Genomic DNA, 52,471 nt, shown 5'->3' with positions numbered 1-52,471 from the left:
CGAGGTGCTGCATCCGCCGGTCCAGAAGAATTGACCCGCGCACGACGCGGTCGCCCTGACTGAAGCCGGCCCCGCGCCCGCCGATCCGCTCGGCGTGCCGCGGGGCCCGTGCTTTCCCGCTGCGCCGGGATGGCGCTCCGTGCCGCGGCTGTGGTTCAATCCGTCCCCATGCTCGAAGTCCAAGAACTCGCCTGCCTGAAGGGCGATCGCCTGCTTTTCCGCGACCTCGCCTTCCGCCTGCAGGCGGGTGGTCTGCTGCGCGTCGCCGGCCCCAACGGCGTCGGCAAGACCAGCCTGCTGCGCCTGGTGACCGGGCTCGCCATGCCCGAGGCGGGCGAGGTGCGCTGGCGCGGGCACTCGATCCGGCGCGAGCGCGAGGCCTTCCACGGCGAGCTGCTCTACCTCGGCCACGCCCCCGCGCTCAACGACCTCCTCACCCCGCTCGAGAACCTGCGCTTCGCCTGTTCGGCCGCCGGCGACGCGATCGACGAGCAGGCCTGCGTGGACGCGCTGGTCCGCATCGGACTCGCCAACCAGCTCGACCTGCCGGCGCGCGTGCTGTCCCAGGGCCAGCGCCGCCGCGTCGGGCTGGCGCGCCTGTTCCTGTCCGCGAGCCGCCCGCTGTGGGTGCTGGACGAGCCCTTCACCGCGCTCGACGTGCATGCGGTCGCCGACCTCGCCGCGACCCTGTCCGATCACTGCGAGGCCGGCGGCATGGTCATGCTGACCACCCACCAGGACGCGCCCTTCAGGCGACCGCCCGAGGTCCTCGACGTGGGAGCCTTCGCATGCTGAGCACCTTCTTCGCGGTGCTGCGCCGCGACCTGCTGCTGGCCTGGCGCGGCCGCGCCGACGTGCTGGTCACGCTCGCCTTCTTCATCATCGTCGTCTGCCTGTTCCCCTTCGGCGTCGGCGCCGAGCCCAACCAGCTGCGTGCGATCGCCCCCGGCGTGCTGTGGGTCGCCGCCCTGCTGGCCTGCCTGCTGTCGCTGCACCGACTGTTCGCCCAGGACTACGCGGACGGAACTCTGGAGCAGTTGCTGCTGTCCAGGGAACCGGCCGCGCTGTGGGTGATGGCCAAGGTGCTGGCGTTCTGGATCAGCACCGGATTGCCGGTGGTTGCGATCGCGCCGGCCATGGCCCTGCTGCTTGACCTGGAGCAAGGTGGGCTGCCGGTGCTGGTACTAAGTTTGGCGCTCGGCACGCCGATCCTGGCATTGCTGGGCGCGGTGGGCGCGGCGCTGACGCTGGGCCTGCGTGGCGGCGGCATGCTGCTCGCGCTGCTGGTGCTGCCCCTGTTCGTGCCGGTGCTGATCTTCGGCGCCGGGGCGGTGGAGGCGGAGCTGTCCGGCTCGGGCGCCGTCGCCCACCTGCTGCTGCTGAGCGGCGGACTGGCGGGGGCGCTGGCGCTGGCTCCGGTGGCCTGTGCCGCGGCGCTGAGAATTTCGACCGATTGACCCTGCTGCCATGCCCCGTGCGGGCGTGGCCGAGCGAGAACCGACTCTTCAAGCATGACGAATCCCGAACGCCGTCGCAGCCTCCTGAGGTTCGCCTCGCCGCAGCATTTCTACCCTCTCGCCGGCCGTCTCGCTCCCTGGTTCGCCGCCATCGCCGTCGTCCTCACCGTGATCGGCCTGTGGCTCGGCTTCTTCGTGGCGCCGACCGACGCCACCCAGGGCCAGGTGTACCGCGTGATTTTCATCCACGTGCCGGCAGCCTGGATGTCGATGTTCATCTACCTGGTGATGGCCTTCTGGTCGGCGGTCGGCCTGATCATGAACACCCGCCTGTCCTTCGTGATGAGCCAGGCGCTGGCCCCCACCGGGGCGATGTTCTGCTTCGTCGCGCTGTGGACGGGTGCGCTGTGGGGCAAGCCGACCTGGGGTGCGTACTGGGTATGGGATGCCCGCTTGACCTCGCAGCTGCTGCTGCTCTTCCTGTACTTCGGCTTCATCGCGCTCACCCGTGCGATCGAGGATCCGCGTCGTGCCGATCGCGCCGGCGCCATCATCGCGCTGGTCGGTGCGGTCAACGTGCCGATCATCTATTTCTCGGTGCAATGGTGGAACACGCTGCACCAGGGCGCCTCGGTGAGCCTGGACAAGGCGCCGTCGATGGCGGCCACCATGCTCGCCGGCATGCTGGTGATGGCTTTCGCGTCCTGGGCCTACACCCTTGCGGTGGTGTTCTGGCGGGTGCGGCCGATGATCCTCGAGCGCGAGCGCCATACCGAGTGGGTGGGCGCCGAGCTCGAGCGTGAAGCAGGGATTTCGCAAGCTGCCGGAGGGCGTGCCTGATGTCGCAGTGGGAGAGCTGGTCCGCGTTCTGGGACATGGGCGGCGCCGCCTTTTTCGTGTGGGGCAGCTACGGCCTCAGCTTCGCATTGATCGTGCTGGAACTCGTGCTCGTGTTCCAGCGTCGGAAGGACACGGTTCGCCGTCTGCTGCGCTGGCGGCGGGCGGTCGGCAAGGATTCGAGCAAGCGCAACGGCGACGGCTTCGCGCCCGCCATGGAGTCTGAACAATGAAAGCCCGTAGCAAGCGTCTGATGCTGGTCGGTGGCGGGGTCGTCCTGCTGTTCGCCGCGGTGGCACTGGTGTTGAGCGCCTTCCAGCAGAACCTGGTGTTCTTCCATACGCCCTCCGAGGTCGCCGAGGGCAAGGCCCCCACCGGCAAGACCTTCCGCGTCGGCGGCATGGTGGAGGAGGGCTCGATCAAGCGCGAGGCCGACGGCGTCACCGTGCGCTTCGCGATCACCGACACCGCGAAGATCATCCCGGTCACCTACAAGGGCACGCTCCCCGACCTGTTCAAGGAAGGCAAGGGCGCGGTGGTGCAGGGCAAGCTGGAGGGTGGCGTGTTCCAGGCCACCGAGGTGCTCGCCAAGCACGACGAGAACTACATGCCGCCCGAGGCCGCCCACGCCGTCGAGCAGGCGCAGAAAGCCGCCACCACGCTGAGCCAGTGACGCCATGATCCCCGAACTCGGACATTTCTCCCTCATCCTCGCCCTCGTCCTGTCGCTGGTGCAGGCGGTTGTGCCCCTGGTGGGCGCACAGCGCAACAGCATGGCGCTGATGGCGGTCGGCCGCCCGGCGGCGCAGGGGCAGTTCTTCTTCATCGTCTTCAGCTACGTGTGCCTGACCTGGGCCTTCGTCACCAGCGACTTCTCGGTCCAGCTCGCCGCCACCAACTCGCACAGCGCGACGCCGATCATGTACAAGATCACCGGCGTGTGGGGCAACCACGAGGGTTCGCTGCTGCTGTGGGCGATGTCGCTGTCGCTGTGGACGGTGGCGGTGACGGTGTTCTCGCGCCACCTGCCGGATGCATTCCTCGCCCGCGTGCTCGGCGTGCTCGGTCTGGTCAGCGCCGGCTTCATCTCGTTCACGCTGGTCACCTCCAACCCCTTCGAGCGCCTGCTGCCGGCGGTCGGCGACGGCCGCGACCTCAACCCGCTGCTGCAGGACCCGGGGATGATCATCCATCCGCCGCTGCTGTACATGGGCTACGTCGGCTTCTCGGTGGCGTTCGCGTTCGCGATCGCGGCGCTGATGTCGGGCCGGCTGGACGCGGCCTGGGCGCGCTGGTCGCGGCCGTGGACCACGATCGCCTGGGTGTTCCTGACCGCCGGCATCGCGGTGGGCTCGGGCTGGGCCTACTACGAGCTCGGCTGGGGCGGCTGGTGGTTCTGGGATCCGGTGGAGAACGCCTCCTTCATGCCCTGGCTGCTCGGCACCGCGCTGATGCACTCGCTGGCGGTCACCGAGAAGCGCGGCGCCTTCCGCAGCTGGACCGTGCTGCTGGCGATCGGCGCCTTCTCGCTGTCGCTGCTCGGCACCTTCCTCGTGCGCTCGGGCGTCATCACCAGCGTGCACGCCTTCGCCACCGACCCCAAGCGCGGCCTCTACATCCTCGCCCTGCTGGTGATCGTGATCGGCGCCTCGCTGCTGCTGTACGCGATGCGTGCCAACAAGCTGATGGGCGGCGGCAGCTTCGCGCTGGTGTCGCGCGAGACCTCGCTGCTGGCCAACAACGTGCTGCTGACCGTGGCCTCGGCCTCGGTCCTGCTCGGCACGCTCTATCCGCTGTTCCTCGACGCGCTCAACCTCGGCAAGATCTCGGTCGGCCCGCCGTACTTCCAGGCGGTGTTCGTGCCGCTGATGACGCCGGTGGTGGTGCTGATGATGTTCGGCCCCTTCCTGCGCTGGAAGGACGACGACCTCGTCGCTGCCGTGCGCAAGGTGGCGCCGGCCTTCATCGCCAGCGTGCTGATCGGTTTCGGTGCGGCGTGGGCGGTGGACCACGTCACCTGGCGCACGGTGCTGGGGCTGACCCTGGCCGCCTGGGTGGTGCTGGCCAGCATCCAGCTGCTGGCGGGCCGGCTGAAGGAACGCGCCGGCGCCTCGGCGGGCTCACGCCTGCGCTCGATCACCGCGTCGTGGTGGGGCATGTGGCTCGCCCATCTCGGCATCGGCGTGTTCATCATCGGCGTCACCCTGGTCGGCAGCCTGGACCAGAGTCTGGACGTCAAGATGAAGGAGGGGCAGCGCGCCGAACTCGCCGGCTACAGCTTCGTGTTCCACGGCGCGGTCGATGCCGATGGCCCGAACTACGACGCCGCGCGCGGCAACATCGAACTGAGCCGCGACGGCCGGGTCCTCGGCACCCTGACCCCTGAGAAGCGAATCTATCGCGCCCAGGGCATGCCGATGACCGAGGCCTCGCTCGACATCGGCGTGTTCCGCGACGTCTATGTCTCGCTCGGCGAGCAGCTCGAGGACGGCGCCTGGATCGTCAGCCTGTACTACAAGCCCTTCATCAGCTGGATCTGGATGGGGTGCGTCCTGATGGGTCTGGGTGGCATCTGCGCCGCCGCCGACCGTCGTTACCGCCGACTTGCCGCCCGCGAGGCGGCGGGTGCCGGCCAGCGCGTGGCGGCCTCGGCCTGATCGCCGCTCGCCCGGGCAAGGAAAGTCATGAAAGCAAAGTTTCTCGTTCCCCTGCTGCTGTTCTTCGGCCTGGCGGGTTTCCTCGCCTTCGGCCTGACCCTCAATCCGCGCGAGGTGCCCTCGCCGCTGATCGACAAGCCGGCGCCGGACTTCAGCCTGGCCCGCCTCGACCAGCCCGAGCAGAGCTTCGCGCTGAAAGAGATGCAGGGCCAGGTGTGGATGCTCAACGTGTGGGCCTCGTGGTGCGTGGCCTGCCGCCAGGAGCATCCGCTGCTGGTGCAGATGGCCAAGCAGAAGATCGTTCCGGTGGTGGGCCTCAACTACAAGGAAGTGCGCGGTGACGGCGCGATCAACGCCCGTGGCATGGCGCTCGAGGCCGAGACCGCGATGGCGATCGAGCGCGCGCGCCGCTGGCTCACCGACCATGGCGACCCCTACGTGCTGTCGGTGCTCGACATCGACGGCCGGGTCGGCATCGACTTCGGCGTGTATGGCGTGCCCGAGACCTTCCTGATCGACCGCGACGGCCGCATCCGCTACAAGCACATCGGCCCGATCACGCCCGAGGCGCTGAAGGACGTGCTGATTCCCAAGATCGAGGAGCTGCGCCGTGCCGGTTGATGCTCCGCTCGCAATGCTGCGCCGTGCGGCGCTCACGGGCGCCGTGGCGGCGAGTGTCGCCCTCGGCGGTCCGGCCTGGGCGGACACCGCGCCCGCTGCCGATCCCGCGCTCGCCCCCACCGTCGCCGCCAACCCCGCGCTCGAGGCCGACACCATGGAGCTGGCGCACAAGCTGCGCTGCCTGGTGTGCCAGAACCAGTCGATCGCCGAATCCAACGCCCCGCTGGCGGTTGATCTGCGCAACCAGGTGCGCGAGCAGCTGGCCGCGGGCAAGACCAAGGACGACGTGATCGACTACCTGGTCGATCGCTACGGCGATTTCGTCCTCTACGAGCCGCCGTTCAAGGCCGTCACCGTGCTGCTGTGGCTGGGCCCGGTCGCCCTGCTGGTGGGCGGCGCAGCCTGGCTCGCCTTCCGCCTGCGCCGCCGGCGCGAGGAAGCGGCTGCGGAGCAGGGCCTGTCGGCAGCCGACCGCGCCCGTGCCCGTGCCCTGCTCGAAGGTGGCGCCGCGGGCGCTGCCCAATCTGAATCTCCGGAGTCTCGTTCGTGACCGCGTTCATCATTTTTGCCGGCCTGCTGCTGGCCGGTGCCCTGCTATTGATCCTGCCGCCGTTGCTCGGCGTGGGCGCCCGCCGCCGGCGCGAGGCGGCACGGCAGAGCACGATGGCGCTGACCGTGCTGCGCGAGCAGCTCGCCGAACTCGACGCCGAACTCGCCTCCGGGCAGATCGACGCCGCGAGCCACGCCAAGAGCCGCGAGGAGCTGGAACGGCGCGCGCTCGAGGAGGGCGAGGCCGCCGCCGAGGCCGCCGAAGCGGCCGACGTGCGCCCCAGCCGCGGATGGGCGGTCGGCATGGTGCTGACCGTGCCGGCGCTGGCCATCGCCGGCTACCTGATGATCGGCGAGCCGGATGCGCTCGACCCGAAGAACATCGAGGGCCAGCAGGGCTTCACCCGCGAGCAGGTCGAGGAGATGGTCGGCACCCTGGTCCAGCGCCTGGAGCAGGAGCCCGAAAACGCCGAGGGCTGGACCATGCTCGCGCGCACCTACATGGTGCTGCAGGACTACCCCAAGGCTGCCGCCGCCTACGCGCGCCTCGACAAGCTGACGCCGAACGACCCGGACGTGCTCTCCGACTGGGCCGATGCGACCGCCGCGATCCACGACTCGGTGGTCGGCGAGGCCGAGGCGCTGGCCAAGCGCGCGCTCGAAGCCGCCCCCACCCATCCCAAGGCGCTCGCGCTGGCGGGGACCGCGGCCTACCAGCGCGACGACTTCGCCGCCGCCGCCGCGCTGTGGGAGCGCATCCTCGCCCAGATCCCGCCTGGCGACCAGGTCGCGCAAGGCGTGCGCGCCAGCATCAACGACGCGCGCGCGAAGGCCGGCATGCCGCCGCTCGCCGACGGCGAGGGCGCTGCGCCGGTGGCGGCCTCCAAGGCGCTGACCGTGTCCGGCCGGCTCGAAGTCGATGCCGCCCTCGGCCCCAAGGTCGCGGCGGAAGATGCGGTGTTCGTGTTCGTGCGCGGCGAGGCCGGCGGCCCGCCGCTGGCGGCGCTGCGCTTCAAGGGCAGCGAGCTGCCGCTGGACTTCAGCTTCAGCGGCGCGACGATGATGATGGGTGACGCGCCGGTGCCGGAGCGCGTGGTGATCGCCGCCCGCGTCGCCAAGGGTGGGGACGCCAGCGCACGTGCGGGTGACCTCGAAGGCGCGAGTGTGCCGGTGGCCGCCGACGCCAGCGGGGTGAAACTGGTCATCGACCGCGTCCGCGACTGAGGACGCCTGCAGGCTCGTCCGCCCGGGGTCAGCGTGATCCGGTGGCGGTCAGTGCCGTCGTACGCCGGGGGCGGAGGCCGCCGAGCGGGCTTCGCCGTCCGTTTCCGCTGCGCGCGGCAGCTCTCAGTCGCTGTAGCTGAAGCGCACCCGCTTGACGTTGCACAGCAGTTCGTAGGCGATCGTGCCCGCGGCCTGCGCCACCCGGTTCACCGCCACCTGCCGCCCCCACAGCTCGACGCGGCTGCCGATGCCCGCGTCCGGCAGCTCGCTGAGGTCCACCGTCAGCATGTCCATCGACACCCGGCCGATGATGCGCGCCGGCCGTCCATCCACAGCGACCGGCGTGCCGTCCGGCACCACGCGCGGATAGCCGTCGGCATAGCCCATCGCCACCAGGCCGACGCGGGTCGGGCGCCCGGCGACGAAGCGCCCGCCGTAGCCCAGCGCCTCGCCGGTGCCGATCTCGCGCACCGCCATCACCGCGCTCTCCAGCGTCATCACCGGCTGCAGCACGTGCTTCTCCTCCGGCATCGGATCGGCGCCGTAGAGCAGGATGCCCGGTCGCGCCCAGTCGCGGTGCGCCCGCGGCCAGCCGAGGATCGCGCCCGAGTTGGAGAGACTGCGTGCACCGGGCAGGTGCGCGGTGGCGGCGTCGAAGCGCGCCACCTGTTCTTCGGTGGTGATCACCTGCGGCTCGTCGGCGCGCGCGAAGTGGGTCATCAGCGTGATGTCGGCGACCTTGCCGCTCGCCTGCAGGCGCTGCCAGACGGGCTCCACCGCGGCAGGCAGGAAGCCGGCGCGGTTCATGCCGCTGTTGATCTTCAGCCAGACGTGGATCGGTGCCGCGAGCGGGGTACGCTCGAGCATCTCGATCTGCGCCTCGTGATGGATCACGGTCCATAGCCCGTGGCGGGCGACCTCGGCCAGCTCCTCGGCCGCGAACACGCCTTCGAGCAGCAGGATCGGCTGCCGCAGGCCGGCGGCGCGCAGCTCGAGCGCTTCCTCCAGGAAGGCCACCGCGAAGCCGTCGGCCTCCCCGGCGAGCGCCTGCGCGCAGCGCACCGCACCGTGGCCGTAGGCATTGGCCTTGACCACCGCCAGCGCGCGGCCGCCGTGCAGCCGGCGGGCGAGACGGTAGTTGTGGCGCAGGGCGGCGAGGTCGATCAGGGCACGGGCGGGACGCATGGCGATGTCCGGAAAACGGGGAGGCGAAATGGTGCGGCGAAAGCGCCGCGGCTGCAATGCGCGCGGGCGCGGCGCGCGTTTCCGCGGCCTGGGCGCGGGGCGTCCCGGGATCTCCCCGCGCCGCAACTCGCGAGGCGCCGCGGGGCTTGTGGATGCCCGGCCCTCAGGCCGTGCCGAGCGGCTGCTGGCGGACAGGTGCCCGCGTCGACACGGTGGCCGCGCGCGCGTAGCGCACCAGGCCGAGATCGTCGTGGCGGATCGCCGGCGGGTGGCCGGTCACCAGGTCGGCGACGAGCTGGCCGGCGCCGCAGGACATGGTCCAGCCCAGGGTGCCGTGGCCGGTGTTGAGGAACAGCTCGGGGTAGGGCGTGGCGCCGATGATCGGGGTGGAATCGGGCGTCATCGGGCGCAGACCGGTCCAGAACTCGGCGCGTTCGAGGTCGCCGCCGCCGGGGAAGAGGTCGCCGACCACCATTTCCAGGGTCTCGCGCCGGCGCGGGTCGAGGCGCAGGTCGAAGCCGGCCAGCTCGGCCATGCCGCCGACGCGGATGCGGTCGTCGAAGCGTGTCACCGCGACCTTGTAGGTCTCGTCGAGCACGGTGGACACCGGTGCCGCATCGGCATCGACCAGGGGCACGGTCAGCGAGTAACCCTTGACCGGATACACCGGCAGGTCCAGTCCGAGGCTGGCCGCCATCGGGCGCGAGTAGCTGCCGAAGGCGAGCACGTAACGATCGGCCGTCAGCACCTCGTCCGCCACAGCGGGAGTCTTGCCTGCGATGCGCACGCCGCCGATGTGGCCGCCGCTGCGCAGCAGCTCGCGCACCTGGACGTCGAAGCGGAACTCCACGCCCGCGGCGCGGGCGAGTTCGGCGAGGCGGGTGGTGAACAGCTGGCAGTCGCCGGTCTCGTCGTTGGGCAGGCGCAGGCCGCCGGCGAGCGTGCCGGGGCGGCGGGCGAGCGCCGGTTCGGCGCGTGCCAGCGCCTCGCCGGTCAGAAGCTCGTAGGGTACGCCGCATTCCTCCAGCACCGCGATGTCGCGTGCGGCGGCGTCGAGCTGGGCCTGGGTGCGGAACAGCTGCAGAGTGCCGCGGCTGCGCTCCTCGTAGCCGATGCCGGTCTCGGCGCGCAGTGCGCGCAGGCAGTCGCGGGCGTACTCGGAGACGCGCATCATGCGCTCCTTGTTGACCATGTAGCGCGCGCTGGTGCAGTTGGCCAGCATCTGCGCCATCCAGCGCAGCTGGTACAGGCTGCCGTCGGCGCGGATGGCGAGCGGCGCATGGCGCTGGAACAGCCACTTCAGTGCCTTGAGCGGGATGCCGGGCGCGGCCCAGGGCGTCGAGTAGCCGGGGGAGACCTGGCCGGCGTTGGCGTAGCTCGTTTCCAGCGCCGCGCCGGGCTGGCGGTCGATCACGGTCACTTGCGCGCCGCGCCGGGCCAGATACCAGGCCGTGGTGGTGCCGATCACGCCGCTGCCGAGTACGATCACGTGCATTTCAGGTCTCCGGGTAAAATGCGATGGAATTGCGGCAGTTTATTGATCAATCAGCAGGCGTTTTCACTTAGTTAAAGCTGTCAGATAGTGAAAAATACTTCTTTGTCTGCTGCCTTGCCCGGAGCGTAGTGAAATGCGCGAACTCGACCGTATCGACCTGAAGATCCTCGATTTCCTGCAGAAGGACGGGCGCCTGTCGATGACCGAGCTCGCCCAGCGCATCGGCCTGTCGGCGACGCCGTGTACCGAGCGCGTGCGCCGCCTGGAGCGCGAGGGGGTGATCACCGGCTATCACGCGCGGGTCGATCCGCGCGCGCTCGGCCGGCCGCTGCTGGTGTTCGTGGAGTTGAAGCTGGCTGCGAAGTCGAACGACACCTTCGAGCGCGTCAAGAAGGAGCTCGCCTTCGTGCCCGAGGTCATGGAATGCCACCTGGTGTCCGGCGACTTCGACTACCTGATCAAGGCGCGCATCTCCGAGATGAGCGACTACCGGCGCCTGCTCGGCAACATCCTGCTCAAGCTGCCGTCGGCGACCGAGTCGCGCAGCTACGTGGTGATGGAGGAGGTCAAGGAGAGCCTGTACCTGCCGCCGCAGGTGTGAGCGGTGCATCGCCCAGCCAGTGCAGCGCGCCGCGGCCGGCGGCAAGGCCGCTGGCGAAGCAGGCGGTGAGCAGGTAGCCGCCGGTGGGTGCTTCCCAGTCGAGCATCTCGCCGGCGATGAATACGCCCGGGCGCGCGCGCAGCATCAGGTGCGCGTCCACCGCCGCGAAGCGCACCCCGCCGGCGCTGCTGATCGCCTCGTCCAGCGGCCGGGTGGCGACCAGGGTCAGCGGCAGGGACTTGATCCCGGCGGCGAGGCGGGCGGGGTCGGCGAAGTCGGCCTTCGCCAGGCATTCGCGCAGCAGTCCGGCCTTGACGCCCTTGATCCCGGCCTGGCTCTGCAGGTGGCTGGCCAGCGAACGGCTGCCGCGCGGACGGGCGAGTTCGGCGGCGAGGCGCTCCAGGTTGCGCCCCGGGGCGAGGTCGAGATGCAGGGTGGCAGTGCCCTGAGCCACGATCGTGTCGCGCAGCGGCGCCGAAAGTGCATAGATCAGGCCGCCTTCGATGCCGGTGGCCGAGATCAGGCATTCGCCGGCGCGCTCGTGCACCGTGCCGTCGGCGGCGGTGAAGCGGGCGAGGACCGACTTCAGCGGCTGGCCGCGGAAGCGCTCGGCGAAGTGGGCGCTCCAGCCGGGGAGGCGCGCGCCCTGCCCATCGTCCGCGCGGCGGCCGACGTCGAAGCCGCAGTTCGCCGGCAACAGCTCGGCGACCTCGATGCCTGCCGCGCGCAGCAGCGGCACCCAGGCCCCATCGGAGCCGAGCTTCGCCCAGCTGCCGCCGCCGAGCGCCAGCACTACCGCGTCGGCATGCACGATGCGTTCGCCGGCGGGGGTGTCGAACAGCAGTGCGTGGCCGCCTGCGGACTGCGGCGGCGACGCCCAGCCGCGCCAGCGATGGCGCACGGCGAACTGCACCCCCGCCGCACGCAGGCGCGCGAGCCAGGCGCGCAGCAGCGGCGCGGCCTTCATCTCGGTGGGAAAGACCCGGCTGGAGCTGCCGACGAAGGTCTCGATGCCGAGCCCGTGCGCCCACTCGCGCAGGCCCTCGGGCCCGAAGGCCGCGAGCATCGGTGCGAGTTGCGGGCGGCGGGCGCCGTAGCGGCCGAGGAAGGCCTCGCGCGCCTCGCTGTGGGTCAGGTTGAGTCCGCCGCGGCCGGCGAGCAGGAACTTGCGCCCGACCGAAGGCATGGCGTCGAACACGGTGACCCGCAGCCCGGCTGCGGCGAGCACCTCCGCCGCCATCAGGCCGGCGGGGCCGCCGCCGATCACGCAGGCCTGCGCCGTGTCGGCGGGCTCAGCCGAAGCGCGCACGAAAACCTGCCGGCACCGGCACCTTGCGCCGTTCGCGGTAGTCGAAGAACACGATGCCGGTCTTGCCGCGGGCGACTTCGCGGCCGCTGTCGGCCTCCGCCATGCGCCACACCAGGTCGCAGCCGAACTCGCCGAAGTCGGTGGCCGCCATGTCGACCTTCATGCTCTCGCCGTGGAAGGCCTCCGAGCGGTATTGCAGGGCGGCATCGGCGACGATGATGCCTACGCCCTCGACGTCGAGCTCGGAGTAGCCCATCGACTTCAGGAAGCGCAGGCGGGCCTCGGACACCACGCCCAGCAGCTGCGCGTTGTCGAGGTGGTTGCCGTAGTTGATGTGGGAGATCAGCAGCGGGATGGCGGTGCTGAAGGCGAAGCGTTCGGGCAGGTCGATCCTGATGCGGGCCATGGGCAGGGCGGCGTCGAGCGCGGGCTTGAGAAAAGGAAAGGCCCGAGCGTAATAGCCCGGGCCTGCAGGGGGCAAGCCGCGTGCCGCTCAGCCTTGCGACGGAATGCGCAGCACCTGTCCCGGATAGATCTTGTCCGGGTGGCTCAGCATCGGCTTGTTGGCCTCGAAGATCGCCGGGTACTTGTTGGCGTCGCCGTAGAACTTCTTCGCGATCGCCGACAGGGTGTCGCCGCGCACCACGGTGTGGAACTGCGCCTCCGGTTCTTTGCGGGCGACCGACAGCTTGTTCTCCACCTCGGCGACGCCGGCGACGTTGCCGGCGGCGAGCAGGATCTTCTCGCGCGTGGCCTGGTCCGGCGCGGTGCCGGTAACGGTGACCAGCGAGCGGGCGCCGTCGAAGCTGACACCGAGGTCGGGCGGCGCGAGCTTGAGGGCGACGATGTAGTTGTGGATCGCTTCCGCGGCCGTCGCGTTGGCGGTCGCCGGGTCGGCAGCCTTGGCTTCGCCTGTGCCGAAGAGCTTTTCGCCGGCTTCCTTGATGAATGCGAACAGACCCATCTGAACCTCCTGTCGTGTGAAATCTCGCGTCCAGCATAAACGCTTGCGTCGGTGCGGTCCATGCGCCCGGGGCGCGGCGCCGGCCTCGTTCCCCGGTGTCAGCAGGCACGGAATTAGTGCGCGCTTAGGTGCTTGTCATGGTGCGGATGGTTTTGCCGAAAATCATGCACCGGAACGGTGAATCTGATGCACAATTATGCGCAATCACGCGATGGCCTCGGTTAATCCCGAGGCCATCGCGTGCGCGCGTGTGCTCACTTTTCTTGTCGTCAATCAATCCATGGGTCCAACATCATGAAATATCAGTCCCTCGAGGAGTTTCTGGCCTACGTCGAACAACGCAATCCTGGCCAGCCCGAGTTTCTGCAGGCGGTCAGCGAGGTCATGGAGAGCCTGTGGCCCTTCATTTCGGCCAACAAACGCTACGCCGAGAATGCGCTCCTCGACCGACTGATCGAACCCGAACGCGTGATCATGTTCCGCGTGTCCTGGGTCGACGACAAGGGTGATGTCCAGGTCAACCGCGGCTACCGCATCCAGCACAGCTCGGCGATCGGCCCCTACAAGGGCGGCCTGCGCTTCCATCCCTCGGTGAACCTGTCGATCCTGAAGTTCCTCGCCTTCGAGCAGACCTTCAAGAACGCGCTCACCACGCTGCCGATGGGCGGCGGCAAGGGCGGTTCCGACTTCGATCCCAAGGGCCGCAGCCCGGGTGAAGTGATGCGCTTCTGCCAGGCCTTCATCAGCGAGCTCTATCGCCACGTCGGTCCCGACACCGACGTGCCCGCCGGCGACATCGGCGTGGGCGGCCGCGAGGTCGGCTTCATGGCCGGCATGATGAAGAAGCTGTCGAACAACGCCGCCTGCGTGTTCACAGGCAAGGGCCTGTCCTTCGGCGGTTCGCTGATCCGTCCGGAATCGACCGGCTACGGCACCGTCTACTTCGCCAACGCGATGCTCGAGCACGCCGGCCGCGACTTCAAGGGCCTGCGCGTCTCCGTGTCGGGTTCGGGCAACGTCGCCCAGTTCGCGATCGAGAAGCTGATGCAGCTCGGCGCCAAGCCGATCACCTGCTCGGACTCGAGCGGCACCGTGATCGACGAGGCCGGCTTCACCCCCGAGAAGCTCGCCCTCCTCATGGAGATCAAGAACCACTACTACGGCCGCGTCTCCGAGTACGCCGAGCGCGTCGGCGCCCGCTTCGAGCCGGGCGTGCGCCCGTGGCACGTGCCGGTCGACGTCGCCCTGCCGTGCGCGACCCAGAACGAACTCGACGGCAACGACGCCGCCACCCTGGTCAAGAACGGCGTGATCGCCGTGGCCGAGGGCGCCAACATGCCGAGCACCGCCGAAGCCGTGAAGATCTTCGAGCACAACGGCGTGCTGTACGCGCCGGGCAAGGCCTCCAACGCCGGTGGCGTGGCCACCTCCGGCCTGGAGATGAGCCAGAACGCGATGCGCATGTCGTGGACCCGCGACGAGGTCGATGCCCGTCTGAAGGAGATCATGCTCGGCATCCACGCCGCCTGCCTGAAGTACGGCCAGCGCGAGGACGGCAGCGTCAGCTACGCCGACGGTGCCAACGTCGCCGGCTTCGTCAAGGTCGCCGAGGCCATGCTGGCCCAGGGCGTGGTCTGATCGCTCTTCGTCGGTAGCAGCAGTGGAAGCGGGCTTGCCCGCGAATCGGCCTCTGATCGAGCGCTGCTTCGCGGGCAAGCCCGCTTCCACGTTCACGCGCCGGACGGGTATCCGCCCGTCGGCTAAACTGCGCGCCGAATCCACATCCTCAGGAGCGCTTCCGATGATCCAGGCCACCATCGTCCCCGTCACCCCCTTCCAGCAGAACTGCAGCATCCTGTGGTGCGAGCGCACGAAGAAGGCCGCCGTGGTCGATCCCGGCGGCGACGTCGAGCGCATCCTCGCCGCGGTGGCGGAGCTGGGCGTGAGCGTGGAGAAGATCCTGATCACCCACGGCCACATCGACCACGCCGGCGGCACCGCGAAGCTGGCGCGCGCGCTCGGCGTGCCGGTCGAGGGACCGCAGGAGGAAGACCGCTTCTGGATCGAGGGCATGCCGCAGCAGAGCAAGATGTTCGGCTTCCCCGACGTCGAGTCCTTCGAGCCCGACCGCTGGCTGCACGACGGCGACACGGTGACGGTCGGCGAGGTCGTGCTGAAGGTCATCCACACCCCCGGCCACACCCCCGGCCACGTCGTCTTCTTCGATGAGGCGGCGCGCCTGGCGATCGTCGGCGACGTGCTGTTCGCCGGCTCCATCGGCCGCACCGACTTCCCGCGCGGCGACCACCAGACCCTGATCCGCTCGATCCGCGAGAAGCTGTTCCCGCTCGGCGACGACATCACCTTCATCCCCGGCCACGGCCCCACCTCGACCTTCGGCGAGGAGCGCGACAGCAACCCCTTCGTCGGCGCCTACGGCTGAGCGGCTGGCCGTCATCGGCAACTTCGCCGGGCCGACGATTGTTCCCCGTCCGATTCCGGCGCAATATTCCCGAGTGAGTGCCGATGCCCGTGCGTGCGGGGGTTTTTCAGACAGGGAGCATGCAATGAACAGCGAGAAGAACAAGAAGGGCTACCAGTGGCGGTTCTTCCGCTCGGGGGGCTTCGACCAGGTCCGCATCGAGACCGTCGATGACCTCCGCCACCTTGGCGAACTGGACCAGAAGCTGTGGTCGGTGCTCGCCTGCCCGACCTCCGGCCTGGAGTTCGACACCCGCACGCTGCAGCTGCTCGACGGCGACGGTGACGGCCGCATCCGTGTGCCCGAGATCCTCGCCGCGACGCAGTGGGCGTGCGCGGTGCTCAAGGATCCCGAGGTGCTGTTCCGCGGCGTCGACGGCCTGCCGCTGGCCGCGATCGACGCCGATCACCCGGAAGGCGCGAAGCTGCTGGCGACCGCGAGGAAGGTGCTCGACTACGTCGGCAAGGCGGATGCGGACGCGGTCGGCGTCGCCGATGTCGCCGACACTACCCGCCTGTTCGCGCCCGAGCACTTCAACGGCGACGGGATCGTCCCCGCCGAGCTCGCCACCGACGCCGAGCTCGCGCGCACGATCGCGCTCATCATCGACGGCTTCGGCGCCGCCGAGGACCGCAGCGGCAAGCCCGGCGTGGACCAGGAGCGGGTGACCGCCTTCTTCGCCGCCGCCCAGGCCATCTCCGACTGGTACGCCCAGGCCGAGGCCGACGCCGCCACCGTGCTGCCGCTGGGCGCGGGCACCGCGGCCGCCGCGGCCGTGTTCGACGCGGTGAGCGCCAAGGTCGATGACTACTTCACCCGCTGCCGCCTGGCGGCCTTCGACGAGCGCGCCGCGGCCGCCCTGAATCCGGCCGACACCACCTATGCCGGCCTGGCGGTGCAGGCGCTCGGCACCGATGCCGAGGGCGTCGCCGCGCTGCCGCTGGCCCTGGTCGGCGCCGGCCGTGGCCTGCCCTTGCGCGCCGGCCTCAATCCGGCCTGGGAAGCAGGGATCGCTGCGCTGCGCGACGAGGTGGTCAGGCCCGTCCTCGGCGAGCGCGACGAACTCTCCCATGCCGAGTGGCAGGATCTCGCCGCGCGCTTCGCCGCCTACCGCGCCTGGATGGGGACCAAGCCGGCCAACCCGCTCGCCGCGACGGACATCGCCGAGCTGCGCGCGCTGCTCTCCGGCGGCACCCGTGCCGCGCTCGAGGCCCTGATCCAGCAGGATCTGGGCGCGGAAACCGCAGCCGACCAGGTCGATGCGCTCGAGCGCCTGACGCGCTACAACCGCGACCTCGTGAAGCTGTTGCGCAACTTCGTCACCCTCAGCGATTTCTACGGCCGTCACGAGAAGGCCATCTTCCAGGCCGGCACCCTCTACCTCGACCAGCGCAGCTGCGAGCTCTGCCTGCGGGTGGCCGACATGGGTCGCCACGCCGCGCTCGCACCGCTGTCGGGCACCTACCTGGTGTATTGCGAGTGCGCGCGCCAGGGCGAGGCGCCGATGACCATCGTCGCCGCGATGACCGGCGGTGACGCCGACGAGATGATGGTCCCGGGCCGCAACGGCGTGTTCTACGACCGCTTGGGTCGCGACTGGAACGCCAGCGTGGTCAAGGTCGTGGAAGCGCCGATCAGCGTACGGCAGGCCTTCTGGTCGCCGTACAAGCGCATCGGCCGCATGATCGGCGACCAGATCCACAAGTTCGCTGCCGCGCGCGACCAGGCGGTCGACGCCAAGGCCGCGGCCGGCGTGGCCGATGCCGGTGCCAAGGTCGAAGCCCCCGCCGCCGCGGCTACGGCACCCGCGGCACCTTTCGACATCGCCAAGTTCGCCGGTATCTTCGCCGCCATCGGCCTCGCCCTCGGCGCATTGGGCACCGCGCTGGCGGCCGTGGTGTCGGGCTTCCTGTCGCTGCCGGCCTGGCAGATGCCGCTGGTCATCGTCGGCATCGTGGTGCTGATCTCCGGCCCGTCGATGCTGCTCGCCTGGCTCAAGCTGCGCCAGCGCAACCTCGGTCCGCTGCTCGACGCCAACGGCTGGGCGGTGAATACCCGTGCGCGCATCAATATCCCCTTCGGCGGCGCGCTCACCGGTGTGGCCGCGCTGCCGCCCGGCGCGGCGCGTTCGCTGTCCGACCCGTACGCGGAGAAGGAAACCCCCTGGGGGACCTGGCTGTTCCTGCTGATCGTGGTCGTGATCGCCGTCGTGCTGTGGCGGCAGGGCTTCCTCGACCGTTTCCTCGGCTGAGCGCAGGGCGCCGGGCCGATTCCCGGTCGGTACGGGGGCCGGTTCGCGGACAGGGGCATTCGCCTCCTGCTCGCGAACCGGCCCTTCTTCATGTGTGTCCGGAACGCCCCCGGGGCCGCCCCGGAGCGCGATCGGCTATCCTTGCGCCCCTATGCTTTCCGTCCTTCAGGTCCTGCTCAGTGGCGTCGCGACCGGCTGTGTCTACGGCCTGGTCGCGCTGTCCTTCGTGCTGATCTACAAGGCCACCGAGACGGTCAGCTTCATGCAGGGCGACCTGCTGATGGTGGGCGCCTTTGCCGCGCTCGGCCTGCACCTGCAGGTGGGGATGCCGCTGCTGGCCGCCGCCGCGGTCGCGGTGGTGGCGGTCGGCGTGCTCGGCGCCGGACTGGAACGCGCGGTGCTGCGCCGCGCGCTCGGCCAGCCGCACCTGGTCGCGGTGCTGCTGACCTTCGGCCTGGGGATGATGATGCGCGGCGGCGTCGCCTCGGTGCCCGCCGCGGCGCAGGAGGTGCACCGGCTGCCCTTCGCCGCGGACACCATCGCCCTCGGGCCGCTGGTGCTGGCCGCCAGCCATCTGTGGGTGACGCTGGCGACGGTGGTGCTCGCCGCGCTGCTCGCCGCCTTCTTCCGCTACACCCGCGTCGGACTCGCCCTGCGCGCCTGCTCCGAAGACGCGCGCGTCGCCGCGCTGATGGGCGTGCCGGTGGCGCGCATGCACACGCTGGCGTGGGCGCTCGGCGCCGCGCTCGCGGCCTGTGCCGGGCTGCTGCTGGCGCCGGTGACCTTCGTGCATCTGAACATGGGCCTGATCGCGCTGAAGGCCTTTCCTGCCGCGGTGCTGGGCGGGCTCACCAGCCTGCCGGGGGCGCTGCTGGCGGGGGTGCTGCTCGGCGTCATCGAGGCCCTCGCCGGCCTGGCGCTGCCCGAAGGCGTCAAGGACGTCGTGCCCTATGCGCTGCTGATGGCGGCGCTGCTGCTCTTCCCGCAGGGCCTGGGCGCGCGTCGCGGCGGGCGGAGCGGGGCATGATCGGGTTGCCGGGTGAGGGCAAGGCGGCTGGCGCAAGGCTGCCGGGTGCGCTGCGCAGCCTGCTGCCTTGGGCGCTGATCCTGGCGCTCGCCGTCGCCGTGCTCGGCGCCGATTACGCGCTCGGCAAGGCGACCCTGGTGGCGACCTACGCGATCGCCGGCCTCGGCGTGGTGATCGTGGTAGGCCAGGCGGGGCAGATCGCGCTCGGCCAGGCGGCGCTGGTGGCGCTCGGCGCCTATGCCCAGGCCGTGCTCGTGGCCCGTGGCCTGCCGCCGCTGCTGGCGCTGCCGGCCGGAGTGGCGGCGGGTGCGCTCGGCGGCGCGCTGGCGAGCTTGCCCGCGCGCCGGCTGGGCGGGCTCTACTTCGGCATGAGCACGCTCGCCTTCGCGCTGATCGTCGAGGAGGCCCTGGTGCGCGCCGAGGCGTGGACGCACGGCGCCGCGGGGATGACGGTGGGGGCGTTCTCGATCTTCGGCTGGCGTGCGGGTTCGACCCTGGCACAGGCGCTGGTGAGCGTGCTCGCCTTCGCCGCCGCCGCCTTCGCCTGCCGTCGCCTGCTGCGCTCGCGCCACGGCCGCGCCTGGCGCGCGGTGCGCGACGACGAGGTGGCCGCCGCCGCCTGCGGCATCGCCCCCGCCGCGGTGAAGATGCAGGCCTTCGTCGTCGGTGGCGCGCTGTCCGGGCTGGCTGGTGCGCTCTATGCGCACTGGATCGGTTTCGTCAGCCCGGAGCAGTTCGGGCTGGTGTTCTCCTTCGAGCTGCTGATGCTGGCCTTCATCGGCGGCGCGCGGCGCCTGGCCGGCGCGGCCTGGGGCGCGCTGGTGATCGTCGTGATCCCGCAGCTGATCGCGGTGGCGCGCGACCAGCTGCCCGGCGACTGGGCGCGTGCGGCAGGGCTCGAGCTCGTGCTGTTCGGTGCGGTGATCGTGGCCGTCGTGCTGCTGCGGCCCGCGGGCCTGGCCGGAAGGAATTGAGTGCGTCTGCGCGCCTGCCGCGCTTGAATTTTGCGTTGCAGCAGCCGATAGTTACAGTCTCATTTCCCGCTGCCTGTGGAGTCGAACGCGATGAGTGCCTGGAGCTGCCCCCACGACCTGAACGGCATCTGCCAGCGCGTGCGCGGTGCGATCTGCTCGCCCGGCATGCGCGGCTGCGAGCTCGAGGGCAAGGTGCGATTCGCGCGCGAGGAACTGAACCAGCCGCGCAAGCCGGTCAGGGCGCCGGTCGCGGCGGCCGGCTCCACTTCGGGCGCGGAGCAGAAGCCGGCCACGCCGCGCCGCCGCCTGCCTTTCTGAACCGGACGAAGTCGTGCATAGCATCCGCCCCCTGAGCCTTCTCCGCGGCCTGGTCGCCGCGTTCGCGCTCGCCGCGACCGCGCTGCCGGCGACGGCGGCGGAGGTCGTCGGAGACGAGATCGTCGTCGGCACCGTTTCCGACCTCTCCGGCCCGATCGCGCTGCTCGGCGTGCCGGTGCGCGACGGCATGCTGATGCGCTTCGACGAGGCCAACGCCGCCGGTGGCGTGCATGGGCGGCGCATCCGCCTGGTGGTCGAGGACGCCGGCTACGACCCCAAGCGTGCCGTGCTCGCTGCGCGCAAGCTGGTCCAGCGCGACCAGGCCTTCGCCTTCATCGCCAACATGGGCACCCCGGTGGTGATGGCGACCATGCCCATCGTCGTCGATGCCGGGCGCCTGCACCTGTTCCCGTTCTCGCCGCACCGGGCGACCTACGAGCCGCTGCATCCGCTCAAGTTCCAGAACTTCGCGCCCTACCAGGACTACATGGAAGCCGCCACCCGGCACATGGTGCGCGAGCGCGGCTACGAGCGCACCTGCCTGCTGTACCAGGACGACGACTACGGCCTGGAGGTGATGAAGGGGGTGGAGAAGGCCCTGGCCGGCCTCGAGCGCGAGCTGATCGAACGCACCAGCTACAAGCGCGGCGCCACCGACCTGTCCAGCCAGATCGCCCGCCTGCGCGCTGCGCGCTGCGATTTCGTCGTGCTCGCCACCGTGGTGCGCGAGACCGTGGCGGCGATGGCCGAGGCGCGCAAGATCGGCTGGGAGGTCGACATGCTCGTCACCGCCTCCGGCTATTCGGCGCAGACCCACGAGCTGGGCGGCGCGGCGGTGGAGGGGCTGTACGGCGTCTCGGTGCTGCCGCACCCCTACGCCGAAGGCGCCAACAGCCAGCTCGCTGCCTGGATCGAGCGCTACCGCGCGCGCTTCGACGCAGACCCCAACGTGTGGAGCGTGATGGGCTACACCCTGGCCGACCTGTTCGTGCGCACCGCCGAGCTCACCGGTCCGACACTCACGATCGAGGCCTTCGCGCGCACGCTCGAGCGCATGGAGTTCACCCGCGATTATTTCGGCAGTCCGACCTACCGCTTCACGCCGGACGACCACCTCGGCAACCGCCACGGCCGCCTGGCGCAGATCCGCAACGGGCGCTGGGAACTGATCACCGACTATCTCGAGTGAGCCCAGCCCGGATGAATCCGCCCCGCACCGTCACCGTCGCCTTCACCGGCGCCTCCGGCCTGCCCTACGGCGTGCGCCTGGTCGAATGCCTGCTGCAGGCCGGCTGCCGGGTGTGGCTGCTGTACTCGCAGGTGGCGCAGATCGTCGCCCGCCAGGAGATGGACTGGAACCTGCCGGCGCGCCCGGCCGAGGTCGAGGCCGAGCTGTCGGCGCGCTTCGGTGCGGCGCCGGGGCAGCTGCGGGTGTTCGGCCGCGAGGAGTGGTTCGCGCCGCCGGCCTCCGGCTCCAATCCGCCCGACGCGATGGTGGTGTGCCCGTGCACGGTGGCCACGCTGGCTGCGATCGCCGGCGGCCTGAGCCAGAACCTGATCGAGCGCGCTGCCGACGTCGTCATCAAGGAAGCCCGCAAGCTGGTGCTGGTGCCGCGCGAGACGCCGTATTCGGCGATCCATCTCGAGAACATGCTCAGGCTCGCCCGCCTCGGCGTGTGCATCCTGCCGCCGAATCCGGGCTTCTACCACCATCCGCAGACCGTCCAGGATCTCATCGACTTCGTCGTCGCCCGCATCCTCGACCAGCTCGGCGTGCCGCATGCGCTGATGGCGCGCTGGGGCGAGGATCGCGTGCCCGCGGCCGAGCCGGGCGAGCAGGCGCGCTGAGCCGCCGGCGCCCGAGTTCAGCCCATTCGCCCAGGAGGGCACCATGACCACGCCGCCCGAACGCCTGCCGCTGTTCCCGCTCAAGACCGTGCTCTTCCCCGGCGGCGTGCTGCCGCTGCGCGTGTTCGAGCCGCGCTACATGGACATGATCACCCGCTGCATGCGCGAGGACTCGGCCTTCGGCGTGTGCCTGATCGCCGCCGGCGAGGAGGTCGGCGAGGCCGCGGTCCCGCATCCGGTGGGCACCGAGGCGCGCATCGAGCAGTGGGACATGGCGCAGACCGGGGTGCTGAACCTGCTCACCCGCGGCGGCCGGCGTTTCCGCATCGAGGACCACGAGCTCGAGCGCGACGGCCTGCTGGTCGCCAGCGTGCGCTGGCTGGAGGAGTCGCCGGCGGAGCTGGTCCCCGAGGCCCAGGCCGATCTGCTGCCGCTGCTGCGGACCATCGTCGGCGAACTCGGCGAACGCCTGCCGCCGCCGCACGATTTCGACGATGCAGGCTGGGTCGGCGCGCGTTATACCGAACTGCTGCCGATCCCGCTGCTCGCCAAGCAGAAGCTGCTCGAGCTCGACGACCCGCTCAGCCGCCTGGAAATCCTGCAGAAGTACCTGCGCGAGCACGGCCTGCTGCCGAACCTCGCCTGAGCCGCCGCGCCCTTCAGCCGGCGGAGAACAGGTCCGGCGCGGCGAGGGCGTCGAGGATGCGCCGCACCGGCGTCGGCAGCGCGGCGTCGGCACGGGCGGCCAGTGGCTGCCAGCACAGCGCACCGTCGTCGGCCGCGTGCAGGCGGGGCTGGCCGCGGGGCGAGGCCACCCCCAGCAGCACCGGCTGCAGCTCGAGCACGAAGTGGGTGAAGGCGTGGGTCAGCGGCGCCAGCGTCTGCGCGCCGGCGATGTCCAGGCCGAAGCGCTCGCCCGCCCAGCGCGCGGCGTCGCCGCCTGCGTCCGGGATTTCGGGCAGGGCCAGCAGTCCGCCCCAGATCCCGGTCGGCGGCCGGCGCTCGAGCAGCACCGCGCCGTCATGTACGATCACCGCGTAGCGCGCGCTGCGCCGCGGCACCGCCTTGCGCGGGCGCGGCGTCGGTAGTTCGGCGACGCGCTGCTCGCGGTGCGCGACGCAGTCGGTGGCGAAGGGGCAGCGCGCGCACGCCGGGCGGCCGCGGGTGCACAGCGTGGCGCCGAGATCCATCTGCGCCTGGATGTAGCGCCCGACCTCCCGCGCCGGCAGCAGCGATTCGGCGAGACCCCACAGCCGGTTCTCCACCGCCTTGTCGCCCGGAAAACCGTCGACGCCGAAGATCCGGCACAGCACGCGCTTGACGTTGCCGTCGAGGATGGCGGCGCGCTCGCCGAAGGCGAAGGCGGCGATCGCCGCGGCGGTCGAGCGGCCGATGCCGGGCAGCTCGGCGATCCGTGCGGCGCTGGCGGGGAAGCGCCCGCCGTGCTCGGCCACGATCACCTGCGCGGCACGGTGCAGGTTGCGTGCCCGCGCGTAGTAGCCGAGCCCGCTCCACAGCGCCATCACGTCCTCCACCGGCGCCGCGGCGAGCGTGCCGACGTCGGGGAAACGCGCGAGGAAGCGCCGGTAGTAGGGGATCACCGTGTCGACCTGGGTCTGCTGCAGCATGACCTCGGACAGCCAGATCGGGTAGGGGTCGGTGCCGCCCTGCCAGGGCAGGTCGTGGCGCCCGTGTTCCCGCTGCCACGCGAGCAGGCGGCCGGCGAAGTCGTTCATGTCGCGGTTTTTCCTGTGTTTTTTTTGCATGCATCAAGGCTTTCGCCCTCGACGCTGGTCGCGTGCGCGGCGATAATCCGCGCTTCGATTGCACTGCAACAGAGCGCGGACCCACCGCGACGTCTCATTCCATGACCCAACAGAGCTTCCCGGGCGAGGATTTCTCGCGCCGCTTCCGCAACTCGCTAGGCATGTTCGCCACCGGCATCACGGTGGTGACCACGCGCACGCCGGCCGGCGAGCCGATCGGCCTCACCGTCAATTCCTTCAACTCGGTGTCGCTCGATCCGCCGCTGATCGTATGGAGCCTGGCCAAGGACCTGCCCAGCCGCGCCCTGTTCGAAGGCTGCGAATACTACGCGATCAACGTCCTCGCCGAGGACCAGACCGAGCTGTCGCAGCGCTTCGCCAGCCGGCTCGACGACAAGTTCGCCGGCCTGGCCTGCGACGAAGGGGTCGGCGGCGTGCCGCTGCTGCGCGGCTGCTGCGCGCGCTTCCAGTGCCGCAACACGGTGCGCCACGAGGGCGGCGACCACGTCGTCTTCATCAGCGAGGTGGTCGATTTCGATCGCGAGGCGCGTGCGCCGCTGATCTATTTCGGCGGCGCCTACCGCCAGCTCGAGGCCTGAGCCGGCGCGGGGAAGCGCTCACGCGCGCTTCTTTCCCGCCGGACGTTCGACGACCTCGACGGTGTGCGCGATCGAGGGGTCGAGGGCGAGCGCCAGCACCGAGATGCGGCGGCGCGTGCCCTCGAGGTCCTCGCCCTTCTCGTGCCCGCTCAAGGCCTCGCGGCAGAACGCGCCGTCGGGGTGGAAGTTCCAAGCGCCAGCCGGAACCATCGCGCAGTCGGCGATCAGGCCGTCTGCGATCCGCACCCAGCACAGCAGGGTGCCGCGCGCGGTGGCCACGCGCGCCATGCCGACCCCCGGGGCCGCCTGCACCGCGTCTATCAGCGGCGGGACGTCGTCGGTGTAGGGATGGCGCATCCGGCTCGCGCAGTCGGCGACGTCGATGGCCTTGGCGAACAGGCGCGCCGACACCCGGTGGCCGCGGTCCAGCAGCAGGCGTACCAGCGGCGACGGCGCATGGCGTGCCAGCGGCCCGGTCTCGGCGGGCGCGCCGGCATAGGTCGGACAGCGGACGAAATCGGCGTCCGGCCACTCGCCGACGCTGCTCACCCAGGCCGCGGCGCTGAGCGTGCCCAGCAACTGGGTGGGGCCGCCACGCGGTGGCAGCGAGGCGCCCATCGCGATCAGCTCGTTCATGACCGTGCTCAGGCTGCCCCCCGCGTTGAGCCGCTCGATGAATTCGCCGAGGCCGTGCGGCATGCGGATCTGGCTGAAGAAGCCGGCGAGCATCTCGCGCGCGACCAGGTCGAGCACTTCGCCGCCGAGCGCGAAGGCAGTCTCCGCATCGGACGGCGCGATCAGCTGGCGGTGAAACTCGGCGAAGCGGTTCAGGCGCGGCTCGAAGCCGAACTGCGGCGGCCAGTCGATGAGCAGGCGGCGCAGGTGGGTGTCGGCCATCTCGGCAGCGAGGGTGCGCTCGATCACGAGCTGGGCATCCCGGTCGTCGGCCGCGATCGCCTGCTCGCCGAGGGCGAGCGCGCAGGCATGCTCGACCGCGCAGGCATGGGCGCGCGGGCTGTGGCTGGCGTGGGCGAGCAGATGGGCCGTCGCGGCGGCGGGCGTCATGCCGACCACCTGTCCCCCCATCCAGGCCAGCGCGGGGATCCGTACCTCGACTCCGGTGATGGCGTCGCCCTGGCGTGTTGCGGTGATGCGGATGGTGTCGTCGCCGGCAGGGGCTTGCGTGTTCATCGTCTGTATCTTTCGTCGTCGTGTCGCTGGAGGGAGCATACGCCCTGTTGTTGCCCGAAGTGGGTTCGCGATCGGTGGCGCGCGCTTGAGGAACCCGTGCTATGCGTCATGGTGGACCTCACGCGCCGGCAACAGGAAACGCCCCACAGGCCGCGAGGGTGCTAGAATCCGCCGCGTAGAACGGACTTTCCAAATCCCACTCACACCAATCGAGGAAAAGCATGAATAAAGGTGAATTCGTCGAAGCCCTGGCCGACCGTCTTGATGTTTCGCGCGCTCAGGCCGACCGCGCGCTGTCCGCCGTGCTCGACATCATCGCCGAGCAGCTGGGCAAGGGCGAGAAGGTCGCCTTCACCGGCTTCGGCTCCTTCGAGGTTTCCGAGCGTGCTGCCCGCACCGGCCGCAACCCGCAGACCGGCGCCACCATCGAGATCGCCGCGTCGAGCGTGCCCAAGTTCACCGCCGGCGCCACGCTGAAGGCCGCGGTCAACAAGTAATCAAGTAATCCCAGACATCCGTTCGGGGCTCGTCCCCGGCCGAAGCGGGCCCGTACGCACGTACCGGCCCGCTTTTCTTTTCCGCTTCGGTCCCGCGGCGGAAGAAAACAGGCGACAGCACGAGCGGAAAGGATTATACTACGTCTCGTTGTGCAATGCAGCATCAGGGCCACATGCAGAGTAGTGAGCTTTCAGGCGCGGACAAGGGTGCCCGCTCGAAGCTCGTCAATCGGCCCCAGGGACTGTAACCACAGCCCCATCGCCCCCGACCTCCCGCCGAACCCCATTCGTTCTTCCGATCGTCTGGCATCGTGACAACCGGTTGGTGCCGATGCGCGGTCCTTCCGCAGCGGTCCACAGACCGTCCTGCAGATTGACCGGCCACGCCCATCGCGCGTTCGTCGCCCTTGCGATTCCGTGCACACTGCCCGCCTGGCGGACCGTGCGCACCGCGATGCCATGCGACCCGACCATCGTCGGGTCCGAATCCGTCCGCCCCTCATCCATGGGCCGGACAGCAGGACACAGGAAGAACCCAATGACTTTCCACAGCCTCGGCCTCGCCGCAGAACTCCTCAAGGCCGTCGAGCAGACCGGCTACACCACGCCCACCCCGGTGCAGATGCAGGCCATCCCCGCCGCCATCGCCGGCCAGGACCTGCTGGTATCCAGCCACACCGGAAGCGGCAAGACCGCCGCCTTCACGCTGCCCGCGCTGCACAAGATCATCGATCGCCGCCCGGCCTCGGGCAGCGGCCCGCGCGTGCTGGTGCTGACGCCCACCCGCGAACTCGCGCTGCAGGTGGAGAAGGCGGTGCAGACCTACGGCAAGGCGCTGCGCTGGCTCAACACCGCCTGCCTCGTCGGTGGCGCGCCGATGTTCGCCCAGATCAAGCAGCTGCAGCGCCAGTGCGACGTCGTCGTCGCCACCCCGGGCCGCCTGCTCGACCACCTCAACCGCCGCAAGGTGAAGCTGTCGGACGTCGAGGTGCTGATCCTCGACGAGGCCGACCGCATGCTCGACATGGGCTTCGCCGAAGACATCGACGCCATCGTCGCCGCCACGCCGGCCAAGCGCCAGACCCTGCTGTTCTCGGCCACGCTCGATGGCGTGGTCGGCAGCATGGCCACCCGCATGACGCGCGACCCGCAGCGCATCGAGATCGAGGTCGCCCAGGAAGACCGCGGCCAGATCGAGCAGCGCCTGATGTTCGCCGACGACCTCGGCCACAAGAACCGCCTGCTCGAGGCCCTGCTGGGCGAGGACGGGATGAACCAGGCCGTGGTGTTCACCGCCACCAAGAAGAGCGCGGACGAGCTGTCGCTGTCGCTGCAGGAGAAGGGCATCGCCGCCGCCGCGCTGCACGGCGACATGCACCAGACCCAGCGCAATCGCACGCTCGACCGTCTGCGCCAGGGTCGCATCGGCGTGCTGGTGGCGACCGACGTCGCCGCGCGCGGCATCGACGTCGCCGGCATCAGCCACGTGATCAACTTCGATCCGCCGCGCCAGGCCGAGGACTATGTGCACCGCATCGGCCGCACCGGCCGCGCCGGTCGCGACGGTATCGCGATCACGCTGTCGGGCCCGCGCGAGACCGGCCTGATCCGCGCCATCGAGCGCTTCACCGGCGGCCGCCTGGAAGTTCACACCATCGCCGGCATGGAGCCGTCGCCGCGCAAGCCCGCGGGCCCGCGCCCGGGCGGCAATGGCGGTCGTCGCTTCGGCAATGGCGGTGGCTATGGCCGTCCCGGTGGCGACAATCGCCGCAGCGCGGGCGGCTTCAGCCGCGATGGCCATCCCTCGCGCAGCGAGCGCAGCCACGGCGACCGTCGCTCGCGCGGCTGAGCGGACGGCCCCGTCCCCGGAGCGATCGTGCCCCGGGGGCAGGCCATGAAGGCCCGCGGCTTCCGCCGCCCCTTGCAGGACACCGTTCGCGGCGGTCCTTGAAGGCGGTGGCGGAGGCCGCGGGCCTTCGCATTTCGCCGCGCCTTCGCGGCCAGCGTTCCGTCGCAACGTTTTCCCGCCGCCACGGTCAGATTTGCCAGAGCCTGGCAGTCCGCAGCGGTGGGAGGGCGTCATGAAGGACATCCTGATCGTCGGCGCGGGCAAGATCGGCACGGTGATCGCCGACCTGCTCGCCGGCAACGGAGACTATGCGGTCACCGTGGCCGACCGCGACCCTGCCGCGGTCGAACGCATCGGCGCCGAGCTGGCCAGGGTGCGCGCGACCTGCCTCGACGTCGGCGACCCGGATGCGCTCGCCGCCATGCTGGAGGGGCGCTGGGCGGTGATCGACGCCGGACCCTTCGACATCGGTGCCGGCATCGCCACCGCTGCCACGAGCGAAGGGGTGCATTACCTCAACCTCACCGAAGACATCGCCAGCACCCGCCGCGTGCGCGAGCTCGCCGCCGGCGCGCGCAGCGCGCTGATCCCGCAGTGCGGGCTGGCGCCCGGTTTCATCTCCATCGTCGCCCACGATCTCGCCGCGCGCTTCGACGAACTGCGCGACGTGCGCATGCGCGTCGGCGCGCTGCCCAAGTACCCCTCCAACGGCCTCAAGTACAACCTGACCTGGAGCACCGACGGCCTCATCAACGAGTACCTCAACCCCTGCGAGGCGATCGTCGACGGCGTGCGTCGCGAGATGCCGGCGCTGGAGGAGCTCGAGCACTTCTCGCTCGATGGTGACGACTACGAGGCCTTCAACACGTCGGGCGGGCTGGGCACGCTGTGCGACACGTTGCAGGGCCGGGTGCGCAACCTCAACTACCGTACCGTGCGCTACCGCGGCCACCGCGACGTCATGAAGCTGCTGCTGCACGACCTGCGCCTGGGCGAACGGCGCGCGCTGCTCAAGGACATCCTCGAGTCGGCGATCCCGGTGACGATGCAGGACGTGGTGCTGGTCTTCGTCACCGTCAGCGGCCGGCGCGAGGGCCTGCTGATGCAGGAGACCTTCGCGCGCAAGCTCTATGCGGCCGAGGTCAACGGCCGCCTGCGCAGCGCGATCCAGCTCACCACCGCGAGCGCGCTGTGCGCGGTGCTCGACCTGCTCGCCGCCGGCCGCCTTCCGCAGCGCGGCTTCGTGCGCCAGGAGGACGTCGATTACTGCGACTTCGTCACCAACCGCTTCGGCCGCCATTTCCTGACCGATGGCGAGGAGGTGCGCTGCGCCGCCACCGGCGTGCTCGCCGAGCCGCCGCCCGGCGCCTGAACACGAGGAGGATGCCAGCATGTTGAGCAATGCCCGCTTCCTGCCGCTCGGCCTCGATGCCGCCCGCCTGCGCGAGGGTGCGCTGGCCGTACATAGCCCGATCGACGGCAGCCTGCTCGCCCGCCTCGCGCCGCACGACGCCGCCGCGACCGAGGTCGCGATCGCGCGCAGCGTGGAGGCCTTCGCCGCCTGGCGTACGGTGCCCGCGCCGCGGCGCGGCGCGCTGGTGCGCCGCTTCGCCGAGGTGCTGCGTGCGCACAAGGGCCTGCTCGCCGAGCTGGTCACCCTCGAGTGCGGCAAGATCCGCAGCGAGGCCGAAGGCGAGGTGCAGGAGATGATCGACATCTGCGACTTCGCGGCCGGCCTGTCGCGCCAGCTGCACGGGCTGACCATCGCCTCCGAGCGTCCCGGCCACGCGCTGCGCGAGACCTGGCACCCGCTCGGCCCGGTGGCCATCGTCACCGCCTTCAATTTCCCGGTCGCGGTGTGGGCGTGGAACGCGGCGCTGGCGCTGGTGTGCGGCGACAGCCTGGTGTGGAAGCCCTCGGAGCGCACGCCCTTGTGCGCGCTCGCCTGCCAGCGCCTGCTCGAACAGGCGGCCGCAGGCATGGAAGCGGTGCCGCCGGGACTGTCGGCGGTGATCGTGGGCGGCGCCGAGCGCGCTTTGCAGCTCGCCGACGACCGCCGCGTGGCCCTGCTGTCGGCCACCGGCAGCTGCGCGATGGGGCGCGCGCTGGCACCGCGGGTGGCGCAGCGGCTCGGGCGCAGCCTGCTCGAGCTCGGCGGCAACAACGCGGTGATCGTGACCCCGAGCGCCGACCTGGAGCTGGCGCTGCGCGCGCTCGTGTTCGGCGTCGCCGGCACTGCCGGCCAGCGCTGCACCAGCACGCGGCGGCTGTTCGTCCACACGGCGGTGCGCGACAGGCTGCTGGAGCGCCTGCACGCGGTGTTCGCCGGGCTGGTGGTGGGCGACCCGCGTGCCGCCGACACCCTGGTCGGTCCGCTGATCGGTCAAGAGGCCTTCGCCCGCATGCAGGCCGCGCTGGCCGCGGCACGCGCGCAGGGCGCCCGCATCGGCGGCGGCGAGCGCGTGCTCGCCGAGCGCTTTCCGCAGGCCTGGTACGTGCGCCCGGCGCTGGTCGAGCATCCGCCAACGGTGACGAACAGCATGGAGGAGGTCTTCGCGCCGCTGCTGAACTGCTTCGAGTACACCGCGCTCGACGACGCCATCGCGCGCCACAACGCCGTGCCTCAGGGCCTGTCCTCGGCGATCTTCACCACCGACCTGCGCGAGGCCGAGCGCTTTCTCTCCGCCACCGGCAGCGACTGCGGCATCGCCAACGTCAACGCCGGCACCAGCGGTGCCGAGATCGGTGGCGCCTTCGGCGGCGAGAAGGATACCGGCGGCGGGCGCGAGGCGGGCTCGGACGCCTGGCGCGCCTACATGCGCCGGATGACGGCGACCATCAACTACTCCGATGCGCTGCCGCTGGCGCAGGGGGTGAGTTTCGCGCCGGCTGACTGAGCCCCGGCCGGACAGTTCCTGTCCGAGGTTTCCCGTGCCGGAGCGCCGGCAGGCGCGAACAGGGCCGCTCCTAGCTGGGACGAGTGTGCAGGCCGGCACGCCGGATTCGCGCCTGCCGGCGCTCCCACATGGGGGCGTGCGTGGGCGTCAGTCCGGGATCGCCGCGCCGTCCGCCACCACGACCGCGAACAGGTCCGCCAGCGCGGCCAGTGCCGCGGCCTGCAGGGCGGCGGCTTCGACCACGCTGCCGTCGGGCGCGGCCAGCGGCCGGGTGGCGGTGGCCGCGGCGGGCACGGTGACCGCGTAGCCGAGATTGAAGGCGCCGCGCGCGGTCGAGTTGATGCACATGTGGGTCATGAAGCCGACCACGACCAGGTTCTTGACCCCCGCCGCCTTCAGCAGCGCGTCGAGTTCGGTGCCGACGAAGGAGTTCGGGTAGTGCTTGAGCACCACCGCCTCGCCGGCCACCGGCGCCACCTTGTCGGCGATCGCGCCGGATTCGGCGTTCGGGTCGTAGGGCGAACCGGGGCCGGCGTCGTGCTGGATGTGCACGACCGGAATCTTCAGTGCGCGCGCCCGCGCCAGCAGCCCCGCGCACTCGTCCAGCGCCGGCTCCACGCCGCTGAGCTGCATGACGCCGCTGCGGTAGGTGTTCTGGGCATCGACGATGACCAGCGCCGATTCGGACAGGCGGGCGGGGGTGGCGGGCAGGCCGGAAAGCTGGCGCAGGGTGGTGGATGCGATGCTCATGGGCAGTCTCCTTTGGGATTGCGGGATGGCCGGCGGCACTCCCGGGATTCAGAGCATGCTGTCGAGGAAGGCGCGGGTGCGCGGGTGCTCGGGGCTGGCGAAGAACTCGGCCGCCGGGCGCGACTCGATCAGCTCGCCGCCGTCCATGAACACCACGCGGCTCGCCACTTCGCGCGCGAAGCCCATCTCGTGCGTCACCACCAGCATGGTCATGTGCTCGTCGGCGAGCTGGCGCATGGTGCGCAGCACCTCGCCGGTGAGCTCGGGGTCGAGCGCCGAGGTGGGCTCGTCGAACAGCATGATGTCCGGCTCCATCGCCAGCGCGCGCGCGATCGCCACGCGCTGCTTCTGGCCGCCGGACAGGCGCGAGGGGTAGGCGTCGCGCTTGTCGAACAGGCCGACCTTGCGCAGCAGTTCCTCGGCCTTGGGCAGGATGGCCGCGCGCTTCATGCCCTTCACCGTGATCGGGGCCTCGATCACGTTCTGCAGCACGCTGAGGTGCGGGAACAGGTTGAAGTGCTGGAACACCATGCCCATGCGGCGGCAGATGCGGCGCACCTCGGCGTCGGCGACGTAGCGCGCGTGGCCGTGGGCGTCGTTGTCGACGAGCACCTCGCCCTCGATCACGATGCGCCCCGCGTCGATCGTCTCTAGATGGTTGAGGCAGCGCAGGAAGGTGCTCTTGCCCGAGCCCGAGGGCCCGATCACCGCGACCACCTCGCCCTTGGCCAGCGTCAGCGACACGCCCTTCAACACCTCGTTGGCGCCGAAGCGCTTGCGGATGCCGTCGGCGAGGATCATCGGAGCGGTCATCGAAGTCGTCACCGGCGTGGCCTCAGTCATAGACGGCATGGCGTTTCTCCAGGCGCTGGAACAGCCAGGTCAGCACCAGCGTCATGATCAGGTAGAAGGCTGCGGCGACGATGAAGGGGGTGATCGTGAAGTCGCGCTGCACGATGCCGCGCGCGGCGCGCAGCAGGTCGTTGAGCGCGAGCACGTAGATCAGCGAGGTGTCCTTGACCAGGGTGATGGTCTCGTTGCTCATCGGCGGCAGGATGCGCTTGACCACCTGCGGCAGCACGATGCGGCGCATCGTCTGGCCGTAGGAGAACCCGAGCACCTTGGCGCCCTCGTACTGGCCGCGGTCGATGGACTGGATGCCGGCGCGGAAGATCTCGGCGAAGTAGGCCGCGTAGTTGAGCGCGAAGGCCACGATCGCCGCCGGGAAGTCGGGCAGGCGGATGCCGATCACCGGCACGAAGGGCAGCGCGTAGTAGATGAACAGCATCTGCAGCATCAGCGGCGTGCCGCGCATCAGCCAGATGTAGCCGTTGACCGCCTGGCTGGCGACGGTGAAGCGCGAGATGCGCACCAGCGCCAGCCCGAGCCCGAGCGGCACCGCCAGCAGCAGGGTGATCAGGAAGAGCTGCAGCGTGACCAGCGAGCCCTCGGCGAGCGGGCCGAGGATGCTGAGGATGTAGTCCATGGCGGGACGCCGGGCGAGCGGCGGGCAGGTGGGGGGACGAGGGCGTCGGCGCGGCGCGGGTGGTGCGTCCTGCGTTCGAGTCCGCGTGTGGCGGGGAGTGGAAAGCTTCGCGGCTTCCGCCGCTCCCACGGTTCGGCGTTTGCACCGTGGGAGCGGCGGAAGCCGCGATCTTGCCGAGTGGACTTACTTGATGATGTCCTTGCCGAACCACTCGGTCGAGATGCGGGCGGCGCTGCCGTCGGCCTTCATGTCGTCCATCGCCTTCTGCAGCTTGCCCAGCAGCTCGGTGTCGTCCTTACGGGTGCCGACGCCGTACTCCTCGGTGCCGAAGTGGTCGTCGAGCACGACGTATTCACCCGGCTTCTTGGCGGTGTAGTAGCGGCCGACGACTTCGTCGAGCACCACCGCGTCGAGGCGGCCGGTGGTCAGGTCCATCAGCGCGGTGACGTTGTCGCCGAATTTCTTCAGCTCCTTGAACGAACCGGCGACCGGGTCCTTCTGCACCGCGTCGACCGCGCTGCTGCCGTCCTGGATGCCGATGACCTTGCCGGCGAGCTCGGCCTTGGTCTTGATCGTCGAACTGGCCGGCACCACGATGATCTGGTGGTTTTCCATGTAGGCGCTGGTGAAGCCGATGTTCTTCCTGCGCTCCTCGGTGATGGTGAGGCCGTTCCACAGCGCATCCACGCGCTTGCCGTTGAGTTCGGCTTCCTTCGCGCTCCAGTCGATCGGCTTGAACTCGACCTCGACGCCCAGGCGCTTGGCGGCTTCCTTCGCCAGGTCGATGTCGAAGCCGACGAGCTCGTTCCTGTCGTTGCGGAAGCCCATCGGCGGGAAGTTGTCGTCGAGGCCGATGACGATCTTCGCCGGCGCGGCGGGCGCTGCTGCGGACTGGGCGGCGGGTTCGTTCTTGCCGCAGCCGGCGACGAGCGCAGCGGCGGTGAGGGAGAGCATCAGCAGCGAGGAGAATTTCTTCATGGTCTTGCCCGAAAGAGGGAGTGAGGGCGGGCCGGGTGGGTCCGCCGCGGGAATGCGCGCCGGGGTGGCGGCCGCAAAACCATGATTTTCGCTGCGATGCGGCGAGGGAGCAACCTCGGCGCGGGGAGCGAGCGATCGCAGGCGCGAAGTGGGAGCTGCAGCCGCGATTCACCCTCGGTGGTCGCCGCCGCGCTGGCATTCATCTTCGCGGCTTCCGCCGCTCCCACGGCGCGCCACGCGAGGTGCGCGAGTGGGAGCGGCGGAAGCCGCGAAAAAACGTCCATGCCCGCGAAGATGTCGCCGGACATCCGCAGGCAGTTGCTCCCACAGGGGCTTCAATGCGGGGCGTTCAGTTGCCGCCGGCTTCGCGCAGATGCTCGCGCCACTGCGGGCGGCCGCGCTCGTCGCCGCGCTGCTCGTCGGATGCGGCACGCTTCTCGTCGCCGCGGCGGCGTTCCGCGCCGCGCTCGCTGATGCGTTCCTGGTCACGGCGGATCATGAGGCGTTCGCTGCGGGGCTCCTCGCCCAGCCGCCGGCGCTCCGATTCGGCCTGGATGCGTTCGCGCGGCGTGAGCTGCGGGCGCGGAAACACGCCTGGTCGAGCGCCCTGCCGAGGCTGCACCTGCTCGCGATCGATCCGGCGCTCGCGCTCGCGGACCAGCGCGCGTCTGCGCTCATCGTCGCGGTCGGCAGTGCGGTCGCGCACGCCGTCGCGGTCGCGCACGCTGTCGCGCCGATCGTCACCGCGACGGCCGTCGCGCCAGCCATCGCCATCGCGATCGCGATCGTGTCGGTCGTCGCGGCGATCGCGCCACCAGCGCTCGCGACGGTCGTCGTCACGATCGCGCTCGTAGTAGCGGTGTTGCACGATCGAGCGCTGACGCGTGCCCGGTGGCGCCCAGTAGCCTGGAACCCAGTCGTGGCGATGCCCGCTCCAGTTCCAGTAGCCGTCGATCCAGATGTAGCCGACGGTCGGCGGCAGGCCGCGGTATTCCACCCGCGGCGGCGGAGTGACGATGACCGTGTCGTGCTCGTAATAGCCGTAGTCGTCATCGTAGTAGCCATATTCATCCACCGGCACCACGGCACAGCCGCCGAGCACGAGGCTGCCGGCGAGCATCAGGGACCACAGTCGGGATGGGAAGGTCATGGCGGCGTCCTGCAAGGGTGGGGCGGACAGGGCGCGGGGACGGGACCGGGCGCATTGCCCGGCGGCCCGTTCCGCGTTTCTGCTGTCTCCACCCGAAAGATAGGCGAATCGCCGGGCGCCAGGTGTATCGCGGGGTAATGAGTTGTAAAGGCCGGTTGCGGGCCGCTTCTCAGCAGATCCGCGGCAGTTGCTCGGCTGCCAGCCAGTCCACCATTCGCCGTCCGCCGAGCGGGGTGCGCAGCTGCACGAAGCGGCGTTCGTCCGCGACCACGGTGCCGATGCGCGCCGCCGCGGCGCCGAGCGGATGCGCGCGCAGGGCGGCGAGCGCGGCCTCGGCCGCGTCGGCGGCGCAGATCACCACCAGCTTGCCCTCGTTGGCGATGTTGAGCGGATCCAGGCCGAGCAGCTCGCAGGCCGCGCGCACCTGGGGGGCGACCGGAATCGCCGCCTCGTCGAGCTCGAAGCCGACGCCGGACTGGCTGGCGATCTCGTTCACCGTGCTCGCCAGTCCGCCGCGGGTGGGGTCGCGCAGCACGTGGATGGCTTCGGCCGGTACCGCGGCGTAGAGCGCCTCGACCAGGCCGTTCAGCGCGGCGCTGTCGGAGACGATCTGCGACTCGAAGGCGAGCGATTCGCGCTGGGCGAGGATGGCCATGCCGTGGTCGCCCAGCGTGCCCGAAACCAGCACGACGTCGCCCGGCCGCGCCCGCGCGCCGCCCGGATCGCGCCCGGCGGGCAGGGCGCCGACGCCGGTGGTGGTGATGAACACGCCGTCGCCCTTGCCCTGCTCGACGACCTTGGTGTCGCCGGTCACGACCTGCACGCCTGCGGCGCGCGCGGCGGCGGCCATCGAGGCGACGATGCGCGCCAGCTCGGCGAGCGGGAAGCCTTCCTCGAGGATGAAGCCGGCGGACAGCCACAGCGGACGCGCGCCCATGACCGCGAGGTCGTTCACCGTGCCATGCACGGACAGGCTGCCGATGTCGCCGCCGGGGAAGAACAGCGGGCTCACCACGTGACCGTCGGTGGCCATCACCAGGCGCTCGCCGGCGGCCGGCGCGGGCAGCACCGCGCCGTCGTCGCCGCGGGCGAGCGCCGGGTTGTCGAAGGCGTGCACGAAGAGGTCGGCAATGAGCTGGCTCATGCTGCGGCCGCCGGCGCCGTGGCCGAGGTCGACGTGGCCGCGGCGAAGGTCGAGCGGGCGGATGTAGGCGGTGGTGGCGCTGCGCATGGCGGGGGGCGGGCTCCGGAGGGGGGCGAGTGGTGAGAGGTCGGAGGATCGCGGCTGCCGCCGCTCCTACGGGGCGGCGGGCTGGTCGCGGAAGCGGCCGTAGTTGTAGTGCGCGGCGCAGGCGCCTTCCGAGGACACCATGCACGCGCCCATCGGGGTTTCGGGCGTGCACACGGTGCCGAACAGCCTGCAGTCGGTGGGGCCCTTGGCGCCGCACAGGATGGCGGCGCATTCGCAGGACTTGTGGTCGGGCACCGGGCGGTCCTCGAGACCGAACTTCGCTTCCGCGTCCCAGGCCGCGAAGGCCGGGCGGATGCGCAGTGCGGAGGCGGGCAGTTCGCCCAGGCCGCGCCAGGCGAAGCGCTCGCGCAGCTCCAGCACCTCCGCCATCAGCGCCTGCGCCTTGCGGTTGCCTTCGGTGGTTACGGCGCGGGTGTATTCGTTCTCGACTTCGGCGCGGCCCTCATCGACCTGGCGCACCAGCATGCGCACCGCCTGCATCACGTCGAGCGGCTCGAAGCCGGTGATCACCACCGGGGTGCGATGGCGTTCGGCAACGAAGGCATAGGGTGCGCTGCCGATGATCACCGAGACGTGGGCCGGGCCGAGGATGCCGTCCAGGCGCGGGCGGGAGAGGCCCGATGCGGCAGGAGCGGACAGCAGGCCGTCGATCGCCGGCGGGGTCAGCACGTGGTTGCAGATCACGCTGAAGTTGCGCAGGTTCTCGGCCGCGGCCTGGCGGATCACGAGCGCGGTGGGCGGGGTGGTGGTCTCGAAGCCGATGGCGAAGAACACCACCTCGCGCCCCGGTTCGCGCCGCGCCAGCGCCAGCGCGTCGGCGGCGGAATACACCATGCGCACGTCGGCGCCGCGCGCCTTGGCCTTCAGCAGCGACAGGCCGTCCGAGGCCGGCACGCGCAGGCAGTCGGCGTAGGTGCACAGGATCAGCTCGGGGCGGGCGAGCGCGAGGCGGATCGCCATGTCCACCCGGCCCACCGGCAGCACGCACACCGGGCAGCCGGGGCCGTGGATCAGGCGCACGTTCGCGGGCAGCAGGTCGGCCACGCCGTAGCGCGAGATGGCATGGGTGTGGCCGCCGCAGAACTCCATGAAGGCGTAGTCGCGGCCGGGTTCGACCTCGCGCGCGATGGCTTCGGCGAGGCCGGCGGCGAGTACGCCGTCGCGGAACTCGGTGACGTATTTCATCGGGCGCCGGTCTGCGCGAACAGCGCCAGCGTCTGCGCGGCCTCTTCCGGATCGAGGCGGCTGAGCGCGAAGCCGACGTGCACGATCACGTAGTCGCCGACGGCGACGTCGTCGACCAGGGCGAGCGAGATCGTCTTGCGCACGCCGTCGAGCTCGACGACGGCGTCGTCGCCGGCGAGCCGTTCGACCACGCGGGCGGGGATGGCGAGGCACATGGGGTCAGGTTTCCTTGTCTGTGAGGCAGTGCAGTGCGACCCAGGCCTGGCCGAGGGCGAGGCCGGCGTCGCCCGGGGACAGGCGCAGGGCGCCCAGGGTTTCGAGGCCGCGCGCGGGCAGGCGGGTGTGCAGCGCGTCGGCGAGCAGGCGATTGTGCAGGCAGCCGCCGCTCAGGACCACGGTGGCGCAGCCGGTCAGGGCGGCGGCGCGCGCCACCCAGTCTTCCAGCGCGGCGGCGAGCGTGGCCTGGAAGCGTGCGGCGCCGCGGCCGGCGTCGGGCTCGTCGGCCAGGCGCAGCAGCAGGGGGTGGAGGTCGAGTTCGAGGGCGAGGGCGAGGTCGCTGCGGGGTTTGGCCGCGTCGATCCGCCAGTCCGCCGGATCGACTGCGGGCGCAGGGTGCTGCGCGGCCAGCCTTTCCAGCGCGATCGCGGCCTCGGCCTCGAACTGCATGATTTCGCAGATGCCGAGCAGGCCGGCGGCGGCGTCGAAATGGCGGCCGAGGCTGGAAGTCTGCGGGCTCAGCGCCGGGCGTGCGAGCACCTGCGCCAGCATCGCCGCCGCGGGATGACGGGCGAAGCGGTCGGCGATCTCGTCGCCGCGGCCGCCGGCGTGCAGCAGCGCCGCCGCCATGCGCCAGGGCTCGCGCGCGGCGCGGTCGCCGCCGGGCAGGCGCAGCGGGCGCAGGCGGCCCAGGCGCTGGAAGCGCCCGCCTTCCACGCGCAGCAGCTCGCCGCCCCAGGCCTCGCCGTCGCTGCCGAGGCCGACGCCGTCGAGCGCCAGGCCGAGCACCGGGCGGGCGTCGAAGCGGCCGTGCTCGGCGAGCACCGCGCCGACGTGGGCGTGGTGGTGCTGCACGCCGATCGCCGGCACGCCGAGGCGCGCCGCGGTGGCGAGCGCGACGCGGGTGGAGTGGAAGTCCGGGTGCAGGTCGTGGGCGACGGCGCGCGGCGTACGCCCTGCCGCCGCGAGCAGGGCCGCCACCGCCGGCTCGACGCCGGCGCAGGCCTCCGCGTTGTCGAGGTCGCCGAGGTTGGGGCCGAAGGTCCAGCCGTCCGCGTCCAGCACGCAGGCCGCGTGCTTGAACCAGGCGCCGAGGGCGAGGATGGGGCGCTCAGCGTCGGCGCCGGGCGCTGTCCGGGACGGCGGGCTCATGCTGGCGTGGCAGCCTTCTGTAGGTCGGCCCCACGGGTATCCGCGAGCCGGGTCTCGAGCCAGGCGAGCCATTCGTCGAGACCTTCGCCGCTGGTGGCCGAAGTCCGGATCACCCGCAGGCGCGGATTCACCCGCAGCGCGTAGTCGATGGCGCGCTGCACGTCGAACTGCAGATGGGGGAGCAGGTCGATCTTGTTGAGCAGCATCAGGTCGGCGGCGGCGAACATGTCGGGGTACTTCAGCGGCTTGTCCTCGCCCTCGGTGATCGACAGGATCACCACCTTGTGCGCCTCGCCGAGATCGAAGGCGGCCGGGCACACCAGGTTGCCGACGTTCTCGATGAACAGCAGGCCGCCGTCGGCGAGCGCGAGCCGGGGCAGGGCGCGGGCGATCATGTCGGCGTCGAGGTGGCAGCCCTTGCCGGTGTTGATCTGCAGCGCGGCGACGCCGGTGGCGCGGATGCGCTCGGCGTCGAACTCGGTCTGCTGGTCGCCCTCGATCACCGCGGCCGGGACGCGGCCGGCGAGCAGCTGCAGCGTGCGCACCAGCAGCGAGGTCTTGCCCGAGCCGGGGCTGGAGACCAGGTTCAGCGCCAGGATGCCGTGCGCGGCGAGGGTGGCGCGGTTGCGCGCGGCGAGGGCGTCGTTCTTGCCGAGGATGTCGCGCTCGATGCGCAGCATCTCGCCCTGGCTCATGCCGGGCACGTGGGCGCGCGCGGGGCCTGCGCCGAAGTGGAGGTGGTGATGGCCGGCGGCAGGCGTGGGTGCGGGGCCGGCGGGCGCGACGATCGCGACGCCGTTCGCCGGCAGCGTGGCCGGCTGGCCCCCGCCGGCTGCTGGCGCCGCGTTCTCCGCGCTGGCGAGCGCGCGCCAGTGGTGGGGCGTCGCGGCGGCCGCGTGGGCGCCGGCCGCCGTCGCGGGCTTGCGCCGCGCGCCGCCGTAGGCCAGTCCGACCTGCGCCTTCCCGCCGCATCCGCATACCGTGCACATCGTCCGTGTTCCTCCCTCAGCCTGCCGTCACTCGACTTCCAGCGCGCTCACCCGCATCCGTGTCCCGCCGCGCACGTCCAGCCCGTAGGCGCCGCAGCGCGGGCAGGGGTCGTAGCGCTCGTGCATCGGCACCGTCCGCGCGCACGCCGCGCACCAGCCTTCGCCGGGCACCGCGCCGAATTCCAGCTGCGCGCCCGCCGCCACCGAGCCCTCGAGCACGACGTCCAGGCAGAACTGCAGGGCCTCGGTCTCGACCGCCGCCAGCTCGCCGATCTCGAGCACGATCCGGCGCACGCGGCGGAACCCCTGGGCATCGGCGGCGTCTTCGATGATCTCGCGCACATGCTCGGCGAGCGACATTTCGTGCATTCGGGTCCGTCCGGGCGGGCGTGCTAGAGTCGGCGCCGCGGTCGTCCTGCCTGCCGGCGCCGGCCAAGTCATGACATGAGGCGTGCGGGTTGCCGGTCGTCATTCGATACAGAGGGAGTTTACTCCATGGTGCTTCGTCCGCTTTTCCTTCTTCCGCTCGCCGCGCTGCTCGGCGGGTGTTCGCTGTTCGGCGATCGTGCGGCGTCGAAGCCGCCCGCCACCCCGGCTGCCACCTCGCCGGCGAGCGCGCAGCCGGCTTCGTCCGCCGCGCCGGCTGCCGGGGAGGCGCCCCGCGATGCGGCCGTGCTGGCGCTCGACCCCCAGCCGCCGCTGCGCTTCCGTTGCGGCGAGCAGACCGTCACCCTGCGCCATTTCGGCGAACTGGCGACCCTGGAGGCCGGGGGGCGGACCTACACCCTGCATCCGGTGCGCACCGCGTCCGGCGCGAGGATGGTCTCGGTCGATGACGACCGCACCTCGATCTGGGTCAAGGGCGATGCGGCGCGGCTGGAGATCGACGGCGCGGCGCAGCCCGAATGCCGCCTGGTCGGCGAGCGGCCGCTGTTCCGCGCGGTGGGCAACGAGCCCGGCTGGCGCCTGGACGTGCGCGCCGACGGCCTGTCGCTGCTGCTCGATGGCGGCTACACGCACGTGTTCGCGCCCAGCCCGCTGGTCATCGACGGCGACGGCCTGCGCAGCTACGAGGCGGTTTCCTCCGGCTGGCCGCTGACGGCGCTGGTGTTCGAGCGCTACTGCGAGGACGCCATGAGCGGCATGCCGCATCCGAACACGGTCGAGGTGCGCTGGCAGGACCGCGTGCTCGAGGGCTGCGGCGGCGATCCGGCCGTGCTGCTGCAGGGCGGGCCGTGGGAAGTGGTGGAGATCGGCGGCAAGGCGGTGGCCGATCCCGCGCGCACGACGCTGGACTTCGCGCCCGAGGGCCGGCTGGGCGGCATGGCCGCGTGCAACCGCTATTTCGGCAGCTACGCGCTGTCCGGCGAGGGCCTGCGCCTGTCGCCGCTGGGGGCGACCAAGATGGCCTGCGAGCCGGGAGTGATGGACGAGGAGCGGCGCTTCATGGAGGCTGCCGGGCGCATCACCGGTTTCGCGATCGCGGCCGACGGCAGCCTGATCCTGCGCGCCGGCGACCAGACGCTGATGCGCGCCCGGCGGCCGTGAGATCGCGGCTTCCGCCGCTCCCACAGAAAAGCGTGGCTTCCGGCGCTTCCACGGAAAAGCGCGGCGGCTGCTCCCACAGAAAGGCGTGACTTCCACCGCTCGCACGGAAAAGCGCGGCAGCCGCTCCCGCCGAAGCGCGGCGCCGCCGCCCTGTGGGAGCGACGGCAGTCGCGAATGTGGGCCGGCCGCCGGCAGCGGGCGTTCAGCCGCGCTTGGCGCGCGCGGCTTCCACTTCTTCCGGCCGGATGCGGGCGGCGAGCTTGTCGAGCACGCCGTTGACGAACTTGTGGCCGTCGGTGCCGCCGTAGCCCTTGGCGAGCTCGATGGCCTCGTTGATCACCACGCGGTAGGGCGTCTCGATGTTCTGGCGCAGCTCGTGGGTGCCGAGCAGCAGGATCGCGTGCTCGATCGGCGACAGCTCGGCGAGCGGGCGCGACAGCAGCGGCTCGAAGTGGCCGCGCAGCTCGTCGGCGCCGGCGATCGCGCCGCGCAGCAGGCTGACGAAGAGCTCGCGGTCGATCCTGTCGAGGTTCTCGGTCTCCGACTCCAGGTGGCGCTGCACCGTGGCCATCGTGTTGCCCGACAGCAGCCACTGGTACACGCCCTGCAGCGCCAGCTCGCGCGCGCGGCGGCGGGCCATCTTGCTGGTCGGGTTGGGGGCGCCGCTGCCCTCGGGCGCCGGGCTGGTGTTGTCCATGTCGCTCATCGCACCACCTTCAGCAGGTTCGCCATCTCCACCGCGGTGCGGGCGCAGTCGGCGCCCTTCTCGCGCATGCGCGCGATCGCCTGGTCCTCGTCCTCGGTCGTCAGCACGCCGTTGGCGATCGGCAGGCCGGTGTCGAGGCCGACGCGGGTCACGCCCGCGCCCATCTCGTTCGACACCAGCTCGAAGTGATAGGTCTCGCCGCGGATCACCGCGCCGAGCGCGACCAGGGCGTCGTACTTGCCGCTGCGGGCCATGGTCTGCAGCACCAGCGGGATCTCGAGCGCGCCGGGCACGGTGACGATGCGGATGTCGCCGCGCGCCACGCCGAGCTGCAGCAGCTCGTCGGTGCAGGACGACAGCAGGCCTTCGCAGATGTCGAGGTTGAAGCGCGCCATGACGATGCCGACGCGCACGCCGGCGCCGTCGAAGCTGGGGTCGATCTCGTCGATGCCGTCGTAGCGGGCGCCCTGGCGGGCGTTTTCGGGTTGGTTGCGTTGCATGCTGTTCTCTGCAGTTCGGTCAGTTCTTGTCGACGAAGCCGGTGATCTCGAGCCCGAAGCCGGTCATGCTCGGGATCTTGCGCGGGCTGGCGAGCAGGCGCATCTTGCCGACGTTCAGGGCGCGCAGGATCTGGGCGCCGACGCCGAACAGGCGCGCGTCCCATTTCACCGGGCGGTCGTGGGTGCCGTTGAGGCTGGCGAGCAGCTCGCGGCCCGACATCGGGCGGTAGAGCAGCACGATCACGCCGGCCTCGGCCGTGGCCAGGGTCGCCAGCGAGTCATTGACCGGGAAGCTGTGGCGGCCGCTCGCCGGGTCGAGGAAGTCGACCACCGAGATCGGCTCGTGCACCCGCACCAGGGTCTCGCGCTCGGGCGTGATGTCGCCGCGCGACAGGGCGAAATGCACGTCGCCCGAGGTCTTGTCCTCGAAGGCCGACAGCACGAAGCGGCCGTGCGCGGTGTCGACCTCCTTCTCGCTCACCTTCTCGATCAGGTGCTCGGTGGCGGCGCGGTATTCGATCAGGTCGCGGATGGCGCCGATCTTGAGGCCGTGCTCCTTGCCGAACTCGACGAGGTCGGGCAGGCGCGCCATGGTGCCGTCGTCCTTGAGGATCTCGCAGATCACCGCCGCCGGTTCCAGTCCGGCGAGCTGGGCGAGGTCGCAGCCGGCCTCGGTGTGGCCGGCGCGGATCAGCACACCGCCCTTCTGCGCGGTGAGCGGGAAGATGTGACCGGGGGTGACGATGTCCTCGGGCCTGGCGTGACGGCCGACCGCGACCTGCACGGTGCGCGCGCGGTCGTGCGCCGAGATGCCGGTGGTGACGCCGGTGGCGGCCTCGATCGACACCGTGAACGCGGTGCCGTGCGGCGTGCGGTTGTCGCGCACCATCTGCTGCAGGCCGAGCTGGCGGCAGCGCTCGTCGGTGAGCGTCAGGCAGATCAGGCCGCGGCCGTGCTTGGCCATGAAGTTGATCGCTTCCGGCGTGACGAATTCGGCCGCCATCACGAGGTCGCCCTCGTTCTCGCGGTCTTCCTCGTCCACCAGGATGACCATCCTGCCGGCCTTGATGTCGGCGATGATCTCGGTAATCGGCGCGAGTGCGCTCATGCTGTGTCCTTTGTGTGCGTTCTTGCTGGCCTGGCTGCGCGGCATGGGGGCTGGGCGGGGGCGATCAGGCCTGCGCCGCTTCTTCCCGCTTCCACTCGAGCATGCGCTCGACGTAGCGGGCGATGAGGTCGATCTCGAGGTTGACCTTGCTGCCGGCCGCCAGGTGCTTGAGGTTGGTCATCGCCACCGTGTGCGGGATCAGGTTGATCCAGAAGTCGCGGCCTTCGACGCGGTTCACGGTGAGGCTCACGCCATTGACGGTGATCGAACCCTTCTTGGCGATGTAGCCGGCGATCGTCGCCGGGGCGCGGATCACCAGCTCGTGGCTCTCGCCGATGGGCGCGAACTTCACCACCTCGCCCACGCCATCCACATGGCCGGTGACCAGGTGTCCGCCGAGGCGGTCGGCCAGGCGCAGCGCCTTCTCCAGGTTCACCTCGTTGCCCACCGCATCCAGGCCCACGGTGCAGTTCAGCGTCTCGCGCGAGACGTCGTACTTGAGCCTGGGGCCGTTCATCTCGATCACGGTCAGGCACACGCCGCTGTGGGCGACGCTGTCGCCGACGATGACGTCGGACAGGTCCAGGCCGTTGGTGTCGACGGTGAGGCGGATGCCGTCCGCGAGCGGCTCGATGTGTTCGATGCGGCCGACGGCCGCGACGATGCCGGAGAACATGAAGGGTTTGAACCGAAAGGGGAAAGGCGGGATTGTAGGGGAAAAACCGGGGCTTGGCCGGGTTGGGGCGGTTTTCCGTGGGGTGGCTGCCGCCGTATGTTCCGCGAAGTCAGCGCGGGCTTGAGCGCTGTTTTCGCGGCTCCCGCCGCTCCCACGGCAAACCTCGCCGCGCACCGCAGCAGGAGCCGCGGAAGCCGCCAACACAGCACGCGCAACTGTGGGAGCGGCGGAAGCCGCGAGCTGTTTTTCCTCAGAGCGCCCGGTCCAGCACCGTCGCGAACGGTTCCGCCTTCATGAAGCCCACCACGCGCATGCCTTCGCGCTCCTTGCCCTGGCCGTCGAAGAAGATGATGCCCGGCGGGCCGAACAGGCCGAAGCGCTTGAGCAGGGCCTTGTGTTCGTCGTTGTTGGCGGTGACGTCGGCCTTGAGAAGCAGCATGCGGCCCATGCGCTCGGCCACGCGCGCGTCGCTGAAGGTGAAGCGCTCCATCTCCTTGCACGACACGCACCAGTCGGCATAGAAGTCGAGCATCACCGGGCGGTCGGTCTGGGCGAGGCGCGCGTCGAGCTCGGCGATGGAGTTCACCTTCTCGAACTGCGGCACATTCACCGGCGCCGCGGCCTGCGCGCGCAGCACCGACAGCGGCTGCAGCGGGTCGCGCGAGCCGGCAAGCGCGCCCACCAGGATCGCCGCGCCGGCGAGCAGCAGCACCACGCCCACGCCCTTCCAGAAGCGCTGCCAGCCCTTGGCGTTGTGCGGCAGCGGGTCGATGGCGTGCAGGAAGATGGCCGAGAACAGCAGCAGCGCCGCCCAGCCCAGCATCATCGCCAGCGGCGGGATCACCGGGGTGATCATCCACAGTGCCACCGCCAGCAGCATCACGCCGAAGGCCTTCTTGACGCCTTCCATCCACGGCCCGACCTTGGGCAGCAGGCTGCGCGAGGCCACGCCCACCGCCAGCAGCGGCGCGCCCATGCCCAGGCCCATCACGAACAGCGCCCAGCCGCCGAGCACCGCGTCGCCGGTCTGCGCGATGTAGAGCAGCGCGCCGGCCAGCGGCGCCGCCACGCAGGGGCCGACGATCAGCGCCGACAGCACGCCCATCACGGTCACCCCGCCCAGGCTGCCGCCCTTGCCGTGGCTGGCGGTGGTGGCGAGCCGGCTCTGCAGCGCGGTGGGCAGCTGCAGCTCGTAGAAGCCGAACATCGACAGCGACAGCAGCACGAACAGCAGCGCGAAGGCGCCCAGCACCCACACGTTCTGCAGCGCGGCGGTCAGCATGGTGCCGGTCATGCCGGCGGCGACGCCGGCCAGCGCGTAGGTCGCCGCCATGCCCAGCACGTAGGCCAGCGACAGCACGAAGGCGCGCATGTGCGAGACCTTGTTGCCCTGGCCGACGATGATGCCCGACAGGATCGGGATCATCGGGAAGGTGCAGGGCGTGAACGCGAGCAGCAGGCCGAAGCCGAAGAAGCTCAGCAGCACGATCGGCACGCTGGCGCCGGCGAGCAGGCGGGCGATGTCGCCGGTCTCGTCGCTGGACACGGCGCCGTCCGCAGGCGCATCCGTGCCGGCGGGGCTCGCGGCCACGCCTGCGGCGGAAGCGCCCGCATCGCCGCGCAGCACGCTGTCGAGGAAGCCGCCACCGCTCTTCTGCGGCGGCGCGGCGAGGTCGATCGAGGCCTGCTGCGTGGTCGGCGGGTAGCAGATGCCGCCGTCCCAGCAGCCCTGCACGGTGGCGAACAGCTCGAAGCGCGTCGTGCCCGCGGGCGCCTGCACCGGCAGCAGGATGCGCAGCGTCTTGCGGTGGGTCTCCACCTCGCCGAAGAAGTCGTCCTTGTGCTTCTTGCCCAGCGGCTTCTCGGGCGGGCCGAAAGTGACCTCGGCGGGCTCGGCCTCGAAGCGGAACTTGTCGCCGTACAGGTAGTAGTCCTTGGCGACCTCGAACACCACCTCCACCGTTTGTGCATCGAGCGCCTGCGCGCGCATCGCGAAGGCCTTCTCGGGTTCGATCGGATTGGCGCGGGACAGCGTGGGGGCGAGGAGGCTCGCGACCAGCGCGAGCAGCAGGAGCAGACGATGCATCGTGATCTTCATGAAGGTTTGCGCGCGGCGCTCAGTCGGCGGACGCGGTTTCGGCAGCGACCCAGTCGAGATACCCGGGCAGGCCCTGCGTCACAGGGACTGCCACGATCTCGGGAAGTTCATACGGATGACGGGCGCGGATCGCCGCCTCGAGCGCTGCGTAGCGCGCCGGCGTGGTCTTGATCAGCAGCGGCACCTCGGTCGCGGTCTCGACCGCGCCGTTCCATCGATACACCGAGGCGCACGGCGCGAGGATGTTCACGCAGGCCGCCAGGCGCGCCTCGACCAGCGCCGCGGCGAGCGTCTGCGCCTGCGCGGCGTCGGGCAGGTTTGTCAGGACGAGGAGGGCGGGCGGCGCGTCGGCCGCGGGAGAGGGCGCGGGCATGGTCGGGGATCCGTCGTGGAGCGGGCGCCATTGTCCCAGACCTGGCCGGCGGACGCCCTGTGCGGGATCAAGCCGCGCGATTGCCCGCCCCGCCCACCACCGCTATGCTCGAAGCGGTTAATCCCTGATGCGCAGCGAGGAAGACCATGAGCCTGCCCCAAGCCAAGATCCCTTTCGGTCCCGACGACTACCTCGTCTGGGAGCAGGACCAGCCCGGCCGCAACGAATTCGTCGATGGCGAGGTGTTCGCGATGAGCGGCGCTTCGGACGCGCACGGCACGGCGGCGGGGAATCTCTTCGCCAGCCTGCATGCGAATTCCCGTGGCACCCCCTGCAAGCCCTTCATCGCCGACATGAAGGTCCACGTCGAGGCCGCCAACGCCTTCTTCTACCCCGACATCCTCGTCACCTGCGACGCGCGCGACCGCGCGCCGGAAGCGAGCCACGTCAAGCGCCATCCGCTGCTGATCGTCGAAGTCCTGTCGCCCACCACCGAGGCCTACGACCGCGGCAACAAGTTCGCCGCCTACCGTACACTGGCCTCGCTGCAGGAATACGTGCTCGTTTCCCTCGAGCAGCGCCGCATCGAGGTCTTCCGCCGCGACGCCACCGGGCACTGGGTGCTGTATCCCTTCGCGCTCGACGAGGCGCTGGAACTCGCCAGCGTCGATTTCCGCTGCCCGGTGGCCGAGATCTTCGAGGGGGTGGAGGGCGAGTAGCGTGGGCGGAGACTTTCGCTGCCCCCGGCCGCCCGCCTGCGCCCCGCCCGTCAGAGCTTGGTGTGTGTGCCGTCGCAATACGGCGGCTTGGCCGTGTGCTTGCAGCCGCACAGATAGACCGTGCCCGACTTCTCGGCGGTGAAGCCGGTCGGACTGAAGCCCGTGCCCTTGTGCGAGCCGTCGCAGAAGGGCTGGTTCTTGCTCAATCCACAGGCGCACCAGAAGTACTGCTTGCCGGCCTCGAGCTCGACGGCGTAGGGCGATTTCTGTGCGATATGGGGTTCACGTTGTTCGGACATGGGCTCGTCTCCTGTGGGGGTGTCGTCGCGCCAGGCGGAGGCCGGGACGGCTGCCGAGCGGCATGAGGACACTGCGCCCGCCGGCGATGGGATGTCAATCGGGGCGAACAGGCGGTCGGCTACCACTTGCTTCGATTGCAGTCGCTTTACCAACGATTCGTCGTCGAGCCAAACCAGCGCCAATCCGCGGCTCCCTTCTCCTTGCCGTCGAACATGGCCTGCTCTAGACTTAGTCCGGTAACTTAGTCCGATAGGTGCGCCATGCCGCTGACCGTCAACGTCCACGAAGCCAAGACCCAGTTCTCGCGCTTGCTCGAGCAGGCGCATGCCGGGCAGGAGATCATTCTTGCCAAGGCGGGGAAGCCCTATGCGCGGCTCGTACCCCTCGCGCCCGATGAGGGCGCTGTCCGCAAGCCCGGTCGCCTCGCTGGCAAGCGGCTGTCCGCGGCCTTCTTCGAGCCGCTGCCCGCCGAAGAGCTGGCCGCCTGGGAGTGACGATGCGTCTGCTGCTCGACACGCACGCGCTGCTGTGGTGGTGGACCGACGACCCGCAGCTCTCCGCAAACGCGCGGCGCGCCATTGCCGACCCGCTCGACACGGTGCTCGTGAGCGCGGCCACTGCATGGGAACTGGCGACCAAGCACCGTCTCGGCAAGCTCGGCGAAGCCGGCGAGGCCGTCGGCCGCTTCGACGAGCTGGTGTCGGCCGATGGCTTCCAGCATCTCCCGGTGAGCTACTACCACTGCCTCAAGGCCGGCGGCTATGCAGTCGAGCATCGCGACCCCTTCGACCGCATGCTGGCGGCACAGACCGAGCTGGAGGGCCTCGTGCTTGTCACCCGAGATCCGGCGTTCGCGTTGTTCGCGACGGCAACCTTGTGGTGACGAGAAGGAAATAGGAGGAAATAGGGGACAGACCCCAATTCCGCCGCGCCAATTCCGCCGCCCGGTTTGCTTCGACTGCCGCCGCCGTTGCCTCGATCGATTGTCGTGTATATGCATATATCATTCATCGTGGCCGCTGATCAGGCACGGAGCGGCTGGCCCTGCCCACCGGCTTCTGCGGCGTCCCTGCTAATTGTAAAGCAATGATATACAGACTATGATTGTCTCGTTCCGTCACAAGGGGCTCGAAGCATTCTTCCGCACCGGCGTGCAAGCTGGCATCCAGCCAATGCACGGCAAGCGGCTGCGGGAGATGCTGACCGCGCTGAACGCTGCCGCCAGCCCCGCCGACCTTGCCCGTCCGTCGTGGCATTTGCATGGTCTGAGCGGCGATCGCGCGGGCTTCCTGTCCTTGACGGTGCAAGCCAACTGGCGGCTGACATTCCGTTTCCATGGCACGGACGTGGAGCTGCTCGATTACCTCGACTACCACTGAGACCCGAGATGATGGACATGCACGACCCCGCTCCTCCCGGCGACCTGCTGGCCGGCTGGCTCGAAGACCTGAACCTGAGCGTGACGGCCTTTGCCGCGCACATCGGCATCAGCCGCGTCATGCTTTCGCGCATCCTGCATGGGCATGCAGCGGTCACGGCCGACACCGACCTGCGCCTCTCCGAGGCCTTGGGCACAACGCCGGGCTACTGGCTGAAGCTCCAGGCACAGCGCGACCTGTGGAGCGCGGGTGAACGTGCCAAGGCGCGCGCACCGGTAGCGCGCATCGGCGCCTGACGGCGGACGCAATGGCGGAATAGAGGAAAGACCCCAATTCCGGACCCCGATTCCGCCGCTGCTACCTCGACTGGCTCGGGCAGGACGACCGCTACCTGCCGAGCTGCATGCGCTATATCGAACTCGATCCGGTGCGGGTCGGCATGGTGGGTCATCCCGGCGCCTGCCGCCGGTCGAGTTGCCGCGCCAATGCTCGGGGTGAAGAGGACGCGCCGATCCGGCCTCATCCTGTCTTCGCGGCTCTCGGCGGCGATCGTCGGACATGCGCCGAGCGTTACCGCGAGCTGTTTCGACATGCCCTCGAGCCCGGCGAGGTCGATCGGATTCGCGCGGCGACCAAGGGCAACCATGCGCTCGGGAACGACCGCTTCGCCGCCCAACTTGCAGGTGTGCTCGGTCGGCGTGTCACCCGGGGCAAGGCGGGGTGTCCGCCGCGCGGGTCGGAGGTGGAGCTGAGCGGGGAGTGGTTCAAATAGGGAAATTGGGGTCTGTTCCCTATTTCCAGTGTATAGAAAGGAAAACCCGCCGGGCGTGTGCGCGGCGGGTTTTGGGATGCGGCTAGGCTAGGTGGGAAATTGGGGTCTGTCCCCTATTTCGCTATCTCTTACGGGCAGTCGCCTTGACCGGACTTGAAGCCACGCGTGTCGTTGCAGCTGGTTCCGCTGTTCGTCCATGTCATGTTTGCGTCGCCTGCAGCCACACTCGGAGTATCGACGATCGTCAGATTGGTTCCATCGGTAAGTGTCGCACCGGTGGTGACCGTGATGACACCGTCAGTGACCGAGGTCACCGTAGTAATGTTTTCGGTGGTTTGAATCGTGGGAACACCGTTGGATCCTGCACTGCATCCCGTCAATGTGCCCAACTCTTGAAAACACACGGCGATTGCTGTCTTTGTCGAAGTGATTTCGCTCATTGCACCCGCAGCGCGAGCGCGCGACGTATAGTCGCCGTACATTGGAATCGCAATCGCCGCCAGAATGCCGATGATAGCCACGACGATCATCAGTTCGATCAGCGTGAAACCTTGCTGGATCTTTTTCATGTCACTTCTCCTTTAGGGGGAAACCGCGGAAAACCCGCTTGTTCCTCCTTCAGCAAGGCGCGTGCCATCCTCATGACAGCGGTTTTTCGTGACGTAGTTCCGCTGCCTTGACATGAATCCAGGTCCACAGCTGACAAGCGCCGTGCATCGGCCTGTCAACTTCTGACAATAGGAGGGCGTGGGGGGTGAAATGGGGGACGGGCCCCGATCTCCTCTGGTCGGCGAGTTCCAGCGAGCGGTTGCCTATCCCACCGTTTGAACCGCAATTCCGACCGACGCTGCAGCCCGGGCCAGTGTGCCGTCCGCCGTGCACAGTCGGGCGCCCAGTCGCGCGCACACGGCGAGGTGGAGCGCATCCCCCGCCCGCAGTGCCCTGCGGTAATCGGCAATCCAGAGCCTTGCCCGGTCGAAATCCGCGGTGTTCACCGGTTCGACGGCAAGCCGCGAGGCAAGCGGGTGGATCAGTGGCCGCCTCCGATCCGCACTTCGCGCACGACCTCCGTTGCCGTGCGGGGCTGGAGAGGCTGGGCGAGCACGAAGTCGCGCAGTTCGGCGGTGATGGACGCGATGTCGGGCGCCATCCTCGTCCGTTCGGGAATGATGCGCGCCACCGGGCGCCCGCCGCGGGTGATGACGATCTCCTCTCCGGCGATGACTTCGTCGACGACGGCGGAGAGTTGCGATTTCGTTTCGGCGAGAGTGAGCGTACGCATTGCAGTTCGTTCGTGACTATCTGACCAATTGCAGCGTGGCCGGGCGGGACGAAGGTGTCACGACCCCGCTCACCCCGCCGGCGGTTGCGTGCGCTTGAAGCTTTCGCGCTCGAACATGCGCTCGGCGAAGGGCACCAGGCCGGGGTGGCGGTTGCGCCAGTCGAGGTCGGGGAAGCGCAGGTCGAGGTAGGCGAGGGCGACCGCGGCGGCGATGTCGCCGAGCCGGATCTGGCCGCCGTTGAAGCTGTGGCGGCCGTCGAGGCGGCGCTCGAGTTCGGCCAGGCCGCGGTCGATCTTCTCCTTCTGGCGGGCGATCTCGCGCGCGCTGCGCTCGCCGTCGGGGCGGCGGGATTCGAGCAGGGCGGCGACCGCGGCATCGGTGACGCCGTCGGCCAGCGCCTCGGTCTGGCGCACGCGCACCGCGTCGAGCGCGTCGGCCGGCAGCAGCGCGGGCGCGGCGCCGAGGGTTTCCAGATAGCCGGCGATGACCGGGGAGTCGAAGAAGGTCTCGCCGCCGTCGGTGATCAGCACCGGCACCTTGCCGAGCGGATTGACCTCGGGGATGCGGGTGTTGGCCTCCCAGGGCGAGTCGACGACGAGCTCGAAGGGCAGCGCCTTCTCGGCGAGGATGACGCGGATCTTGCGGGCGTAGGGGCTGGTGAGCGAGGCGAGCAGTTTCATGGCGGCGTGTCTCCTTGGGGTGAAGGGGACGATACGCCGTGGTGCAGGACGCGGGAATTAGGGAAACCGGGGACGCGGAGCCGAGTGGGGAGAAGCCAGGGCGCACGCGGGTGTGGGAGCGGCGGCAGCCGCGAACGCGGCGCGTGAAGGCGCGGTGGCGGTGTATCTGCCGCTTTTCTTCGCGGCTGCCGCCGCTCCCACAGGGAAGGGGGCGTGAGGGGGAGGCGGTTTCAGGCCGGATCGACGTTGCGCGCGATCAGCTCGCGGATCAGGTGCAGCTTGCCGTGGAAGAAGTGGTCGGCGCCGGGGACGACGATGATCGGCTGTTCCTGCGGGCGGGCCCAGTCGAGCACGTTGGCGAGCGCGACGGTGTCGTCGTTCTCGCCGTGGATGACGAGCGCGGGGATGTTCTTTGGCAGCGCCGGGGTGTCGTAGCTGCGGCCGCTGCCGGTGGTCTCGCCGGCGGCCATGCCGACCAGCACGAGCTGGCGCGGCGGGGCGATGCCCTCGGCCAGGCGGTTGGCGACGCGCACCTGCACGTAGCCGCCGAAGGAGAAGCCGCCCAGCGCCAGC

General features: G+C 70.4%; 62 protein-coding genes (2 of these 62 only partly in view). 32 read left to right on the top strand and 30 right to left on the bottom strand.

Annotated features, from left to right (window positions below):
- The 10 genes from CKCBHOJB_RS17630 to ccmI all read left to right on the top strand — a co-directional run.
- On the top strand, positions 1-34 hold the final stretch of the coding sequence (locus CKCBHOJB_RS17630; protein WP_281049967.1) for a NapC/NirT family cytochrome c. The gene continues 587 nt to the left of window position 1, outside the view; only the last 34 of its 621 coding nucleotides appear in the window; its start codon lies beyond the left edge, outside the window; the stop codon is at positions 32-34.
- Positions 35-168: 134 nt separating this feature from the next.
- Positions 169-795: a cytochrome c biogenesis heme-transporting ATPase CcmA gene (gene ccmA / locus CKCBHOJB_RS17625; protein ID WP_281049966.1), complete on the top strand. Its 627-nt coding sequence runs from the start codon at positions 169-171 to the stop codon at positions 793-795.
- On the top strand, positions 789-1,457 hold the full coding sequence (gene ccmB / locus CKCBHOJB_RS17620; RefSeq protein ID WP_281049965.1) for a heme exporter protein CcmB: 669 nt from the start codon (positions 789-791) through the stop codon (positions 1,455-1,457). Before ccmA ends, ccmB begins: the two co-directional genes overlap by 7 nt.
- Before the next feature lie 54 nt (positions 1,458-1,511).
- Positions 1,512-2,297, top strand: a complete 786-nt coding sequence (gene ccmC / locus CKCBHOJB_RS17615; RefSeq protein WP_281049964.1) for a heme ABC transporter permease CcmC — start codon at positions 1,512-1,514, stop codon at positions 2,295-2,297.
- Positions 2,297-2,527, top strand: a complete 231-nt coding sequence (gene ccmD, locus CKCBHOJB_RS17610) for a heme exporter protein CcmD (RefSeq protein WP_281049963.1) — start codon at positions 2,297-2,299, stop codon at positions 2,525-2,527. Before ccmC ends, ccmD begins: the two co-directional genes overlap by 1 nt.
- Positions 2,524-2,967 carry a cytochrome c maturation protein CcmE gene (gene ccmE / locus CKCBHOJB_RS17605; RefSeq protein ID WP_281049962.1) on the top strand — a complete coding sequence of 148 codons (444 nt, stop codon included), beginning with the start codon at positions 2,524-2,526 and terminating at the stop codon, positions 2,965-2,967. Before ccmD ends, ccmE begins: the two co-directional genes overlap by 4 nt.
- 4 nt (positions 2,968-2,971) lie before the next feature.
- A complete protein-coding gene (locus tag CKCBHOJB_RS17600) occupies positions 2,972-4,951 on the top strand; it encodes a heme lyase CcmF/NrfE family subunit (protein ID WP_281049961.1) in 1,980 nt (659 codons plus the stop codon).
- Between the two features lie 27 nt (positions 4,952-4,978).
- Positions 4,979-5,572, top strand: a complete 594-nt coding sequence (locus tag CKCBHOJB_RS17595) for a DsbE family thiol:disulfide interchange protein (RefSeq protein WP_281049960.1) — start codon at positions 4,979-4,981, stop codon at positions 5,570-5,572.
- A gap of 13 nt (positions 5,573-5,585) precedes the next feature.
- Positions 5,586-6,122: a cytochrome c-type biogenesis protein gene (locus CKCBHOJB_RS17590; protein ID WP_281051723.1), complete on the top strand. Its 537-nt coding sequence runs from the start codon at positions 5,586-5,588 to the stop codon at positions 6,120-6,122.
- Entirely contained in the window at positions 6,119-7,345 is a 1,227-nt protein-coding gene (gene ccmI / locus CKCBHOJB_RS17585) for a c-type cytochrome biogenesis protein CcmI (protein WP_281049959.1), read from the top strand. The genes CKCBHOJB_RS17590 and ccmI overlap by 4 nt, the downstream gene beginning before the upstream one ends.
- Positions 7,346-7,468: 123 nt before the next feature.
- On the opposite strand, the gene alr is transcribed toward ccmI, so the two are convergent.
- Entirely contained in the window at positions 7,469-8,530 is a 1,062-nt protein-coding gene (gene alr, locus CKCBHOJB_RS17580) for an alanine racemase (protein ID WP_281049958.1), read from the bottom strand.
- Between the two features lie 163 nt (positions 8,531-8,693).
- Positions 8,694-10,025 carry a D-amino acid dehydrogenase gene (locus CKCBHOJB_RS17575; protein ID WP_281049957.1) on the bottom strand — a complete coding sequence of 444 codons (1,332 nt, stop codon included), beginning with the start codon at positions 10,023-10,025 and terminating at the stop codon, positions 8,694-8,696.
- A 133-nt stretch (positions 10,026-10,158) separates the two neighbouring features.
- Between CKCBHOJB_RS17575 and CKCBHOJB_RS17570 the strand changes: the two genes are divergently transcribed.
- Complete coding sequence (locus CKCBHOJB_RS17570) at positions 10,159-10,626, top strand: winged helix-turn-helix transcriptional regulator (RefSeq protein WP_281049956.1); 468 nt, start codon at positions 10,159-10,161, stop codon at positions 10,624-10,626.
- On the opposite strand, the gene CKCBHOJB_RS17565 is transcribed toward CKCBHOJB_RS17570, so the two are convergent.
- The 3 genes from CKCBHOJB_RS17565 to lysM form a co-directional block, all read right to left on the bottom strand.
- Positions 10,592-11,866 (bottom strand): TIGR03862 family flavoprotein, encoded by a 1,275-nt coding sequence (locus CKCBHOJB_RS17565; protein ID WP_281051722.1) that lies wholly within the window; start codon positions 11,864-11,866, stop codon positions 10,592-10,594. The genes CKCBHOJB_RS17570 and CKCBHOJB_RS17565 overlap by 35 nt on opposite strands.
- Before the next feature lie 52 nt (positions 11,867-11,918).
- Positions 11,919-12,341 (bottom strand): thioesterase family protein, encoded by a 423-nt coding sequence (locus CKCBHOJB_RS17560; protein WP_281049955.1) that lies wholly within the window; start codon positions 12,339-12,341, stop codon positions 11,919-11,921.
- Positions 12,342-12,428: 87 nt separating this feature from the next.
- Complete coding sequence (lysM, locus tag CKCBHOJB_RS17555) at positions 12,429-12,899, bottom strand: peptidoglycan-binding protein LysM (protein WP_281049954.1); 471 nt, start codon at positions 12,897-12,899, stop codon at positions 12,429-12,431.
- 294 nt (positions 12,900-13,193) lie between these two features.
- Here lysM and gdhA point away from each other — a divergent pair, with 294 nt between their 5' ends.
- The 9 genes from gdhA (at position 13,194) to CKCBHOJB_RS17510 (ending at position 22,445) form a co-directional block, all read left to right on the top strand.
- On the top strand, positions 13,194-14,537 hold the full coding sequence (gdhA, locus tag CKCBHOJB_RS17550; protein WP_281049953.1) for an NADP-specific glutamate dehydrogenase: 1,344 nt from the start codon (positions 13,194-13,196) through the stop codon (positions 14,535-14,537).
- A gap of 163 nt (positions 14,538-14,700) precedes the next feature.
- Entirely contained in the window at positions 14,701-15,342 is a 642-nt protein-coding gene (locus tag CKCBHOJB_RS17545) for an MBL fold metallo-hydrolase (protein ID WP_281049952.1), read from the top strand.
- Positions 15,343-15,466: 124 nt separating this feature from the next.
- A complete protein-coding gene (locus CKCBHOJB_RS17540; protein WP_281049951.1) occupies positions 15,467-17,632 on the top strand; it encodes a hypothetical protein in 2,166 nt (721 codons plus the stop codon).
- A gap of 151 nt (positions 17,633-17,783) precedes the next feature.
- Positions 17,784-18,659 (top strand): branched-chain amino acid ABC transporter permease, encoded by an 876-nt coding sequence (locus CKCBHOJB_RS17535; RefSeq protein WP_281049950.1) that lies wholly within the window; start codon positions 17,784-17,786, stop codon positions 18,657-18,659.
- The gene (locus CKCBHOJB_RS17530) at positions 18,656-19,633 is read left to right on the top strand and encodes a branched-chain amino acid ABC transporter permease (RefSeq protein WP_281049949.1); all 978 of its coding nucleotides are present in this window, start codon (positions 18,656-18,658) and stop codon (positions 19,631-19,633) included. The genes CKCBHOJB_RS17535 and CKCBHOJB_RS17530 overlap by 4 nt, the downstream gene beginning before the upstream one ends.
- Positions 19,634-19,723: 90 nt before the next feature.
- Positions 19,724-19,951 carry a hypothetical protein gene (locus CKCBHOJB_RS17525; protein ID WP_281049948.1) on the top strand — a complete coding sequence of 76 codons (228 nt, stop codon included), beginning with the start codon at positions 19,724-19,726 and terminating at the stop codon, positions 19,949-19,951.
- 31 nt (positions 19,952-19,982) lie between these two features.
- Positions 19,983-21,140 (top strand): ABC transporter substrate-binding protein, encoded by a 1,158-nt coding sequence (locus tag CKCBHOJB_RS17520; protein WP_281051721.1) that lies wholly within the window; start codon positions 19,983-19,985, stop codon positions 21,138-21,140.
- Between the two features lie 11 nt (positions 21,141-21,151).
- Complete coding sequence (locus CKCBHOJB_RS17515; protein ID WP_281049947.1) at positions 21,152-21,799, top strand: flavin prenyltransferase UbiX; 648 nt, start codon at positions 21,152-21,154, stop codon at positions 21,797-21,799.
- Between the two features lie 43 nt (positions 21,800-21,842).
- Entirely contained in the window at positions 21,843-22,445 is a 603-nt protein-coding gene (locus CKCBHOJB_RS17510; protein WP_281049946.1) for an LON peptidase substrate-binding domain-containing protein, read from the top strand.
- A 13-nt stretch (positions 22,446-22,458) separates the two neighbouring features.
- Here CKCBHOJB_RS17510 and mutY read toward each other — a convergent pair whose 3' ends face one another.
- Positions 22,459-23,535 carry an A/G-specific adenine glycosylase gene (gene mutY, locus CKCBHOJB_RS17505; protein ID WP_281049945.1) on the bottom strand — a complete coding sequence of 359 codons (1,077 nt, stop codon included), beginning with the start codon at positions 23,533-23,535 and terminating at the stop codon, positions 22,459-22,461.
- 131 nt (positions 23,536-23,666) lie between these two features.
- On the opposite strand from mutY, the gene CKCBHOJB_RS17500 reads away from it, so the two are divergent.
- Positions 23,667-24,164: a flavin reductase family protein gene (locus CKCBHOJB_RS17500; RefSeq protein WP_281049944.1), complete on the top strand. Its 498-nt coding sequence runs from the start codon at positions 23,667-23,669 to the stop codon at positions 24,162-24,164.
- A gap of 18 nt (positions 24,165-24,182) precedes the next feature.
- Here the strand turns inward: CKCBHOJB_RS17500 and CKCBHOJB_RS17495 are convergent, their stop codons facing one another.
- Entirely contained in the window at positions 24,183-25,355 is a 1,173-nt protein-coding gene (locus CKCBHOJB_RS17495) for a hypothetical protein (protein ID WP_281049943.1), read from the bottom strand.
- Between the two features lie 221 nt (positions 25,356-25,576).
- Here CKCBHOJB_RS17495 and CKCBHOJB_RS17490 point away from each other — a divergent pair, with 221 nt between their 5' ends.
- From CKCBHOJB_RS17490 to CKCBHOJB_RS17475, 4 genes are all read left to right on the top strand, one after another.
- Positions 25,577-25,852 (top strand): HU family DNA-binding protein, encoded by a 276-nt coding sequence (locus CKCBHOJB_RS17490; protein WP_002931801.1) that lies wholly within the window; start codon positions 25,577-25,579, stop codon positions 25,850-25,852.
- A gap of 538 nt (positions 25,853-26,390) precedes the next feature.
- Positions 26,391-27,701: a DEAD/DEAH box helicase gene (locus CKCBHOJB_RS17485; RefSeq protein ID WP_281049942.1), complete on the top strand. Its 1,311-nt coding sequence runs from the start codon at positions 26,391-26,393 to the stop codon at positions 27,699-27,701.
- Between the two features lie 232 nt (positions 27,702-27,933).
- A complete protein-coding gene (locus CKCBHOJB_RS17480; RefSeq protein ID WP_281049941.1) occupies positions 27,934-29,073 on the top strand; it encodes a saccharopine dehydrogenase C-terminal domain-containing protein in 1,140 nt (379 codons plus the stop codon).
- A 19-nt stretch (positions 29,074-29,092) separates the two neighbouring features.
- A complete protein-coding gene (locus CKCBHOJB_RS17475; RefSeq protein WP_281049940.1) occupies positions 29,093-30,598 on the top strand; it encodes an aldehyde dehydrogenase family protein in 1,506 nt (501 codons plus the stop codon).
- 147 nt (positions 30,599-30,745) lie between these two features.
- Here the strand turns inward: CKCBHOJB_RS17475 and CKCBHOJB_RS17470 are convergent, their stop codons facing one another.
- The 11 genes from CKCBHOJB_RS17470 to hypA all read right to left on the bottom strand — a co-directional run bounded on the left by CKCBHOJB_RS17470 (position 30,746) and on the right by hypA (position 40,125).
- Positions 30,746-31,348 carry a cysteine hydrolase family protein gene (locus tag CKCBHOJB_RS17470; RefSeq protein ID WP_281049939.1) on the bottom strand — a complete coding sequence of 201 codons (603 nt, stop codon included), beginning with the start codon at positions 31,346-31,348 and terminating at the stop codon, positions 30,746-30,748.
- Between the two features lie 48 nt (positions 31,349-31,396).
- Entirely contained in the window at positions 31,397-32,149 is a 753-nt protein-coding gene (locus CKCBHOJB_RS17465; protein WP_281051720.1) for an amino acid ABC transporter ATP-binding protein, read from the bottom strand.
- Between the two features lie 34 nt (positions 32,150-32,183).
- Positions 32,184-32,834 (bottom strand): amino acid ABC transporter permease, encoded by a 651-nt coding sequence (locus CKCBHOJB_RS17460; protein WP_281049938.1) that lies wholly within the window; start codon positions 32,832-32,834, stop codon positions 32,184-32,186.
- Positions 32,835-33,017: 183 nt separating this feature from the next.
- Entirely contained in the window at positions 33,018-33,812 is a 795-nt protein-coding gene (locus CKCBHOJB_RS17455) for an amino acid ABC transporter substrate-binding protein (protein ID WP_281049937.1), read from the bottom strand.
- Positions 33,813-34,161: 349 nt separating this feature from the next.
- Positions 34,162-34,962, bottom strand: a complete 801-nt coding sequence (locus tag CKCBHOJB_RS17450; RefSeq protein WP_281049936.1) for a hypothetical protein — start codon at positions 34,960-34,962, stop codon at positions 34,162-34,164.
- A gap of 169 nt (positions 34,963-35,131) precedes the next feature.
- The gene (gene hypE, locus CKCBHOJB_RS17445) at positions 35,132-36,193 is read right to left on the bottom strand and encodes a hydrogenase expression/formation protein HypE (RefSeq protein ID WP_281049935.1); all 1,062 of its coding nucleotides are present in this window, start codon (positions 36,191-36,193) and stop codon (positions 35,132-35,134) included.
- A 66-nt stretch (positions 36,194-36,259) separates the two neighbouring features.
- Positions 36,260-37,399 carry a hydrogenase formation protein HypD gene (gene hypD, locus CKCBHOJB_RS17440; RefSeq protein WP_281049934.1) on the bottom strand — a complete coding sequence of 380 codons (1,140 nt, stop codon included), beginning with the start codon at positions 37,397-37,399 and terminating at the stop codon, positions 36,260-36,262.
- Positions 37,396-37,614 carry a HypC/HybG/HupF family hydrogenase formation chaperone gene (locus CKCBHOJB_RS17435; protein ID WP_281049933.1) on the bottom strand — a complete coding sequence of 73 codons (219 nt, stop codon included), beginning with the start codon at positions 37,612-37,614 and terminating at the stop codon, positions 37,396-37,398. Before CKCBHOJB_RS17435 ends, hypD begins: the two co-directional genes overlap by 4 nt.
- A gap of 4 nt (positions 37,615-37,618) precedes the next feature.
- Positions 37,619-38,767, bottom strand: a complete 1,149-nt coding sequence (locus tag CKCBHOJB_RS17430; RefSeq protein ID WP_281049932.1) for a carbamoyltransferase HypF — start codon at positions 38,765-38,767, stop codon at positions 37,619-37,621.
- On the bottom strand, positions 38,764-39,756 hold the full coding sequence (hypB, locus tag CKCBHOJB_RS17425; protein ID WP_281049931.1) for a hydrogenase nickel incorporation protein HypB: 993 nt from the start codon (positions 39,754-39,756) through the stop codon (positions 38,764-38,766). Before hypB ends, CKCBHOJB_RS17430 begins: the two co-directional genes overlap by 4 nt.
- Before the next feature lie 27 nt (positions 39,757-39,783).
- A complete protein-coding gene (gene hypA / locus CKCBHOJB_RS17420) occupies positions 39,784-40,125 on the bottom strand; it encodes a hydrogenase maturation nickel metallochaperone HypA (RefSeq protein WP_281049930.1) in 342 nt (113 codons plus the stop codon).
- 126 nt (positions 40,126-40,251) lie between these two features.
- Between hypA and CKCBHOJB_RS17415 the strand changes: the two genes are divergently transcribed.
- A complete protein-coding gene (locus CKCBHOJB_RS17415) occupies positions 40,252-41,304 on the top strand; it encodes an META domain-containing protein (RefSeq protein WP_281049929.1) in 1,053 nt (350 codons plus the stop codon).
- Between the two features lie 202 nt (positions 41,305-41,506).
- On the opposite strand, the gene nusB is transcribed toward CKCBHOJB_RS17415, so the two are convergent.
- From nusB to cutA, 6 genes are all read right to left on the bottom strand, one after another.
- Positions 41,507-42,010, bottom strand: a complete 504-nt coding sequence (gene nusB / locus CKCBHOJB_RS17410) for a transcription antitermination factor NusB (protein WP_281049928.1) — start codon at positions 42,008-42,010, stop codon at positions 41,507-41,509.
- The gene (gene ribH / locus CKCBHOJB_RS17405; RefSeq protein ID WP_281049927.1) at positions 42,007-42,510 is read right to left on the bottom strand and encodes a 6,7-dimethyl-8-ribityllumazine synthase; all 504 of its coding nucleotides are present in this window, start codon (positions 42,508-42,510) and stop codon (positions 42,007-42,009) included. Before ribH ends, nusB begins: the two co-directional genes overlap by 4 nt.
- A gap of 19 nt (positions 42,511-42,529) precedes the next feature.
- A complete protein-coding gene (ribBA, locus tag CKCBHOJB_RS17400) occupies positions 42,530-43,618 on the bottom strand; it encodes a bifunctional 3,4-dihydroxy-2-butanone-4-phosphate synthase/GTP cyclohydrolase II (protein ID WP_281049926.1) in 1,089 nt (362 codons plus the stop codon).
- 64 nt (positions 43,619-43,682) lie between these two features.
- Positions 43,683-44,294, bottom strand: coding sequence for a riboflavin synthase (locus CKCBHOJB_RS17395; protein ID WP_281049925.1), 612 nt, complete (start codon positions 44,292-44,294; stop codon positions 43,683-43,685).
- Between the two features lie 250 nt (positions 44,295-44,544).
- On the bottom strand, positions 44,545-46,380 hold the full coding sequence (gene dsbD / locus CKCBHOJB_RS17390) for a protein-disulfide reductase DsbD (protein ID WP_281051719.1): 1,836 nt from the start codon (positions 46,378-46,380) through the stop codon (positions 44,545-44,547).
- 31 nt (positions 46,381-46,411) lie between these two features.
- A complete protein-coding gene (cutA, locus tag CKCBHOJB_RS17385) occupies positions 46,412-46,765 on the bottom strand; it encodes a divalent-cation tolerance protein CutA (RefSeq protein WP_281049924.1) in 354 nt (117 codons plus the stop codon).
- A 146-nt stretch (positions 46,766-46,911) separates the two neighbouring features.
- Here cutA and CKCBHOJB_RS17380 point away from each other — a divergent pair, with 146 nt between their 5' ends.
- Positions 46,912-47,484, top strand: coding sequence for a Uma2 family endonuclease (locus CKCBHOJB_RS17380; RefSeq protein WP_281049923.1), 573 nt, complete (start codon positions 46,912-46,914; stop codon positions 47,482-47,484).
- A 50-nt stretch (positions 47,485-47,534) separates the two neighbouring features.
- Here CKCBHOJB_RS17380 and CKCBHOJB_RS17375 read toward each other — a convergent pair whose 3' ends face one another.
- Positions 47,535-47,783, bottom strand: coding sequence for a CDGSH iron-sulfur domain-containing protein (locus CKCBHOJB_RS17375; protein WP_281049922.1), 249 nt, complete (start codon positions 47,781-47,783; stop codon positions 47,535-47,537).
- A gap of 261 nt (positions 47,784-48,044) precedes the next feature.
- Between CKCBHOJB_RS17375 and CKCBHOJB_RS17370 the strand changes: the two genes are divergently transcribed.
- From CKCBHOJB_RS17370 to CKCBHOJB_RS17350, 5 genes are all read left to right on the top strand, one after another.
- Entirely contained in the window at positions 48,045-48,278 is a 234-nt protein-coding gene (locus CKCBHOJB_RS17370) for a type II toxin-antitoxin system prevent-host-death family antitoxin (RefSeq protein ID WP_281049921.1), read from the top strand.
- Positions 48,279-48,280: 2 nt separating this feature from the next.
- On the top strand, positions 48,281-48,667 hold the full coding sequence (locus CKCBHOJB_RS17365) for a type II toxin-antitoxin system VapC family toxin (RefSeq protein WP_281049920.1): 387 nt from the start codon (positions 48,281-48,283) through the stop codon (positions 48,665-48,667).
- A gap of 217 nt (positions 48,668-48,884) precedes the next feature.
- Positions 48,885-49,163: a type II toxin-antitoxin system RelE/ParE family toxin gene (locus tag CKCBHOJB_RS17360; protein ID WP_281049919.1), complete on the top strand. Its 279-nt coding sequence runs from the start codon at positions 48,885-48,887 to the stop codon at positions 49,161-49,163.
- 8 nt (positions 49,164-49,171) lie between these two features.
- Entirely contained in the window at positions 49,172-49,459 is a 288-nt protein-coding gene (locus tag CKCBHOJB_RS17355) for a HigA family addiction module antitoxin (protein ID WP_281049918.1), read from the top strand.
- A gap of 107 nt (positions 49,460-49,566) precedes the next feature.
- Complete coding sequence (locus tag CKCBHOJB_RS17350; protein ID WP_281049917.1) at positions 49,567-49,935, top strand: hypothetical protein; 369 nt, start codon at positions 49,567-49,569, stop codon at positions 49,933-49,935.
- 128 nt (positions 49,936-50,063) lie between these two features.
- Here the strand turns inward: CKCBHOJB_RS17350 and CKCBHOJB_RS17345 are convergent, their stop codons facing one another.
- The 5 genes from CKCBHOJB_RS17345 to CKCBHOJB_RS17325 form a co-directional block, all read right to left on the bottom strand.
- The gene (locus CKCBHOJB_RS17345; RefSeq protein WP_281049916.1) at positions 50,064-50,504 is read right to left on the bottom strand and encodes a prepilin-type N-terminal cleavage/methylation domain-containing protein; all 441 of its coding nucleotides are present in this window, start codon (positions 50,502-50,504) and stop codon (positions 50,064-50,066) included.
- Between the two features lie 243 nt (positions 50,505-50,747).
- The gene (locus CKCBHOJB_RS17340; RefSeq protein ID WP_281049915.1) at positions 50,748-50,930 is read right to left on the bottom strand and encodes a PIN domain-containing protein; all 183 of its coding nucleotides are present in this window, start codon (positions 50,928-50,930) and stop codon (positions 50,748-50,750) included.
- A 35-nt stretch (positions 50,931-50,965) separates the two neighbouring features.
- Positions 50,966-51,217, bottom strand: coding sequence for a type II toxin-antitoxin system prevent-host-death family antitoxin (locus CKCBHOJB_RS17335; RefSeq protein ID WP_281049914.1), 252 nt, complete (start codon positions 51,215-51,217; stop codon positions 50,966-50,968).
- 69 nt (positions 51,218-51,286) lie between these two features.
- Positions 51,287-51,898, bottom strand: coding sequence for a glutathione S-transferase (locus tag CKCBHOJB_RS17330; RefSeq protein ID WP_281049913.1), 612 nt, complete (start codon positions 51,896-51,898; stop codon positions 51,287-51,289).
- A 230-nt stretch (positions 51,899-52,128) separates the two neighbouring features.
- Positions 52,129-52,471 carry the 3' portion of an alpha/beta fold hydrolase gene (locus CKCBHOJB_RS17325; RefSeq protein WP_281049912.1) on the bottom strand. Its footprint extends 314 nt past the window's final position, so the window shows 343 of its 657 coding nt (coding positions 315-657); its start codon lies beyond the right edge, outside the window — the gene reads right to left on this strand; its stop codon occupies positions 52,129-52,131.

Source organism: Thauera sp. GDN1 (assembly GCF_029223545.1).
Lineage (GTDB): Bacteria > Pseudomonadota > Gammaproteobacteria > Burkholderiales > Rhodocyclaceae > Thauera.
The sequence above is the reverse complement of the archived record's forward strand: the minus strand, read 5'-3'. Positions and strand labels throughout refer to the sequence as shown.

Coding starts and splice junctions, on each gene's coding strand:
- ccmA (WP_281049966.1), top strand. CDS start 169: ATGCTCGAAGTCCAAGAACTCGCCTGCCTGAAGGGCGATCGCCTGCTT.
- ccmB (WP_281049965.1), top strand. CDS start 789: ATGCTGAGCACCTTCTTCGCGGTGCTGCGCCGCGACCTGCTGCTGGCC.
- ccmC (WP_281049964.1), top strand. CDS start 1,512: ATGACGAATCCCGAACGCCGTCGCAGCCTCCTGAGGTTCGCCTCGCCG.
- ccmD (WP_281049963.1), top strand. CDS start 2,297: ATGTCGCAGTGGGAGAGCTGGTCCGCGTTCTGGGACATGGGCGGCGCC.
- ccmE (WP_281049962.1), top strand. CDS start 2,524: ATGAAAGCCCGTAGCAAGCGTCTGATGCTGGTCGGTGGCGGGGTCGTC.
- CKCBHOJB_RS17600 (WP_281049961.1), top strand. CDS start 2,972: ATGATCCCCGAACTCGGACATTTCTCCCTCATCCTCGCCCTCGTCCTG.
- CKCBHOJB_RS17595 (WP_281049960.1), top strand. CDS start 4,979: ATGAAAGCAAAGTTTCTCGTTCCCCTGCTGCTGTTCTTCGGCCTGGCG.
- CKCBHOJB_RS17590 (WP_281051723.1), top strand. CDS start 5,586: ATGCTGCGCCGTGCGGCGCTCACGGGCGCCGTGGCGGCGAGTGTCGCC.
- alr (WP_281049958.1), bottom strand. CDS start 8,530: ATGCGTCCCGCCCGTGCCCTGATCGACCTCGCCGCCCTGCGCCACAAC.
- CKCBHOJB_RS17575 (WP_281049957.1), bottom strand. CDS start 10,025: ATGCACGTGATCGTACTCGGCAGCGGCGTGATCGGCACCACCACGGCC.
- CKCBHOJB_RS17570 (WP_281049956.1), top strand. CDS start 10,159: ATGCGCGAACTCGACCGTATCGACCTGAAGATCCTCGATTTCCTGCAG.
- CKCBHOJB_RS17565 (WP_281051722.1), bottom strand. CDS start 11,866: ATGGCGGCGGAGGTGCTCGCCGCAGCCGGGCTGCGGGTCACCGTGTTC.
- CKCBHOJB_RS17560 (WP_281049955.1), bottom strand. CDS start 12,341: ATGGCCCGCATCAGGATCGACCTGCCCGAACGCTTCGCCTTCAGCACC.
- lysM (WP_281049954.1), bottom strand. CDS start 12,899: ATGGGTCTGTTCGCATTCATCAAGGAAGCCGGCGAAAAGCTCTTCGGC.
- gdhA (WP_281049953.1), top strand. CDS start 13,194: ATGAAATATCAGTCCCTCGAGGAGTTTCTGGCCTACGTCGAACAACGC.
- CKCBHOJB_RS17545 (WP_281049952.1), top strand. CDS start 14,701: ATGATCCAGGCCACCATCGTCCCCGTCACCCCCTTCCAGCAGAACTGC.
- CKCBHOJB_RS17540 (WP_281049951.1), top strand. CDS start 15,467: ATGAACAGCGAGAAGAACAAGAAGGGCTACCAGTGGCGGTTCTTCCGC.
- CKCBHOJB_RS17535 (WP_281049950.1), top strand. CDS start 17,784: ATGCTTTCCGTCCTTCAGGTCCTGCTCAGTGGCGTCGCGACCGGCTGT.
- CKCBHOJB_RS17530 (WP_281049949.1), top strand. CDS start 18,656: ATGATCGGGTTGCCGGGTGAGGGCAAGGCGGCTGGCGCAAGGCTGCCG.
- CKCBHOJB_RS17525 (WP_281049948.1), top strand. CDS start 19,724: ATGAGTGCCTGGAGCTGCCCCCACGACCTGAACGGCATCTGCCAGCGC.
- CKCBHOJB_RS17515 (WP_281049947.1), top strand. CDS start 21,152: ATGAATCCGCCCCGCACCGTCACCGTCGCCTTCACCGGCGCCTCCGGC.
- CKCBHOJB_RS17510 (WP_281049946.1), top strand. CDS start 21,843: ATGACCACGCCGCCCGAACGCCTGCCGCTGTTCCCGCTCAAGACCGTG.
- mutY (WP_281049945.1), bottom strand. CDS start 23,535: ATGAACGACTTCGCCGGCCGCCTGCTCGCGTGGCAGCGGGAACACGGG.
- CKCBHOJB_RS17500 (WP_281049944.1), top strand. CDS start 23,667: ATGACCCAACAGAGCTTCCCGGGCGAGGATTTCTCGCGCCGCTTCCGC.
- CKCBHOJB_RS17495 (WP_281049943.1), bottom strand. CDS start 25,355: ATGAACACGCAAGCCCCTGCCGGCGACGACACCATCCGCATCACCGCA.
- CKCBHOJB_RS17490 (WP_002931801.1), top strand. CDS start 25,577: ATGAATAAAGGTGAATTCGTCGAAGCCCTGGCCGACCGTCTTGATGTT.
- CKCBHOJB_RS17485 (WP_281049942.1), top strand. CDS start 26,391: ATGACTTTCCACAGCCTCGGCCTCGCCGCAGAACTCCTCAAGGCCGTC.
- CKCBHOJB_RS17480 (WP_281049941.1), top strand. CDS start 27,934: ATGAAGGACATCCTGATCGTCGGCGCGGGCAAGATCGGCACGGTGATC.
- CKCBHOJB_RS17475 (WP_281049940.1), top strand. CDS start 29,093: ATGTTGAGCAATGCCCGCTTCCTGCCGCTCGGCCTCGATGCCGCCCGC.
- CKCBHOJB_RS17470 (WP_281049939.1), bottom strand. CDS start 31,348: ATGAGCATCGCATCCACCACCCTGCGCCAGCTTTCCGGCCTGCCCGCC.
- CKCBHOJB_RS17465 (WP_281051720.1), bottom strand. CDS start 32,149: ATGATCCTCGCCGACGGCATCCGCAAGCGCTTCGGCGCCAACGAGGTG.
- CKCBHOJB_RS17460 (WP_281049938.1), bottom strand. CDS start 32,834: ATGGACTACATCCTCAGCATCCTCGGCCCGCTCGCCGAGGGCTCGCTG.
- CKCBHOJB_RS17455 (WP_281049937.1), bottom strand. CDS start 33,812: ATGAAGAAATTCTCCTCGCTGCTGATGCTCTCCCTCACCGCCGCTGCG.
- CKCBHOJB_RS17450 (WP_281049936.1), bottom strand. CDS start 34,962: ATGACCTTCCCATCCCGACTGTGGTCCCTGATGCTCGCCGGCAGCCTC.
- hypE (WP_281049935.1), bottom strand. CDS start 36,193: ATGCGCAGCGCCACCACCGCCTACATCCGCCCGCTCGACCTTCGCCGC.
- hypD (WP_281049934.1), bottom strand. CDS start 37,399: ATGAAATACGTCACCGAGTTCCGCGACGGCGTACTCGCCGCCGGCCTC.
- CKCBHOJB_RS17435 (WP_281049933.1), bottom strand. CDS start 37,614: ATGTGCCTCGCCATCCCCGCCCGCGTGGTCGAACGGCTCGCCGGCGAC.
- CKCBHOJB_RS17430 (WP_281049932.1), bottom strand. CDS start 38,767: ATGAGCCCGCCGTCCCGGACAGCGCCCGGCGCCGACGCTGAGCGCCCC.
- hypB (WP_281049931.1), bottom strand. CDS start 39,756: ATGTGCACGGTATGCGGATGCGGCGGGAAGGCGCAGGTCGGACTGGCC.
- hypA (WP_281049930.1), bottom strand. CDS start 40,125: ATGCACGAAATGTCGCTCGCCGAGCATGTGCGCGAGATCATCGAAGAC.
- CKCBHOJB_RS17415 (WP_281049929.1), top strand. CDS start 40,252: ATGGTGCTTCGTCCGCTTTTCCTTCTTCCGCTCGCCGCGCTGCTCGGC.
- nusB (WP_281049928.1), bottom strand. CDS start 42,010: ATGAGCGACATGGACAACACCAGCCCGGCGCCCGAGGGCAGCGGCGCC.
- ribH (WP_281049927.1), bottom strand. CDS start 42,510: ATGCAACGCAACCAACCCGAAAACGCCCGCCAGGGCGCCCGCTACGAC.
- ribBA (WP_281049926.1), bottom strand. CDS start 43,618: ATGAGCGCACTCGCGCCGATTACCGAGATCATCGCCGACATCAAGGCC.
- CKCBHOJB_RS17395 (WP_281049925.1), bottom strand. CDS start 44,294: ATGTTCTCCGGCATCGTCGCGGCCGTCGGCCGCATCGAACACATCGAG.
- dsbD (WP_281051719.1), bottom strand. CDS start 46,380: ATGCATCGTCTGCTCCTGCTGCTCGCGCTGGTCGCGAGCCTCCTCGCC.
- cutA (WP_281049924.1), bottom strand. CDS start 46,765: ATGCCCGCGCCCTCTCCCGCGGCCGACGCGCCGCCCGCCCTCCTCGTC.
- CKCBHOJB_RS17380 (WP_281049923.1), top strand. CDS start 46,912: ATGAGCCTGCCCCAAGCCAAGATCCCTTTCGGTCCCGACGACTACCTC.
- CKCBHOJB_RS17375 (WP_281049922.1), bottom strand. CDS start 47,783: ATGTCCGAACAACGTGAACCCCATATCGCACAGAAATCGCCCTACGCC.
- CKCBHOJB_RS17370 (WP_281049921.1), top strand. CDS start 48,045: ATGCCGCTGACCGTCAACGTCCACGAAGCCAAGACCCAGTTCTCGCGC.
- CKCBHOJB_RS17365 (WP_281049920.1), top strand. CDS start 48,281: ATGCGTCTGCTGCTCGACACGCACGCGCTGCTGTGGTGGTGGACCGAC.
- CKCBHOJB_RS17360 (WP_281049919.1), top strand. CDS start 48,885: ATGATTGTCTCGTTCCGTCACAAGGGGCTCGAAGCATTCTTCCGCACC.
- CKCBHOJB_RS17355 (WP_281049918.1), top strand. CDS start 49,172: ATGATGGACATGCACGACCCCGCTCCTCCCGGCGACCTGCTGGCCGGC.
- CKCBHOJB_RS17350 (WP_281049917.1), top strand. CDS start 49,567: ATGCGCTATATCGAACTCGATCCGGTGCGGGTCGGCATGGTGGGTCAT.
- CKCBHOJB_RS17345 (WP_281049916.1), bottom strand. CDS start 50,504: ATGAAAAAGATCCAGCAAGGTTTCACGCTGATCGAACTGATGATCGTC.
- CKCBHOJB_RS17335 (WP_281049914.1), bottom strand. CDS start 51,217: ATGCGTACGCTCACTCTCGCCGAAACGAAATCGCAACTCTCCGCCGTC.
- CKCBHOJB_RS17330 (WP_281049913.1), bottom strand. CDS start 51,898: ATGAAACTGCTCGCCTCGCTCACCAGCCCCTACGCCCGCAAGATCCGC.